Source organism: Pararhizobium sp. IMCC3301 (assembly GCF_030758315.1).
Taxonomy (GTDB): domain Bacteria; phylum Pseudomonadota; class Alphaproteobacteria; order Rhizobiales.
This window is the reverse complement of sequence record NZ_CP132336.1, coordinates 173,015-230,092: the sequence shown is the minus strand read 5'-3', so window position 1 is coordinate 230,092 and position 57,078 is coordinate 173,015. Positions and strand designations below refer to the sequence as shown.

Sequence of the window (57,078 nt, the reverse complement as noted above, 5' to 3'; positions counted from 1 at the left end):
TTCTTTAATTGTGATGGCGCACAATATTGGACTGGGTGTCATTGCAGAAGGTGTGGAAACAGCACCGCAACTCAATTTTCTTAAGGCAGAGGGCTGCGATGAGGCGCAAGGTTTCATTTTCGCCAAACCGCTGCCAGCGCCGGAGTTCGAGGCGCTGCTAAGGGTGGCGACACCCATTCGAAGAATTGCATGAACGGCCAGCCCTGACGACCACAAGTGAAGGCTGACGACGTTCAGCGGGGGTGTGTCGGTTTAAAATCGTGAAGTGGTGAATTTGAAAATATCCATGATCGGATGCGGACCAGATCTGCCCCTGATTATATCGGATGACCGGGCGTTCGACTTTTGACCTTTCATCCGGAGCGCTATTTTGGTGTAACACTGAAAACCCGTGGGAGGACTCTCGTGACGAGGTCCATTGCCAAGCCTCCCTCACTTTGAACAGGAAGGAGCCGTCTTGAGCGCCCCGAACCCCTCCAGTGCAGACATGATTGCCATTGATTGGGGCACAACCAATTGCCGGGGCTCACTGCTGGATGCAAATGGTGATGTGCTTGACACAAGATACGCTCCTGAGGGGGCCGGAGGTCTCCACGCGGACGGGTTTGAAAGCGTGTTTGAACGGCTGGTGGATGGCTGGCCGGAATTGCCGGTGTGGATTTGTGGCATGGCGGGCTCTCGCCAGGGATGGCGCGAAGCACCATATCTGCCCTGCCCGGCATTGCTATCCGAACTTGGTTCCCGGATCACTCAGCTTCGCACGGCATCGGGGCGGATTGTGTGCATCGTCCCCGGTCTGCTCTACCGGGATTCAAACCATAATGCGGATATCATGCGCGGTGAAGAAACCCAGATTGCCGGCCTTCTGGCGCGGCAGGATGATTTTGAAGGCCTTGCCATATTGCCCGGAACCCATTGCAAATGGGTCGCGGTCAAAGACGGAAAAATTTCGAGGTTTCAGACCTTTCTGACCGGGGAATTGTATTCCCTGCTGGCAACTGCTTCAATCCTGCGCCACTCGGTGCCCGCTGACGAAACTGATATTCCCGCCGAACATCCCGCCTTTTTGCGCGGCTTTGACGAGGTTATCAGTGGCCGTGTGCCGCTGGTGTCGGGGTTGTTCCAGATCCGCACCCAGGATGTGTTGAACGGCGCACAGAAGGACGACAGCGCAGCCAGGCTGTCCGGCTTGATGATCGGTGCAGAATTTGCCGCAGCAGAAACCGGTGGCTGGTTCAAGGGCGGGAAACAGGGCGCACAGGACGGTTTTATTATTGGCGGGCGCGGCCTGACGCCGCTTTACGCCAAAGCCTGCGAACTTGTTGGCATCAGAGCCAGGACACTGTCTGGTCTTGATGCCAGCTCAAGAGGCCTGTGGTATCTTGCACACAAACAACGCATGACAACGGCCTGACGGCTCTGAAGGACTGAATTTATGAACTGGCTCAATGAATTTACCAAACATCGCGGTATTGTAGCGATCCTGCGCGGTGTACGCCCGAATGAAGTGGAAGTGATCGCGGAAACGCTGATTGAGGCCGGAATTACACTGATTGAAGTGCCATTGAACTCGCCGGACCCGTTTGACAGCATTGCCCGCCTTGTCAAGCTGTCGGATGGCAGAGCGCTTGTCGGCGCAGGAACCGTGCTGACCGCAGATGATGTTGACCGGCTGTCCGGGATCGGTTCGCAGATCGTTATATCACCCAATACCAACAGCGATGTTATCCGCCGAACGCGAAAATGTGACATGTTCTCCATGCCTGGTGTCTTTACCGCAAGCGATGCTTTCAATGCGCTTGATGCGGGCGCGCATGTGCTGAAATTCTTTCCTGCCGACACGCTTGGTCCCGGCGGCATTTCCGGGATCAAGGCAGTGCTTCCCGTGGGAACACCGATCGCTGCCGTTGGCGGGATTGATGAAACTTCCTTTGCAGCTTACAGGGCCAAAGACATTCACGGCTTTGGCATTGGCAGCACACTGTACAAGCCAGGCCGGACAGCCGATGAAATCGGCACGATCGCCCGGAAACTTGTAGCGGCTTTCGACGCAGCCGGCTGAGTTTGATCCAAACTTTTATATCTGCCAACATCAATAATATGAGTTCTCATACGAATGAGCGTGATCCGTTGTCGCAGGAATGGCGTAAAGCTGTTTAGAAAACGGGATCACATACTCCGATGAAAAATGGGTCAAACACCGTCTCAGAACCGGTGAAAACAAAACCTTCAAACGCCTGCAGCACCAGCATTGTCTGGTTTCGCAGAGATTTGCGCATAACCGACAATTCAGCCCTCAGGGAAGCTTTGAAATGCGGCGGACCGGTGCTGTGTGTTTTCATTCTGGAAACCGGTCAGCGCGACATTGGCGGTGCCTCGAAGTGGTGGCTGCATCACAGCCTTGCCGCCTTGTCAGCTTCCATCAAACAAATCGGTGGCCAACTCGTTTTGCGCCGTGGCGACCCTGTTGAGATTCTCGAAGATCTGGTTGAGGTCAGCGGCGCACGAAACGTGTTCTGGAACCGGCGTTATGACGCCGTGGGTATGGAGACCGACCAGCAGGTAAAAGCGCGGCTCGAAGACCGGGACCTCGTGGCGCAGAGCTTTAAATCAAATTTGCTGTTTGAACCGTGGGAAATCGAAAAAAACTCGGGCGGCTATTACAAGGTCTACAGTCCGTTCCAGCGGGCCTGCCTGTCTGCCGGTGTTGATCGCTCGTTCCATGCTGCACCCGGCAGGCTTCTGTCTGCTGAGTTGCAACCGGATTCAGACACTCTGGAAGATTGGGGGCTGCTCCCTGCCAGTCCGGACTGGTCGGAAACCATTGCCGCAACCTGGACGCCCGGAGAGGCCGGTGCAAAGGCACGCCTCAGCGCCTTTCTGCATGACGATGGCATCACCGGGTACCGGGAACGACGTAATCTGCCAGCTATAGAGGGCACATCGCGATTATCGCCCCACATCGCTTTTGGCGAAATCAGCCCCTATCAGATATGGACGGCTGCTACTGCGCCTGATCTGGAGATTCCGTCCCTGGATCTGGAGACTTTCCTGTCGGAAGTCCTGTGGCGCGAATTTTCCTATAGTTTGCTGTATTACAATCCAGATCTTGCGAGCCAGAACTTTCAGCCCCGCTTCGATGCTTTTCCCTGGCAAGGCAATACTGATTTTCTGCCGCTCTGGCAGACCGGACAAACCGGATATCCGATGGTCGATGCGGGCTTGCGGCAACTCTGGCAAACCGGCTGGATGCACAATCGGGTACGGATGATCACAGCCTCCTTTCTGGTCAAGCATATGTTGCTCGACTGGCGGCACGGCGAAGCCTGGTTCTGGGATACACTGGTCGATGCCGATCCTGCCAACAACGCTGCAAGCTGGCAGTGGGTTGCCGGTTCCGGCGCTGATGCGGCTCCGTATTTCCGCATCTTCAACCCGATGAGTCAGGGTGAAAAATTCGACCGCGACGGCGCTTATATCCGCCATTTCGTGCCGGAGTTGAAAGATCTGCCGACCAAATATCTGAACGCTCCCTGGAAAGCCCCCGGTGATGTGCTGAAAAAAGCCGGTGTTGAGTTGGGAAAGACCTACCCTAAACCGATTGTCGAGCATTCGCTTGCCAGAGAGAAAGCGCTCTCGGCATTCGCAAAGACAAAAGAAGCCGCATAGCAACCGGCCGCAAGATTGGACTCCTATATATGAAAATCGCTGTCATCGGCTCCGGCATATCGGGAAATTCTGCCGCCTGGGCACTTCATTCAAAACATCAGGTGACGCTGTATGAACGGCGCAACCGCCCCGGTGGCCACAGCGCAACGGTGGACGTCGATTACGACGGAGAAACCATCAGTGTTGATACCGGCTTTATTGTTTACAATGCGCTGAACTATCCCAATCTCACGGCAATGTTTGATCATCTGGGTGTTGCGACCGAGCCCAGTGATATGAGCTTTTCCTTCAGCCAACGCGGTGGTTCGGAATGGAGCGACAGCATTCCGCGAGGCATTTTTGCCCAGAAGCGAAATATGTTTTCCCCCAGTTTTTTGTGGATGTTGCGGGAGATTTTCCGTTTTAACCGGCAGTGTCTTGGCGATCTTGCTGCCAATAACTTGTCCGGGCTGTCGCTTGGAAACTATCTCGACAAACGCAAATTTTCCAAACGGTTCCGCAATGAATATCTGGTGCCGATGGGGTCTGCGATCTGGTCCACTCCGGCGACCGAAATGCTGGCATTTCCCGTCGAGAGTTTTGCCAATTTCTTCAACAATCATCGCCTGCTGCATTTTGAACGTCCCAGATGGCGCACCGTGACCGGCGGCAGCAGGAGCTATGTAGAAAAATTACTGGCGCCGCTTGCATCCAATATGCGTCTGGGCTGCGAAGCGGTCTCCGTTGTCCGAAACCGGGACGGCGTTACGATTATGGACAATCATGGACAGAGCGATACCTATGATCAGGTGATTATGGCAGGCCACAGCGATCAGACACTGAAAGCTTTGAGTGATGCGTCGGCGGATGAAACCGACATTCTCTCCAGGGTGCGCTTCAAGCCGAACCGGGTTTTCCTGCACCGTGACCCCTCGCTGATGCCGCGCCGCAAGGGCGCATGGGCAGCATGGAACTATCTGAGCGAAACCCAGCCGGAGGGGCCAGACGTATCGGTGACCTACTGGATGAACAAATTGCAGGGTATTGATGAGAAAAAACCGCTGTTTATCAGCCTCAACCCTGTCCGCCTGCCCGAAGATCATCTGATTTTCGATGAGTTCGAGTATGATCATCCGCAATATGACAGCTCCGCACTGGCGGCGCAGAAAATGCTGGACCGGATTCAGGGCATTAACCGCACCTGGTTCTGTGGCGCATGGACGGGATACGGATTCCACGAGGATGGCCTGGCATCAGGCCTTCGGGTTGCCGAAAAGCTTGGTGGCGTCATTCCATGGCGTCCGGTGGCAGCCAATGATGAGCAACCATTCGTGGCAGCAGCGGAATAGGTGATGAACACGCAATCGGCCTCACGCAATGCGCTGTACGACGGCAAGGTGATGCATGCACGGCTGAAACCTATGGGGCACAGGTTCCAGTACCGTGTCTATGCTTTGTTGCTTGATCTGGACCAGTTACCACGGGCTGCAGACAGCGCGATTTTTTCTCATAACCGGTTCAACCTGCTGAGCTTTTTTGACAAGGATCATGGCGCGCGCGACGGCACGTCGCTGCGTGACTATGTGGATGCGATGTTGCAGGCGGCGGGGGAAAAGCCGCCGTACCGGATTGAACTGCTGTGCTATCCCCGGGTTTTCGGCTGGGTCTTCAATCCGCTGTCGGTGTACTACTGCTACGATGCCAGCGATCATCTGAGCGCCCTGATTTATGAAGTGCGAAACACTTTTGGCGAGCACCATACCTATGTGGCACCGGTGCGCATGGGAGAGAGCCAGGACGGACACATCCGCCAGGAAAGAAACAAGCGGTTTTACGTCTCGCCTTTCATCGATATGGATATGACATACCGGTTTCGTCTCAACCGGCCTGATACGGCTTTAACCCTGCGCATACTGGAATGTGACGCTGAAGGCCCCCTTCTGGCTGCGACATTCAGCGGCAAGCGCCGGGCACTGACGACCGCAAATCTGTTGCGGGCGTTTGTTCAGGTGCCGTTTCAGACCCTCAAAATTGTTGGCGGCATTCATTGGGAAGCGTTTAAACTGTGGGTCAAAGGTGCGCGGTTCCATCGCCGTCCGCGCCGTCCGAAGGCCGTTTCCTATAATGATACCCATGAGCCGAGTGATGCGCCGCGGCCTTTTGTTCCCTGATCTTGAGATTTTTGTGAGCTTGATGCTACACTTTGCTGCCTATTTGCAACTGGATGGTTCGGCACTATGAATATGTCCTCATCGGGTCAGCTGGTCACCTCGGTCACGCGTGCCGATGTGCGGGAAAAAACCAGATCACTGCCACGTCTGACCCGGGGCGCGATTCGTTTTGCAACCGGTCTGGAAGCCGGCTCCCTGACAATTCATCTGCCAGAAGGTCAAGCGTTTCAAATATGTGGCAGCAAGCCGGGACCGGCGGCCGATCTCATCATTCACGATCACAATTTCGCTTCGCGGCTGTTGAAACGCGGCGAACTTGGCGTCGCCGAGGGGTTTGTGGCGGAAGAATGGAGCAGTCCCGACGTCACCCGATTTCTGGAATTGTTCTGCGTCAACCAAGGTCTCATTCAGACGGCTATCGACGACCGGCACGTGGTCAAACTGATCCTGAAACTACGCGGCTGGCTCAATCGCAATACAAGGCGGGGATCAAAAAAGAACATTTCGGCGCATTACGACCTTGGCAATGCGTTTTACCGGCAATGGCTTGACCCGACGATGACCTATTCGTCCGCCGTCTTCGAAAGCGGGCTGGAGGATTTGTCGCAGGCGCAGATTCTGAAATACCGCAGCCTTGCCGATCAGGCCGGTATCGGCGCTTCTGATACTGTTCTGGAAATCGGCTGCGGATGGGGTGGTTTTGCCGAATTTGCCGCGCGCGAAATCGGCTGTAACGTCACGGCGCTGACAATATCTCAGGAACAGTTTGATTTTGCCAGAGAACGCGTCTTCAAGGCGGGTCTGTCGGAGAAGGTCAATATCAAGTTTCAGGACTATCGTGACGAAACCGGTCAATATGACAGAATTGCCTCGATCGAGATGTTTGAAGCAGTGGGAGAAGCCTACTGGCCGGTGTTTTTTGACCGGATGAAGAATTGTCTGAAACCAGGCGGAACCGCGGGCCTGCAGATCATTACGATTCAGGACCGGTTTTTCCAAACTTACCGCAATGAGATGGATTTCATCCGGCGCTATATATTTCCCGGTGGAATGCTGCCTACACCACAGATTCTGCAGCATCTGGGTGAGCAGGTCGATCTGCATATGGTGTCAGAACGGGTGTTCGGCCATGATTATGCCAAAACTCTGCAAATCTGGCGCGAGCGGTTTGACGAGGCCTGGCCGAGCATTATGCCGCTGGGATTTGATCAGCAGTTCAACAATTTATGGCGTTACTATCTGCATTACTGCGAAGCCGGTTTTCGCTCCGAGAATATCGATGTTCGTCAGCTTGTGTTTGCCCGCAAGTAGAGCGTGACCCATTCAAGCGGCTTGCGCTGGAGCCAAATCCTGATTTACGGGCTTCCGGCCATACCGATCTCGGTCCTGACTCTGCCTTTCTTCATTTTCGTTCCAACGTTCTATACCAAATCCCTCGGTCTTGATCTTGCTCTTGTCGGGATTGTGCTGTTTGCGATCCGTCTGTTCAATGCGGTCAATGATCCGCTCATTGGCCTTCTCAGCGACCGTATCCGGCCAAGTTTCGGTCGGCGGAGGAGTTGGTTCCTGGCCGGAGTGCCGCTGACAATTGCCGGCACCTGGATGATTTTTGTGCCCGGACCAGCTCCCTCCATCACCTATCTGGCGCTCTGGGGACTGGCGCTGTCGGTCGGCTGGAGCATGGTGCAACTGCCCTATGCCGCCTGGGGCGCTGAACTGAGCGGCAATTATCAAATGCGATCTCGTCTCAGTGGTGTCCGCGAAGGGCTGGTCGTTATCGGCACGCTGATTGCGATTATTCTGCCGATTCTCGTCTCCAGCTCACGCGAGGTTGACGCGGCCGGACTATACGCCCTTGCCCTGTTTGTCTGTGTGGGTCTGCCTTTGACGGCAGCACTTACCGTGTGGAACGTCCCGGAGCCCAAGGAACACAGCCATCAGAGCGTCAATTTCCACGACGGAATGAGATTCCTGCGCAACAATACGGTGTTTATCCGACTGCTGATTGCGTTTTTTATCAATGGCCTTGCCAATGGGTTGCCGGCCACGCTGTTTTTGCTGTTTGTCGGGAATGTGCTCAACGCGGAAGCCGCTCAGGGCCCTCTTCTGATTGTCTATTTCCTCTGCGGAGTTCTGGGTGTGCCTGTCTGGCTCAAAGTGTCGGACCGGCTGGGCAAACACCGCACCTGGTGTGTTGCCATGAGCCTCGCGCTACCGGTTTTTCTCATGGTCATGCTGTTGGGCGACGGTGATGTGTGGTGGTTTGCCGCTATCAGTGTTCTGACCGGACTGACCCTTGGTGCCGATCTGACATTGCCGGCCTCAATACAGGCCGATGTGATTGATCTGGACACGGCTGAATCCGGCGAGCAACGCAGTGGATTGTATTTCGCCTTCTGGGGCCTTGCCACCAAAGCTTCCCTCGCTCTCGGCGTTGGCCTGGCCTTTCCACTGCTGGCACTGGCGGGGTTCGATGCCCGATTGGATAATGCGCCCGGCGCGTTGTTTACGCTGAGCTTTCTATATGGCGGGTTGCCGGTTTTTCTGAAATCGATTGCCATCGCGCTGATGTGGAATTTTCCGCTTGATGAAGCGCGCCAGATCGAGCTCAGGCAGAAAATCGAAACCGGTTCAGCCTGATTGACTCATGATTGTCTGCGCCGCAACACAGGGATAATCAGGAAACAATTCAAAACGTCGGGAACCGACTGCGGATACAAACAGTTGTGATGGTGAGTGATTTGAACCTAACTGCAAAAAGGACACTACAGTGAAAACTTTGAATGATGCATTTCACCACACTTTGAAAGATATCTACTACGCCGAGCAAGCGCTGACCAAAGCATTGCCTAAGGTTGCGAAAGCCACAAGCAGCGCCAAACTGAAGAAGGCTGTCGACGAGCATCTTAGTGAAACCCGCGAGCAGATTGAACTTCTGAAGAAAGTATTCTCGTCCATCGACAAGAAGCCCGAAGGAGAAAAATGCGACGCCATTGAAGGCCTTATCAAGGAAACCGAAGGCATCATTGAAGAAGCCAGTGGCGTAGCGCTTGATGCCGCATTGCTGGCCGCTGCCCAGGCTGTGGAACACTATGAAATTGCCCGCTATGGAACGCTTCGTGAATGGGCCAAAGTGCTCGGCTTTGAAGAAGCTCATGATCTGTTGACGCAGATTCTCGACATGGAAAAGGCCGCGAATGCCAAGCTGACCAGCATGGCTGTGGAAACCATCAACAAAACCAAGTAAACTGCATTGCAGAACGGGTCGAAAAAAGTGACTCGGAGCGCCGGTGATACAGAAGGTTGAGACCAAGTCTGCCTTCCTGGCGTTCCGGGCCTACTGTACCAAGTAGCGCAGAAAAGGAATTATCACGTGGGAATTATCTGGACGATCATCATCGGCTTCGTTGCCGGGGTTATAGCGAAATTCATCATGCCGGGAAAAAATGAGCCTTCCGGATTTATACTAACCACCATTCTGGGTATCGTGGGCGCTTTCTTAGCCTCTTATCTGGGTCAGTGGCTAGGATGGTACGGCCCGGAAGAGAGCGCTGGCCTGATTGGTGCCGTGGTGGGTGCAATCATCGTGCTGGCCATCTGGGGTATGATAGCCAAGAGAAGCTGATTGACTGATATTTTCGCTGTCTAGAGCTTTGAGTTGCGCAGAGCCGCACGGGTTAACCGCTTGACATTGCTGGCGGTTTTCTTTCTGACCGGAGCCAAAGCGGCTGCGGCAATCTGATCTGGTCGTGCACCGGACGATGCAGCGATCAGTGCTTTTGCCGCGGATTGAGTGAAGGCTGCATTCTTTTCGCTGACCATGCGTGCAGTTTCGTTCGGCTGCATGTGCCACAATCCAGACATTCCAGCGAGGCGCAGAGCAACAACATACTGCGCTTCGCTGATCATGCGCCAACTGTCAAAGCCAAGTTTCCATGCGTCTGCAGGATTGGTATGTCGTGCCATAATAGATCTCCAGGGCTGCTGACATTGCGGGACGCTACGGTGCCGATCAATTTTTTCAGCGTGAAATTATGTCGATCTGGACTTCCAACCTGTCGCGCGATTCAGAAGCCAGAAATAAAGCGGGTATGGCAGCAAATTCAAGAATTTCAGGCCATAGGTAAATCGTTTTGGAAAGCTGATCTCGAAGCGTCCGGATTTCAGGCCCCTCACAAACCGATCGGCGGCATCTTCGACCTCCATGAGAAACGGCATTGGAAATGGATTGGACTGGGTGGCCGGTGTGTCAACAAATCCGGGATGCACGATCTGGATATGAATGTTGAGCAAATCAAGATCGAATTTCAGGCTCTCGGCCATATTTGTAAGGCCGGCTTTGGTGGCTCCATAGGCAGCAGATGTCGGCAATCCGCCAAATCCGGCGACCGAGGACGTAATGGCAATCTGGCCCCGTTTCCTGGCCCGCATGTGGTCAAGGCAGGGCACAAGACAATTGGTCACTCCATTGAGATTGACCGCAAAACTCTTGTCAAAATCTTCAACTTTCAATTCGTTCGCCCTTAGTGGCAGATAAATGCCGGCATTCAGGATCAGCAGAGCTATGCCACCATGGTTCGCAATCAGGCTGTCAGCAAGCTTTGCCATTGCCGCCTGGTCCGTGACGTCACCGCTTGCGGGTACAACCCGTCCGGGCATGGCGGAACATTCAGCGGCGAGCGTTTCCAAATCATCAGCGCTGCGGGCTGTGGCTGCAACTGTCCAGCCGGCAGCAGCGAGCCGTTTTGCCACATGATAGCCAAGACCGCTGCTGGCCCCCGTTATCCAGGCGATTCCGTCAGATGGTATAGCCTGATAGGGTGGCATGCGGCCTCGCTGCAACGATTTAAGTCCGCAGGAACGGCGATATGAACCGGCCCAGCGGTCCGGTTAGCCTGATTGGAGCGTCGGTGACTGAAAAGCAGATACATTCCTCGTCGTCATCGGCGACCGGACGATGAGAGACGGTTCCATCTGCCACCGAAATTTGTCCTTTAACGTAATGACCCGTCTCGTCACTGAAGCCACCCTGCAGCACGAGCGTCATCTCGATACCTTCATGGGTATGAAGCGGAACGCCCTTCCCGGCCGGAAAGCGGTAAAGCGACGCCTTGCAGCCATCGATTTCACCGAGTTTGACCTCATCGATACCGGCAAAGCGGTTTCGTTTCCAGGAAACCTGAGAAAGCGGCATGCCAATAAAACGCTGCAGCATGTCAGGCGTCGGATATTTCTCACTCGCCTCAACGAACGGCCTCCCCTCTCTGGAAGAAGCCATGATACGTTCAAGCATGGCATTGCGGTCTGCAAGCGGCTCCGGGTCGATCCCGGACAGCTCGATTCCGGCTAAAGCTTCCAGATTTGCAACCCAACCGCGGTTTGATGCGTTCATTTCAAGATGGGACGCCAACAACACCTGTAGCGGCGTCGGCAACGTTCCTGAAACAAACTCCGCCACCAGAGCGTCAATGGCATCGGCCTGTTCAAGCATGTTCAACCAATCCTAAGGCTGTATCAGGCAAACCTGAATTGTCTGCCGGCATAGCAACCATATACTTGTATTTTTCTAATGTTACGTTGTCTTCGGTGCGCTGGATCACCGGGAGTTGGAAAAGTGTTTTTCAGCCCTCTACCTATGGAAAACGGAAGTCAATCCTGCCAATGCAGAAATATGGTCACTGATCGGGAAAGCTGCTGTTTGCCTGTCACACTGTGCTAGGCTATTTATATTCCAAGGAATGCACAAAAAACGGAATAGCCTTCCTGAACTCAGCATTGTTCCAATCCGGCAAAAGCGCGATATACATACCTCCTGCCATAAAAGAAGAATTTATCCTGTGTATAAAACCGTCCTAGAAGCCATTGGTAATACGCCACTTATCCGACTTAACAAAGTATCAGATGCAACCGGATGCGAGATTCTGGGAAAAGCAGAATTCCTCAATCCGGGTCAATCAGTCAAGGACAGGGCTGCGCTTTATATAATTCGCGACGCGGTAGCAAGCGGTGCGCTGAAACCCGGAGGCACAGTGGTCGAGGGAACGGCCGGCAATACCGGAATCGGCGTTTCCATGGTTGCCAATGCGATGGGCTTCAGATCTGTGATCGTTATCCCTGAAACCCAGTCGGAAGAAAAAAAGGATATGCTGCGGCTGATGGGTGCCGAGCTTATTCAGGTGCCGGCTGTGCCGTACAAGAATCCGAACAATTATGTCAAAGTATCCGGCCGCCTGGCCGATCAGATTGCCGCATCGGATCCCAAGGGGGCGGTGTGGGCCAATCAGTTCGACAATGTTGCCAACAGGCAGGCGCATATCGAAACCACCGGACCGGAAATCTGGCAACAGACCAATGGCAAGGTGGATGGCTTTATATGCTCGGTTGGCTCGGGCGGAACTCTTGCCGGAGTGGGCATGGCGCTGAAGGCAAAAAACCCTGCAGTGAGGATCGGCCTGGCTGATCCGTTCGGGTCGGCGCTGTTCAAATATTACACCAGCGGCGAATTCGGAGCGAGCGGTTCCTCCATCACCGAGGGGATCGGTCAGGGCCGCGAGACCGCCAATCTGGTAGGTGCTCCAATTGATGTGGCATATCAGATTTCCGACACGGATGCGCTTGATCATGTGTTCTATCTGGTCGAGCATGAAGGGCTGGTTCTGGGCGGTTCTTCCGGCATCAATATCGAAGGCGCAGTGCGCATGGCCAGGGAACTGGGTCCTGGCCATACAATCGTGACTGTGTTGTGCGATTATGGAAACCGCTATCAGTCGAAACTGTTCAATCCGGAGTTTCTGCGCTCCAAGGATCTGCCGGTTCCAGGCTGGCTGGAAAAGCGGACCACACTGGAAATCCCGTTCGAAGATGTACCTGCATGAGCCGCGTGTTCAGGAAACTTTTTCTCGAAGATGCCTATTTGACGGAAACAGCCGCGAAGGTTGTTGAAATAAATGATCGCGGCGGGATTATTCTCGACCAAACCATATTTTACGGAACCAGCGGCGGTCAGCCAGGCGACACGGGCAAGCTACAGCGGGCTAACGGCAGCGTTATCGAGATTGCCACCACCGTTTGCGGGCAAAACAAAGAAGAATTGATTCTGGTTCCCGCCTCGCCGGACAACCTGCCGGAAATCGGCGAGAGCGTGACCGCCGAACTGGATTGGGACCGCCGCCATCGGCTGATGCGGATGCACACAGCACTGCATTTGTTGTGTGCATCGGTACCGTTTCCGGTGACTGGAGGCCAGATCGGCACCACAGAAAGCCGTCTGGATTTTGACATGCCGGAAAGTATGGACCGGGAAGCTCTGACGCTGCGGCTGAACACGCTTGTGGCAGAGAACCATCCGGTGTCCCAGCGCTGGATCGACGATGCAGAGCTTGAAGCACAGCCGGAACTGATCCGCACCATGTCGGTCAAACCGCCAATGGGCAGCGGCAAAGTGCGTTTGGTTTCGATTGGCGAAAATGACGAGATTGATCTGCAGCCCTGTGGCGGAACCCATGTGCGCGCGACCGGTGAGATCGGAGCTCTTGAGGTTTACAAGATTGAGAACAAGGGCAAACAGAACCGACGCATTCGCGTGCGGTTGGCGGAAGGAGCGGTCTGATGCGCAAATCGAAAAATCTGGTTTCCGCCAAGTGGCTGCGCGATCATCTGGCTGATGCTGATTTAAAGATCATTGACGGCTCGTGGTATCTGCCGCAGCAGAACCGGGACGCGATTGCAGAATATACTGCCGGCCACATTCCAGGTGCGGTGTTCTTTGATGTGGATGCAAATTCAGATCAGACCAGTGATCTGCCGCATATGATGCCGGCTGCAGAGGTTTTTGCAGAGGCGGCGGCTTCGCTGGGTATTTCCAATCCCGACACTGTGGTGATTTATGATGGTGCCGGGCTGATGTCCGCGGCGCGCATATGGTGGATGTTCCGCGCCTTTGGTCATGAAAAAGTGTTTGTTCTGGATGGCGGCCTGCCCGCTTGGAAGAGTGTTGCTGGCCCTCTGCAAAAAGGTGCTGTCGAAGCACTAATCGCAAATTATCGAGCCACTCTGGATGACAGCATGATCGCCGACTGGCAGGAAGTTATGCGGGTGGCGGAACACCAGGATCATCAGGTGTTGGATGCCCGCAGCGCCGAGCGCTTCAAAGGACTTGCGCCGGAACCGCGAGCGGGCGTCAAAAGCGGTCGCATGCCGGGGGCAAAAAATCTGCCGTTCCAAAAGCTGCTCACGGAGGATGGCATTTTCAAGTCAGACACCGAATTGCAACGGGCGTTTGAAGAAGCTGGGATTGATCTGACACAACCGGTCATTACCACCTGCGGTTCCGGCGTCACCGCCGCCATCCTGTCCCTGGGATTGAGCGAGTTGGGCCACAGCAACAACAAACTCTATGACGGGTCCTGGGCGGAATGGGGCTGGCGCCCGGAAACCGCCGGGAAAATCATCAGTTAGTCTCCACCCTGACCAGCCGGGGCCATTCGCGACAAAATACTGTCGACATCCAAATTGGCGACGGTGCCGGGAATGCGCCCCCTGTCGGCCGAAACGCGGGTTGCGACGAAGCCGCCGGCGATGGCATCTGGCGCGTGACGGATCAGGATTGACGCAGTCAGAAGGAGCGCCGTCCGCTCCACGAACCAGCGGGCTTCAACCTCCGGCGGAATGGAAGGCCAGCGCGCACGATGTTGCTTCAGTGCTGAATCGTAGCGTCTGCTCAGCCCCGTGGCCGCATCCAGTTCTGTTGCCAGAACTTCTACAGCAAGTGGTTCTTTCTCCAGAGTTCTGAGCGCATCCAGGCAGATGACGTTGCCCGAGCCTTCCCATATGCCGTTGAGCGGGGCTTCGCGGTACAGCATCGGAAGCGGTGTGTCCTCGACATAACCCATGCCGCCCAGAACCTCCATCGCTTCGCAGATAACAATCGGGCAGAGCTTGTTGGCCATGAACTTTGACAGCGCGACCCCTATTCTGGCAAAGGCGCGGTCCTGTTCAGTGGTTCCGTCAAAGGCGCTGGCGACATGCATTGCGAGCGCCAATGTGCCTTCCCAGTCAAGTGTCAAATCTGCCAGAACCGTGCGCATAAGTGGCTGGTCAATCAGGCGTTTCTGGAATGCGGTGCGATGCTGGGTCCAATGATGCGCTTCAGACAGGGCCGCCCGCATCAGCCCTGCCGGCGCGATTGATGTATCAAGCCGGGTGTGATGAACCATTTCCAGGATTGTGCGCACGCCCTGCCCCGGGTCACCGATCTGATAGGCAAGCGCGCGATCATATTCAATCTCGGCGGAAGCGTTCGAGCGGTTGCCGAGTTTGTCCTTCAGCCTCAGGATACGGATGCGGTTGCGCTCCCCCTGCAGCCAGCGCGGCACCAGAAAACAGGTCAGTCTCCCGGAAATCTTTGCCAGCGTCAGAAACCCGTCGGACATCGGCGCGGAACAGAACCATTTGTGTCCTGTCAGCCGCCAGACTTCGCCATCGGGCTCGGCGCGGGTTGTGTTGGTCCGAACATCGGACCCGCCCTGTTTCTCGGTCATGGCCATGCCAAGGGTCACGGCCTGTTTTTCGGCGACAGGCCGGATAGAGGGATCGTACTGCCGTGCCAGAAGTTTCGAACGCCAATCGTCTGAAAGCTGATCCGCTGTGGAAATCACCGGAATGGACGCATAGCTCATCGTCAGCGGGCAACAATGTCCCGGCTCCACCTGGCTGGCAAGATACACCATTGCGGCATGGGTCGCATGGGCACCGGGGCCGCCTTCCCAGGCGACTGCGGAATAGCCTGCTGCAGCCGAGATTTCCATGAACTGATGGTAGGCAGGGTGAAATCGAACTTCATCAAGGCGCCGTCCGCCGCTGTCGAACAGGTGCAATTCAGGAGCGTACCGGTTGGCATCGCGCGCAGCGTCTCGCATTTTGGCCTGGCCAAGCGCACCGCCATAAAGGTCGAGCACCTTGTGCTGCGCATTTGCCTGCGCTGCAACTTCGCGCAGGGGTTCGTCGTCCTGCCAAAGGTTGCGATCGCCGCGACCGGGCGGCTGGTTGTAAACGTCATGGGTTCCAAGATCCGAACCCGGATTGCAATCTACCATGTGAACCTCACTGGTCGAGTGGCACCGGAGTTGCAGCGGGACTACGGTCGCCTGCCGGAATATCCATTCCGTTCAACGCAGAGGCGGAGCGTACATCAGGCCACCATCGGACCACAATGCATTGATGCCACGGGCAATACCAATCGGAGTATCCGGGCCCACATTACGCTCGAAGATTTCACCATAATTGCCAACCGCCCTGATAGCTTTGACGGCAAAATCGTTTTCAAGACCAATCATTTCGCCGAACCCACCAGCTGTCCCAAGGATTCGGGCAATTGCAGGGTTATCCGACCCCATCAAGTCATCGATGTTTTCGCTTGTAACACCCAATTCTTCTGCATTGACCAATGCAAAGATAACCCATTTGCTGAGGTTGAACCAGGCATTGTCGCCTTCCCGGACGACCGGGCCGAGGGGCTCCTTGGAAATGATTTCCGGGAGAACAATGTGGTCATCCGGATTATCAAGCTTCAGGCGCTGTGCATAGAGGCCCGAGGCATCGCTGGTATAAACCTGGCAGCGGCCGGAATCATAGGCGGCGACAACGTCATCAGCCTTGTCAAACGCAATGATCTCCAGCTCCATGTTGTTGGCACGGAAATAGTCCGAAACGTTCAATTCTGTTGTTGTGTTTGAATTGGTGCAGACGGATGCGCCGGACAATTCAAGAGCCGAAGACACTCCGATTTCCTTGGGAACCATGAAACCTTGTCCATCATAGTAGGTCACGGTGACGAAAGACAGGCCCAGGCTGGCGTCGAGTGTCATGGTCCATGTCGTATTACGGGACAGAATATCGACCTTACCGGACTGAAGCGCTGCGAAACGTTCATTTGCGGCCAGCGGAGTGAATTTCACCAAATTGCCATCGCCGAAGATCGCTGCGGCAATTGCGCGGCATATATCCACGTCCAGACCTGCCCACTTGCCCACATCATTGGGGTTTGAGAATCCTGGAAGGCCTTCGCTCACTCCACATTGCACAAAGCCTTTGGCCTTGACGTCATCAAGTGTGGAAGACCCATGAGAAGCAGCGAAAGATAAGGTTCCAGATATAGTCATTGCCACGCCCACAGCGAGCGACAGAAGTGCCTGTTTCACTTTTCAGCCTTTTTGCTACCTGCATTAGGTTTGTAAAGATGGATGCCGCCTCACTACTATGAGATCAGGCAGGGAACAAGGTGCAACCGGCCTGATAATCGCTGCAGCTCGGAACGGAGTATATACTCCTGCTGGCCCTCCCCGGTTGCTGCGACAATAAATGCCGCTTCGAACGCCAAGGTCAAGTTCATCGAACGGCAATTTAACTTTCGGGTCAAGTCCGCCGACCCGATTGTGGCAATCTGCTATCGCGAAATTTGAATGGGTCTGGATCAAGTGGCTGCGAGAAGCTGGAATTTACCTGTTTATCCAACCTGAGGTCCGCAGGGTGGTCCAAAAACTACCTTAAATTCAGATACTTTGCGTAATCAGGGCGCAAGCCAGTGAGCGTCTGCCACTGCGCCGGAATTCCAGGTGAAGAGTGTCCGGCGATGCCCTTGCGGTGCAAGATATAACCATTCAAGCCGGTCATAGCGGGTTTCCAGCACACAAAAATTTAGGGGGTGTCCGCATATCGTGTTGGCCTGCTATGCGGACAAAGCGGACCCTCTCTTTCCGTCTGTTAAATGCTGAGAATCTGCGGCAAGCTGAAACTATGATCAGATTTCTATTTCACGTCTTCATCTTCGTTTCGCTGACCATCATTTCGCAAGTCGGCGGGGTGGCTTGGCTGATGGCGTTGTGTTTCAAGCAGAGAGCCGTTGTTTTCGCAGCCACCTATGTCACACTATCAGTGACGGCCCTCTGGCTTGCGCCGGTGATAGGACGTGAACCAATCCCATGCATCTCTGGCGAGATGCTCCAGATGCAGTCTAAACTGTATTGTGCTCTAAACAGGCAATATGTTATTCCTGAGCTTCATGAAGTTTTGATCGACTTTGCCTCCCGAATGGAGAGCGAATACCCCGGAACAGTAACGCGTGTCCTCGATGCCAACTTTCCTTATTTTTCTGGCTTTCCCTTGCTTCCTCATCTTTCACATGATGATGGGAGGAAAGCCGATCTTGCTTTTTACTACGAGAGCAACAAGGGGTATTTGCCCGGTGTATCTAAGTCGCCTGTTGGCTATTTCGCATTCGAGGACGGGCCAACCGATTGCCCCAATAATACGATCACGTTGCGGTGGAATGTGGCCTGGCTACAAGGCCTTTGGCCTGATTACCGACTTGAACCCTCGCGGATGAAAAAAGCCCTGCAACTGCTTGGCGCGGACGATCGCGTGGAAAAAGTCTTCATCGAACCGCATCTGAGAGAAAGGTTCGGCGCTAAAAGCCAAAAGATCAGATTTCAAGGCTGTCGCGCTGCGCGCCACGATGATCATATCCACGTCCAATTATAGCACCACTTGTAATTAACTCTTGGCTCGGAGCGGACATCTCTGTTGTTCGCCATGCTGTGTCTATGATGACCAGACAATCTCCGCTGGCCGCAGTCCAGCAAGCCGCACCTCCAGCCAGCGGATGTAGCCGTCGAGGTTCTTTATGGCAGGGCCACAGAATGGCTTGATAAACCTGTTGTAGCGGGCGTGGAGCGAGTTTACATTCTGGATGTGATAGCAGCCCGCCGCGACCCGCGTTCCGGGCTTACTGCCGACGACGAAGTGCTCAATGCCACCTGTCGACGCGAGATTTGCGTAGCCGTTGCCGCTCCGGGTCGGACATCGGACAATTGAGAGGATGGTGACCCCGGTAGGACTCGAACCTACGACCTGCGGATTAGAAGTCCGCTGCTCTATCCAGCTGAGCTACGGGGCCTGTCAGATGCCGGAAACGCTAATGCGTCCACGCCTGTTTGCGATCGAATCTGAAATTCTCCGAATAGGAGGTCGCACGAACCTTGCGCTGTTTTTGGTTGGCAAGCTGATAGGGAATGCCATTTCGCTCGGCATAGGCGACAGCTTCTTCTGGGCTTGAGAAATTCAGCCTGATCTGCTGCTTCATGTCTGACGAAGAGGTGTAGCCCATCAGAGGTTCGATTTTACGCGGCGTTTCCCGCGCATATTCAAGAATCCAGTCGTCGCTTTTGCCACGCCCTGACTGCATCGGATTCTTGGTGGGTTGATATATGCGTGCGACCATATTGAACTCTTGGGTTTCAAACTGTTTTTTGCAGATAGTCTGGCCCTTTAATTACAGGTAGCAGGCACGATGTGGCAAGGGCGGATTCCAGCTTTGGCGGTGTTGCCGCCACACCACCGGAGTGGATCAGTCCTCTCCGTCGCAAAGTCGAACTGTGTGTCTGAAAAGTGGTCGGGGCAGAAAGATTCGAACTCTCGACCCCTGGTTCCCAAAACCAGTGCTCTACCAGGCTGAGCTATACCCCGTACCAATATCTGCAGCGGTTTTTTGCTCCAGAGACACGCCTCATACACGGACAATCTGGCTGGGACAAGACCACATTTCGGGAAAATTCAAAAAGCTTGTAACGAAGGCCGGAAAACGCGCGCAACATGCCCCTCCGGCGGAATCAATTCCGAGGCGTATTTTTCTCTATCAGCGGGTGCAGCACCTTGTCGCCGGCACGAATTCCCCTGGCATCCGCCTCCCCGGCGTTGATTTCCAGCACATAGCGGACAGGTTGCCCTGATGAAATGATATCAGTCGAAAATGGTGTCGTGTTTGGGGCAACACGCACCACCTGACCACTGCGGTCGATAAACACCATGTCGAGTGAAAGTGGTGTATTGCGCATCCACATGGTTACATTCCGGTCTTCTTCAAAGTCAAAAAGCATGCCCTGATCTTGCGGCAGCTCGACACGAAACATCAGGCCGACCTCACGCTCTGTCGGTTCATCCGCGATCTCGACAATAAAGCGCTCGGTTTCAGTTTTCGTTTCAATCGACAAATAAACCGGACTGGGCACAATCGATTGCGCCTGCTGAGCCCAGAGGGAATTTGGCAAACCCAGCAGAAAGACAGCTAAAACGAGGGGCCTTAAATGGCTGATCAAAGAGGTTCCGGCGCGACAGGAAAATATGGTCATGGCCCAACTTGCCTTTTTTCTTGATTGATCTGCCAGACTACGCTGCCCCTGCGGGTTTACCTGACAAGCTGTTTTGTTGCTGTTGCAGAGAGGGATACTGTCCAGAGATTCCGGCAAAACAGAGGCCGCTAAGCAGCAATCCAGATGGGGTGCAGGCTTGTTAGTGAGAGACCGGCTGGCCCGGACCTTCGGCCGGGCGCACTTCTGCACACATCAGCCCTTTCGGGCCTTTGCCGTAACGGACCAGCACCTTTTGGCCCGGCCGCAATTCGGTCAGTCCAAACTGCCGCAAGGTTTCCATATGGATGAATATATCCGGTGCGGTTTCGCTTTCAGTGACAAACCCGAATCCCTTGGTTCTGTTGAACCATTTTACGGTGACCAGAACCATTTCGCTTTCCGGTGCAACCTGGGTGTGGGTGCGGGTCGCCTCTCCGGGAGTGGGTTGCAGTGCTGTGCTGTCGTCCATCGACAACACTCTGAAAGCCTGAAGCCCCTTGCTCTGCCGGGTTACTTCGCAAACAACACGGGCACCTTCCAATGCGGTGAGAAAGCCGTCGCGGCGCAAAGTGGTGACATGCAGGAGAATGTCGTGGGTGCCATCATCAGGGACGACAAAGCCGTATCCCTTTGAGACGTCGAACCATTTTATGGCTCCGGCGATAACCTGCAAATCGACCGGAATGTCGGGATTTGTCCGGCCGTCGCGTTCGAGCGCACCATCGGCTTGTCTCGTCTCGCCGGCACCTGTTGGCGCAGCACCTGAATCGTCTGGCTGTTTGGAACTCATAGAACTGCCCTCTCGACCAAGCGATCGTTTGCCTATCCCCCCCAAGCAGTGCCATTCGCTGCAACGTCAAAGCGAGTCATCAAACGCCGGTGACAAAACAGAATCACCGTCAACCTCGTTACTATAGATGCCATGTGATTTTTGCTTATGCAACAAGATCGCACTTCATCCCCCCCGGAAAATCCGCGCACAACAGGTGATTACCCTCATTATGACGGCTCTGTTTCACCCAGTCATCTGGCCGAATACCAAAAATCTGTCTCGGACTTTTGCGGAAGATCGCTGGAGGCAACTTCAGAAAAACAGTGCTTCAATCTGTGGCAACATGCCCTATGTTGTGTCCATCGGCATTTTTCAAAGCCGTGTACCACAAAGCCAGCGCTTTTTTTTCCACCGCAACCTCCCAGGAGCTTTTCATGAAATATCTTCACACCATGGTCCGTGTGACAAATGTGCAAGCATCGTTGAAATTCTATTGCGAAGGACTTGGGTTACAGGAGACCCGCCGCATCGAGAATGAGAAGGGGCGTTTCACGCTGATTTTTCTGGCAGCACAAGGCGATGAAAAGGCGCAGGTGGAATTGACCTATAATTGGGACCCTGAAGATTATGATGAAGGCCGCAATTTTGGCCATCTGGCGTACCGGGTCGATGATATATACAAACTTTGCCAGAAGTTGATGGACATGGGGATTGTCATCAACCGTCCGCCGCGGGACGGCCACATGGCATTCGTGCGCTCGCCAGACAATATTTCAATCGAATTGCTGCAGGAAGGTGACCCGCTGCCAGCGCAGGAACCGTGGGCATCAATGCCCAATACCGGACACTGGTAACAGCCAGTTGCGGCCATCCAACCGCAGCCATACGAGGACAACAAGCGGTCACCGTTTCCATGGTGCCGGATTGCCTTGATAGCCGGTTTAAAAAAACCGGGTGCGGGAAATTAAGAGGGTTGCTCCCCTCAAGAATCCTCTCTATAAGCCACTCCCGAAGCGCCCTTCGTCTAGCGGTCTAGGACGCCGCCCTTTCACGGCGGAAACACGGGTTCGAGTCCCGTAGGGCGTGCCACTGCAAAGTGGCACGCAACCCGTAGTGTAAGAGCACACTTTAGCTGGCTTGTTGAAGAGCTGGCTTGTTCAAGCTGGTAGCTGGCTTATTCAAGCTGGCCTGCTCTAATCCTTGCCCTTCAATTATTCAATGTGCTGCAGAAGCTGGACAGTTGTCAGTTTCAACACGACTGCCCTGTCGGGAACCTTTCCGGTCCTTGGAATGATTTCCTTAGCCGGCTTGACCGCAACAATCGCCATGAAGCAGCGGCGCGCGGATACGGTTGATGTTGCGAATTTCGCACAGAGCTATATATATATGCACCACTGGTTGCAAAAGGATGTGAATTCGACACAGCTGCTTATGGATTTGACTTGGATCTTTGATGGGCTCGACAAACCGGGCAAAACGCGCAGCGGCCTTGCTCAGGCGCTTGGACGTGACGTGTCGGTTGTCAGCAAGATTCTTTCTGGAAAACGCCGCCTCGCAGTTGAGGATGAAGAAATCATCAGAACCTATCTCGAGGTCCCCTACGGTGGCAGCCGCCGCAATGGCATCTCCTCTCGCGTGGTCTACAATGTCGCCTTCCATATTATCAAGGACAAGCGTATTCAGGAAAACGGCCCCAAGGAATTTGCCGATCTGTTCCTGGAATTGTGTCACTATCTGCAGGAAGAGGATGACGCGCCGATTGAAAAAATTGTTTCATTCGAGGCGCAACGCCGTGCACGTCGCAGTTCCGCTCCCTGACTTTCAAACGATGACGTGTTGGCTGCAGTGGCAGACTGATTTTCAATCCAGGCAACCTGGTTTCCCTGAAAGCGCGGCACATCCGGGTCCGACCGTTGCATGCTGAGCCTACCAACTGTTTCCGCCTTGCCGCAGCGGATGGTACAACTGCGAGACCCCTTCACCGATTGACGCCATCCAGTCCTTCCATTGCGTCACGCAATATGGTTCATTGCGCGGGGCAGTTCACAAGATTGACAAAAGCCATAGTGTTCGCGGCATTAACCTGCATGGCTGCAGGCGATGTCCGTCACCTGATCGCAGGCTTCTGGCATGACTTGAATGCATTTCGACGGTGCCTCTTTTGTATATGGAATAGGGCTGACGCGGCACAGAAAGTCGTTTCAGCCGGATAATTGGAAAGTTTCGATTTTGACGGGAGATATGCTCGATTTCGAGCTACAGCAGCGGTTAAAGCAGCATAAGGCAGATATTGATCAGGAACGCCGCGGACGCGCCACGCTGATCGTAGTGTCACTGCTGGCGGGGATTTTGATCGGGGTGACAGGAGGATATGTCTATCGCTCGGTTAAAATCCCGTCTTACGAGACCGAGTTGAACCTGATGATCGTTCTGGCGGCCGAGAGCCAGAATCTGGATCCGGCCGCGACACTGAGGGCTGTCGAGCAGGAAATCGGAAAACCGGTTTCGGATTTTTCACAGTCCGATATTGTGGAAGCCTTCAAATATCTGGTTCGCAACACCAAACGCGACGAGTGAGGCGTTTCCTCGTCAACTATTGCCTGTCAGATTTCATCGCACGGTCAGTCTATTGACCGGGAAGCAGTTCCGCACTCAGCGTGACAACTCCGGCATGAATATTTTTGGTCCAGGTCACAAGTGATTTGCTGCCGTTGACATCGATCAGCTCCAGTCCGGTAGCAGAATGCGAGTTCCGAATTCGGCTGATCAGATCGGCAGGAAACGTCAATCCGGACGGCCTGCTGACCAGAATGTCCATGTCCCGGGTCATAACTGCTGAAACGCAAAGGGCGCAGTCGCTGTCCTCCGGGAGCAATGTCTCCGGACCGAGTATACCGACAATGACGCCGGTGGCATTTCCCTCCACGTCGAACTGACCGCGCGTAAGCGGGATAAAAGGAATACCACTTTGCCGGCCGGCCACCGGCGCATTGATCCGCAGATCGCCTGTGCCCTGGCGCACCGCCTCCCGGACATAAATCCGGTCTCCAAGATTGAAGTCGGGTGCTGGAAGGTTGTAGCTGTCATGCAGGAGAGAGCCGTCCGGTCCGATGGCCAGGATGGAACGCAGTCCGGCAGCCACTCGCTGATATCTTTTCATGCGCGAATGGGCAATTTCCGGGGAGACATCAGGATTGGCGCTGAGGAAATCGCCTACCGCCATCAGAACCAGATCATTTTGCTTCAAATGACTGTCGACCTGTTTGGTCAGGAAGGCGCCTTTCAATTGTACTCGTGTTCGGACCAGTTCGTTGACACCGGTATCTATGCGGGGTTCAGGGTCCATGGCGGACACGGCACCAGGTTCAGCGAGGAACAAACCGCCAGCCATCAAACTCAGTACAATCAACTTCAGGTGTTTCATTGCAAGCGTGCCTTCCAGCCTGTTACACGTCCAGCCAATCTGGCGTTTCATCTACGCTGTCCCGGCCGGGCCAGATCGAGAATGCGAAACTGCACACTTGGCCGGCCGCCCCAATGATCCAATGAAAACGTGCCCGCCAGGTGAAATGTGCCGTCACGTTGCTTTAGCATAGCCTGGCCGATGGGACCATCGGCCGCCCTGAAAGCTATGGCGTTGATGCGTGTTCCCTGTCCTGACGAAATACTGGCGCGAACATGGCCGGAACCGACGATTTTAGCTGGTCCGATGTAATGCGCAGGCATTGCAAAGACCGGTTGTGAATGCGCAGAACCATAGGGTCCCGCTCGTTCTACCAGTTCCATAAAATCGAGGGTTGCGCCATTGGCGGTAATTGCTCCGTCGATCCGCAACTGATTTTGTCCCCTTGCCGCTTCGGCAGCGCCAGCCAGATGTTCTTCCAGATATTCACGAAAATGACCGAGCCTGGCGCGTTCAATGGTTAAACCGGCAGCCATCGAATGCCCACCACCCTTGACCAGAATCCCTGCATCAACTGCACCTCTGACGGCAGCTCCGACATCGACCCCCGGAACCGAGCGGGCCGAACCCGTGCCAATGCCATTGGGATTGTAGGAAATTGCGAATGCCGGACGCTGGAAGCGTTCTTTGAGCCGTGCTGCCAATAAACCGACAATGCCCGGATGCCAGTCCTCCTGACCGGTGATCAGCACCGCAGGCCCCGGCCCTTCCCCGATGTCCCGTTCAGCTTCGGCAATTGCTTCTGCCAGCATGTCGGTCTCAATCGCCTGTCTCTGCTTGTTCAACTCATCCAGTTGCTCAGCGATGGTTTCTGCGGCAACGGGATCATCCAGAGACAACAATCTAGCGCCCAGAGATGCATCTCCAATTCGTCCGCCGGCATTGATCCTCGGGCCGATAAGAAAACCCAGATGATAGGAATTTGCCGGTCCGGTGAGCCGGGCCGTCTTCATCAACGCATGAAGCCCTGCATTGCGACCGTGACGAATGGCAACCAGACCCTTTGTGATATAGGCCCGATTAAGACCTTTCAGCGGTACCACATCGCACACCGTGCCAAGCGCCACCAGATCAAGCCACGCCAGGAGATCGCAGTTCCCTGCGGCGGGGTGGTTGGCGGAGCGCAACTTTGCAAGAGTGGCGACAAGTGTCAGAAACACGACTCCGACGGCTGCCAAATGGCCCTGACCCGACAGATCGTCCTGCCGGTTCGGATTGACCAGTGCGACGGCCTGCGGCAATTCCTCGCCAAGCTGGTGATGATCCAGAATGACGACATCGCAATCGCGTCTTGCGGCATGTTCCAGAGCCTCGAAACTGGAAGAGCCGCAGTCAACTGTGACAATCAGTTGCGCGCCGGCATCAATCAGACTGTCGATGGCCGGGCCATTGGGGCCATATCCTTCAAAAATGCGGTCCGGGATGTAAATCTCCGCCAAGACGCCAAAATGACGCATAAAACGGAACAACAGCGCCGAACTGGTCGCACCATCCACATCATAGTCGCCAAAAATAGCAATTTTCTGCTGCTTTGCCACAGCCTCTGCAAGGCGTTCTGCCGCTGTGTCCATGTCGGTCAGTGTATTGGGATCCGGCATCAGATCACGCAGCGAGGGCGTCAGAAACTGTGCAGCCTCGTCTATGTCGACGCCGCGGGCGGCCAGTACGCGGCCCAACAGTTCCGGCAGTTGATGGCGTTGGGCAATGGCCGTCGCAATCGCCTGTGTCTTGGCGTCAAGACTTTCGACCCAGGCGCGGCCGGTCAGGGATTTTTCAACTCCAAGAAAATGGCGCTGCTGCAAATGCAACTCTCCCCGTCTCTGGCGCTAGGAGAATTTGCTGGTCAGGCTGTGTCTGGCTTTGATCCAGCGCACCGTGTGGCTGGATGAACGCATAACGACTGTGTGGGTGGTGATGCTGTCTTTGTCAAACCGTACACCGGCCAGCATGTTACCATCGGTTACGCCGGTTGCTGCGAACAGAACGTCGCCTTTGGCCATTTCCGACATGTCAAATTTTTTGCTCACATCTTCAATCCCCATCTTGATAGCGCGGTCGCGTTGCTGCTGTGTGTTGATCACAAGCCTGCCCTGCATCTGGCCACCGATGCAGCGTAGTGCAGCTGCGGCCAAGACGCCTTCAGGCGCGCCGCCTATGCCCATGTAAATGTCGATACCGGTTTCATCCGGATCTGTGGTGTGGATGACACCCGCCACATCGCCATCTCCGATCAACCGGATCGCCGCGCCGGTCTGGCGCACTTCCTCGATCATCCGGGCATGCCGCGGCCGATCCAGAATGCAGGCCGTCACCTGATGTATGGCAACGCCTTTTGCCTTAGCCAAGCGGGCCATATTTTCCGCTGGAGCATGATCAAGATCGACTGTCCCTTGCGGGTAACCGGGTCCAATGGCGATCTTGTCCATGTAAACATCCGGCGCATTGAGCAGATTGCCCTCATTTGCGATAGCTACCACCGCCAGGGAATTGGGCAGGTTTTTGGCACAAATCGTGGTGCCTTCCAGCGGGTCCAGTGCGATATCGACTTTCGGGCCGCCGCCTTTGCGGCCGACTTTCTCTCCGATGTAAAGCATCGGTGCTTCGTCGCGCTCGCCCTCGCCGATCACCACGGTTCCGTCAATCTGCAATGCATTCAGTTCATTGCGCATGGCATCGACTGCGGCCTGATCGGCGGCTTTTTCGTCGCCACGTCCGCGCAACCTTGCAGCGGCCACTGCCGCGCGTTCTGTGACGCGGGCCAGTTCCAGAGTGAGAATGCGATCAAGAACCATTTCTTCGGACTGTCTGGTGCTCATGTCATTTTTAAAGGCTGCGCGGCAGCCCCTGCCCCTTTATTCAGATTCAGGCTATTTCCAGCCGGATCAGTTGCGGATCCCCGACAATATGACCGTCGGACCTAATATGCACCAATGCTTCGCGAATGGCACTTTCTGTTGTTTGATGCGTGATCAGAAGCACGGATTTGGTTTCCGGCCCGTTTGAGACACCGGGCTGACCGTCCCGGTTTTTCTGAACGATACTTGCCAGCGAAATACCGGCCTCGGCCATACGCCCGGCAATGGAGGCGAACGCGCCAAGCCGGTCGCTGACTGTAAGCCGGATGTAATAACCGCCTTCATGCGCGCCCATTCTGGCCCGGACATAGGGTTTCAGCTCAGTGACGCTGACGCCCAGCGGCAGTGTACGAAGGCCGCGTGCAATGTCGGCTATGTCGCCCAGCACTGCAGAGGCAGTGGCATCGCCGCCGGCGCCCGGTCCGGACAGTGTGATGTTACCGACCGCATCAGCATCAACAGAAACCGCATTGGTCACGTCGGATATCTGCGCGAGGTGACCTTCCAGGGGCACCATGGTCGGGTGTACCCTTTGCTCAATGCCAGTTGTGCGTCGCTGGGCAACACCAAGCAGCTTGATGCGATAACCAAGCTCAGCCGCGGCCTGGATGTCCTGGGGGGTGATGGAAGAGATGCCTTCCACATAAATATCTTCGCTGTTGATCTGCGTACCGAACGCCAGGCTTGTCAGCAATGCCAGCTTATGGGCCGTATCAAACCCTTCAACGTCGAATGTCGGATCAGCTTCCGCATAGCCGAGTTGCTGCGCTTCCTCCAGACATGCGGCAAAGGATAGATTATCCCGCTCCATTCGGGTCAGGATATAATTGCAGGTTCCGTTCAAGATGCCGGAGACTCGGGATACCTGATTGCCAGCAAGACTTTCCCGCATTGCCTTGATGATGGGAATTCCGCCTGCAACCGCCGCCTCGAAATTCAGGGTAACGCCATGCTTTTCGGCCAGTGTCGCCAATTCGCCGCCATGTTTTGCCAACAGCGCCTTGTTGGCGGTGACAACGTGTTTTCCAGCTTTCAGAGCGGCCCGCACCGAAATGTCGGCAGCGCCTGCATCTCCGCCAATCAGCTCGACAAAGACATCCACATCGGGTGCTGTCGCCAGCGTCACGGGATCATCGTGCCAGGCCAATCCGTCAATTGATATGTCACGCTTGAGATTGCGTGAACGCGCGCTGACCCCCATTACCGATAATGTGCGACCACAACGACTTTCCAGAACGTCTTTTTGTCTGGCCAGAAGCTGAATCAGCGAACAGCCAACAGTTCCAAGCCCGGCAACGCCGAGTCGCAACGCATCTGTCATTGAAGGTCTTTCCGAATTTGCAGTAGAAACAGCGTCTAGGCGCTGATTGGCACGACGTTTGGCATGGATTGCTGGGCAGATGCAAGGAAGCGTCGCAAGTTTCGGGCAGCCTGGCGGATCCGTTGTTCATTTTCCACCAGAGCAATGCGAACATGGTTGTCACCATGTTCGCCGAAGCCGACCCCCGGCGCCACCGCGACGTCAGCCTGTTCGATCAGCAATCTGGAAAACTCGAACGAGCCCATATGTTTGAATCCTTCCGGCAAAGGGGCCCAGGCAAACATCGTTGCACCGGGCGATGGAACATGCCAGCCAGCGCGGGCAAATGAATCGACCATGACATCGCGGCGGCCCTTATAAATTTTACGGGCTTCATGGATGCAATCCTCACTGCCGTTCAACGCAGCGGCCGCTGCAACCTGAATGGGCGTGAATGCACCATAATCCAGATAGGATTTGACCCGTGCAAGCGCTGCGATCAGGCGCTCGTTGCCGACGGCAAATCCCATGCGCCAGCCCGGCATGGAAAATGTTTTAGACATGCTGGTAAACTCTACGGCGATATCGATGGCGCCATCGACTTGAAGGATCGACGGTGGCGGGGGACCGTCAAAATAGATTTCAGAATAGGCCAGATCCGACAAGATCAGCAGGTCATGTTTACGGGCAAAGGCGACAACGTCCTGGTAAAAATCCAGATCCGCAAGAAACGCAGTCGGGTTCGATGGATAATTGAGAATGAGGGCCAGCGGTTTGGGAATACAATGCCGGATCGCACGCTCCGCAGCATGAAAAAATTCGGGGCCGGGCTCAGCGGGAATTGAACGGATTACACCGCCCGACATGATGAAGCCGAATGCATGGATCGGGTAAGTCGGATTCGGCACCAGAATTACATCTCCGGGTGCGGTGATGGCCTGTGCCATATTGGCAAACCCCTCTTTTGACCCGAGCGTCGCCACTACCTGGCTCTCTGGATCGAGTTTCACACCAAAGCGGCGGCCATAATAGGCTGCCTGTGCCTTGCGCAGACCGGGTATGCCGCGCGATGCGGAATAGCGGTGGGTGCGTGGATTTGATACCGTCTCAACCAATTTGTCGACGATGTGTTTGGGGGTCGGCAAATCAGGATTTCCCATTCCCAAATCCACAATGTCCGCCCCGCCTGCCCGCGCCGCCGCTTTGATTTTGTTGACGTGTTCGAAAACATAGACTGGCAGTCGCTTGACTTTGTGGAACTCTTCCATCGGATTTCTCGCTTCATGATGGGTACGGAATCGGGAATTTGGTTTGTTTCACGATACTGTGGCCGTGAAAAGACCAAAAACCTGCGAAACCGCGCAATTATCGGGCCGAATATACACCTCTCGCGCTTTCGCTTGAGTCGGGTCAATGATACACAAGTACTGGAAAACAATAAGATACCTTACAGGGACCATGACGGAAAAACCCAAAGACCCGCTCCGGGACAATCGGCTTTTGGAATATATCGTTCAGAACCCCGAAGTCTTTGCCAATAATCTGGCGCGCGCTGCTGAGGAAGCTGGCCGCGCCTTCGCCGCCTATATCAAGCCGCGAGAAGAAGGCCGGCGCGGCGGGGATGATGCGAATGATGAGATTGCGGAAATCGTAAGGACACTGTCGAAAGTCGGTGAATACTGGTTGTCGGACCCCGAGCGAGCGCTTCAGGCGCAGACCAAATTGTGGACGAACTACATGAATCTGTGGAGTTCCTCGCTGCAGCGCATGCAGGGACATGACGCCACGCCGGCCGTCGAGACACCAAGTGGTGACAAACGGTTTGCTGGCGAAGACTGGGAACAGAACCAGTTTTTTGACTTCCTCAAACAGTTCTACCTGATTACGTCGAATTGGGCGCAACAGATGGTGACCGATGCGGCAGAACTTGATCCGCACACCAAACGCAAAGCTGATTTTTATGTGCAGCAATTATCCAATGCTGTGTCGCCGTCCAATTTTCTGCTCACCAATCCGGAGCTGCTGAAAGAAACCGTCCAGAGTGACGGTGAAAACCTGGTGCGCGGCATGCGCATGCTGGCAGAAGACATGATTGCCGGTGATGGCGAGTTGAAAATGCGCCAGTCCGATGCGAAAAAGTTCAAGGTCGGCGAAAATTTGGCGGTTACGCCCGGCAAGGTCATTTTTCAAAATGAGGTTTGCCAGCTTATTCAATACGCGCCAATTACAGAGAAGGTGCTGAAGCGCCCGCTGCTGATCGTTCCACCCTGGATCAACAAGTTCTACGTGCTCGATCTCAACCCCGAAAAATCCTTTATCCGCTGGGCGGTCGAACGGGGCCAGACAGTTTTTGTGATCTCATGGGTGAATCCCGACGAACGTCAGGCCGGCAAGAGCTTCGAGCATTATATGAAGGAAGGCATATTGGAGGCTCTGAACAAGATCGAGGCCGCGACCGGTGAAAAAAAGGTCAATGCCATAGGCTATTGCGTTGGCGGCACGCTGCTGTCGGTAACGCTTGCCTATTTGGCGGCAAAGAAAGATACACGGATTGCTTCTGCGACCCTGTTTACCACACAGGTGGATTTTACCCACGCAGGCGAGCTGAAAATCTTTGTCGACGAAGAACAGATCAAAGCCCTTGAGAAACGCATGGAAAAACGCGGTTATCTGGAAGGCTCGAAGATGACAAATGCGTTCAACATGCTGCGGTCCAATGATCTGATCTGGCCGTATTTTGTCAATAATTACATGCGCGGCAAAGAGCCCTTCCCGTTTGATCTGCTGTACTGGAATTCGGACAGCACGAGGATGCCGGCGGCCAATCATTCGTTTTATATGCGGAACTGCTATCTGGAAAACAATCTGTGCTGCGGCAAAATGGTGGTGGATGATGTCTGTCTTGACCTGTCGAAGGTCAAAATCCCAATCTATAATCTGGCGACACGGGAAGATCACATTGCGCCGGCCCTGTCAGTGTTTACCGGATCGGCGCATTTCGGAGGCCCGGTGCAATTTGTGATGTCCGGATCGGGCCATATTGCCGGCGTCATCAATCCGCCGCACAAAAACAAATATCAGTACTGGACCGGCGGCGCACCGCAGGGCGACTTTGAGGAGTGGCTCACAAAGGCAGACCAACATCCAGGATCATGGTGGCCACACTGGCAGTCCTGGATCGAGAGTCTCAACAACACACAGGTGCCAGCCCGCCAACCCGGCGACAACGGCATTGAGATTATCGAAGATGCACCGGGTTCCTACGTTAAAACCAAGGCTTGAATTTTGTCCGAAATAACGACTTTGACCGATACAAAGGCGCTCGCCGAGATGTGCGCACGCCTGGCTACACATCCCTATGTCACCGTTGACACCGAGTTTCTTCGAGAAAGCACCTACTGGCCCATATTGTGCCTCATACAGGTGGCCAGCGAAGACGAAGCGGCGCTGATTGATCCGCTGGCCGAAGGGCTGGATCTTGCCCCCTTCTTCAAGCTGATGGCCGACAGGAATGTGGTGAAAGTGTTCCATTCTGCGCGTCAGGATCTGGAAATCATCCTTAAGCTGGGTGATCTGATCCCGGCTCCGTTGTTTGATACCCAGATTGCAGCGATGGTCTGCGGCTATGGCGACAGCATCAGCTATGATCATCTTGTGCTGAAAATCTGTGATGTCCAGATCGACAAATCATCGCGCTTCACCGACTGGAGCCATCGTCCGCTCAGTGAAAAGCAACAGGCCTATGCTCTGGCTGATGTGACCCATCTGCGAGACATCTACAAATCTCTCAAAGACAGTCTGGAGCAGCAGAAACGGTCCGGCTGGCTGGATGAGGAAATGGCCATTCTGGAAAGCCGCGGCACGTATATTGTCGAGCCGGAAGATGCCTGGAAACGCCTGAAAATGCGGGCCCGCAAGCCGATTGAGCTGGCTGTCACACAGGAATTGGCCGCTTGGCGTGAAGCAGAGGCGAAAACCCGAAACCAGCCGCGCGGCCGTATCATCAAGGATGATGCAATTTATGAGCTGGCCTCGCAACAGCCCGAAAACACCCAGGCTCTGGGCCGGATGCGCGCCTTGCCGAGAGGCTTTGACCGGTCGAAATTCGCAGATGCGGTGATTGCTGCGGTAAAGCGTGCCAAATCCATTCCCAAGGATCAACTCCCTGTTGTGCCGCGCCCGGCCCGGCGCCCCCAAGGATCAAGTGCGGTGGTTGAATTGCTCAAGGTCCTGCTCAAGCTGGTGTGCGAGGAACATGGCGTTGCCTCCAAGATCATCGCAAATATGGATGATCTGGAAAAAATCGCCGATAGCGATACAGCGAATGTCGCTGCTCTTTCCGGATGGCGCCGCGAGTTGTTTGGTGAACCGGCCCTGCAGGTCAAGGCAGGTAAACTGGGTTTCGCGCTTTCAAAACGGAAAAAAGTGGTTCTGGTGCCGATTGGCGAATGATCGGGTATTTGCTGGCCAAAGGTCTGATATCCACTACCGCAGCTGGATTGTTTATAAGGAAGCTGTCAGGGAAGTGCGGCTTTCAGGGCAACATGAATGGTCTGCACTTATCGGACCTACGTGCCCCTGATCGTACACTAAGGCAGGTCTGCAGCAAAATGTGCTGTTGACCGTTTCAAAAGCCAAGCCCGCCCTTTGCGCAGTGCTGACGGTCCGCTATAGATGAACCAGAGCCACCCGTTACAGACAGGCGATCCGACCCCACCATGAGTGATCTCATTATCTCTCCAAAGCCGGACGATCCGAAACTGTCGGCCTCGGTGAGCGGTTTTGATCAGACCGGGGTCCCTGTGGAAACCCGGGTCGTCACCGAACGGGCATTGACGCTTTACCTGAACCGCCAGGAAATCGTCACGATGATGACGATCGGTGATCATCCCGACCTGCTGGCGGTGGGTTATCTGGCGAACCAGAACATGCTGGAACCGGACAACCCGATTACCGGGGTGGACTATGATGATGATCTGGGTGTCGTGGTTGTGCGGACCCGGCACGAAACCAACTTTGAGGAAAAGCTGAAAAAGAAAATCCGCACATCAGGCTGCGCCCAGGGCACGATTTTTGGCGATGTGATGGAAAGTTTTGAAGATGTGAAGCTGCCCGGCAACACCATCCTTTCTGGGCGCGTTTTGCAGAACCTGCTGAAAAAGATCAATACAATGCCATCACTGTACCTGACCGCTGGCGCAATTCACGGCTGCGTTCTGGCGCGGGACGACGCGCCCATCGCCTATATGGAAGATGTCGGACGCCACAATGCTGTCGACAAGATAGCCGGCTGGATGTGGCTGAATGATTGTGATCCGGCAGATAAACTGTTTTACACTACCGGCCGCCTCACCTCCGAAATGGTCATCAAATGTGTGATGATGGGAATTCCAATCCTGATTTCACGCTCCGGCTTCACGGCCTGGGGCGTGGATCTGGCGCGCAGCGCCGGCCTGACCCTGATTGGCCGGGCACGCGGCGCCCGCTTCACGGTGCTGTCCGGTGAAGAGCGTGTCATTTTTGACAGCCAACCAGTAACAGAAACCTCAAAATGACCGACACTCAGGGAATCCTTGGCGTTATCCTTGCCGGTGGCCAGTCCCGGCGGATGGGTGCGGTTGACAAGACGCTGATGCCGCTGGCCGGTGTGCCAATGGTGGAGCGTGTGCTGCGCCGCATCCGCCCGCAATTGCCCTTGGTCATTGTCAACACCAATGCGGACATGAGCAAATTTGACAGTCTTGCCATTCCTGTCGTTGCCGATACTGTTGCTGGCTATGCCGGACCGCTGGCCGGAATTCTGGCTGGCATGGACTATGCCCGGCAGAACGGATTTCAACATGTCTGCAGTGTGGCAGCCGATACGCCGTTCTTTCCGCGTGATTTTGTGTCGAGACTGGCTGAGTCCCGGGATCACGACATTGTCCTGGCGTCGTCACAGGGGTTCCGGCAACCGACTTTCGGCCTTTGGTCGCTCGAATTGTTGCCTGATCTGACAAGTTTCCTGAAGGACGGCGACGAGCGCAAAATCATGCGCTTCGTGCAGCAGCATCGCTGGACCACGGTGGCGTTTGACACAAAGCAGGCCAATGGTGCAGACCCGTTCTTCAATATCAATACGCCGGATGATGTGACGCTTGCGGAACAATATCTGGCCGATGACGAGACCGAGCATGTTTGAGCAAACTCCGGTATTTGGCGTCACGGGCTGGAAAAACTCCGGGAAAACAACCCTGGTCAGCCGGCTGGTGGCGGAGATTACGTCACGCGGATTTTCAGTTTCGACCGTCAAGCACGCCCATCATAATTTCGATATCGATCAGAAAGGACGCGATTCCTACGCCCATCGTGAAGCGGGTGCCCATGAAGTGGCGCTGGTTTCGGGACGCCGCTGGGCACTGATGCATGAATTGCGCGGTGAAGATGAACCTCTGCTTGAAGATGTACTGGGAAAACTGGCGCCCTGTGATCTGGTGATAGTGGAAGGTTATAAGCGCGAGTCGCACCCAAAAATTGAAGCACGTCGTGTCGGTTCCAAGTCCGACCGGCCTCTTGCACCGGACGATCCGCATATTGTCGCGCTGGCCAGTGACACCAGCCTGATTGGCGAAGCCCTGCCAGTCTTTGATATCGACAATGTCGCAGAAATTGCTGATTTCGCTCTCAGGCACAGCGGCTTGCCAAATCGAAAAACCAGCGATCGCGCCGTATCATGACGGAACCGCGCAAGCTTCTGAATGATTGTTTTCTGCACGATAAGGACCGCTTGCGCCATGATGATGTGCTGACCCTGCTGCGCGAGCGCATCAGCACAGTGGCCGGGACCGAAACCATCGTGCTGGAAGCTGCCTGCGGGCGCATTCTGGCGCAGCCCATCATTGCGCCGCGCAATGTGCCTTTATCCGACAATGCTGCGGTTGACGGCTATGCGTTTTGCCATGCGGATTTCAAGGCGGTTGGAGGCTGGTTCGAAGTTGCCGACCGGGTTGCGGCAGGCCATGCCCGTAAACAGGCCATGCCAAGGCAGACCGCCGCCCGCATATTTACCGGCGCGGCGATGCCGGACGGGCTCGACACAGTGGCGATGCAGGAAGATTGCGAGCCGCATATCCAGAATGATCGGCCGTTTGTCGCCATTCCGCCTGGTTTGAAACAAGGCGCGAACTGCCGCAAATCAGGTGAAGATGTGCTTGAGGGCACCACAGTTCTGGTGGCGGGAGACAGCCTGCGTGCTCAGGATCTGGCTGCCATTGCCTCGCTGGGTATCAGCGAGGTTGTGGTTTATCGGAAATTGAAGGTGGCGCTGTTGTCCACCGGTGATGAATTGCTGCGCCCTGCCCCCGGTGTGGCACCGCAGCCCGGCCAGGTGTTCGATGCCAATTTCTTCATGTTGAAAGGGCTTTTGGAAACTTTGCCGGTTGTGGTGACGGATTTTGGCATATTGCCGGATGATGCCAGACTTATCCGGGAGACAATCTCAACTGCCGCTGCGGGCCATGACATGATTCTGACATCCGGCGGCGCCAGCCGTGGCGACGAAGATCATATCATCACGGCACTGGATGCACTGGGACAGCGCCATCTCTGGCAACTGGCGATCAAGCCCGGACGGCCGATGACCATGGGGCAGATCGGCGATTGCGTTTTTGTCGGCCTTCCCGGCAATCCGGTTGCGGCCTTTGTCTGCTTCCTGCTTTATGTGCGCCAGATCATCCTGTCGCTGCAAGGCAGCGCGTGGCACGATCCGGTACGGTTTCCAGTCAAGGCGGCGTTTGCCATCGCGCGCAAGAAACCAGACCGGCGCGAGTTTTTGCGCGGAATCTTAGGGCGGGCCGAGCCGGACACACTCAGCGTGACAAAGTTCGACCGCGATGGCTCCGGGCTGATTACCAGCCTGCGGGAGGCGGACGGGCTGATCGAAATTCCCGAGGCCGTGACGCAGATCGAGCCCGGTGATACGGTGAGTTTCATTCCGTTTACCGAACTTGGACTTCCATCCCGTTGAGTTGCCGGGGAAAGTGTACCCCTGGCACGCTTGACAAGGCACCCAATGCACGAGACTAAACCTTCAAACATATCCGAACCTGGAGATCAAAATGGCAAAAGTTGCGTTTATCGGCCTGGGCGTCATGGGATACCCCATGGCAGGTCATCTGAAAACCAAGGGCGGTCATGACGTCACGGTCTATAATCGTTCTGCGGAAAAGGCTGACAAATGGGTTTCCGAATTTGACGGTACGACTGCGGCAACACCTGCGGAAGCTGCCAAAGACTGTGACTTCGTGTTTTGCTGTGTTGGCAATGATGATGATCTGCGATCGGTGACAATCGGCGCGGATGGCGCATTCAGCGCCATGAAATCCGGCGCGGTGTTTGTCGACAACACCACCGCATCTGCGGAAGTTGCGCGCGAATTGCGGGCGGCAGCTGACAACAAGGGTTTCAGTTTCCTCGACGCGCCCGTCTCCGGCGGTCAGGCGGGAGCGGAGAACGGTATTCTGACGGTGATGGTCGGCGGTGACGAGACCGTTTTCAAACAGGCTGAACCGGTGATCTCGTGTTACGCCCGCATGGTCGGCCTGATGGGCCCTAGCGGTGCCGGACAATTGACCAAAATGGTCAACCAGATCTGCATTGGCGGGCTGGTTCAGGGCCTTGCGGAAGCTATTCAGTTTGGTCAACAGGCCGGTCTTGATATGGAAAAGGTGATTGGTGTGATTTCCAAAGGAGCCGCAGGCTCCTGGCAGATGGAAAACCGCTATAAAACTATGCTGGCCGGTGAATATGAACACGGATTTGCGGTCGACTGGATGCGCAAGGATCTCGATATCGTTCTCGCCGAAGCGCGCCGCAATGGCTCAACTCTGCCTGTGACGGCGCTTGTCGACCAGTTTTACGCAGAGGTCCAGGCCATGGGCGGCAAGCGCTGGGATACTTCAGCCCTGCTCGCCCGCCTGAAACGGAAGAGCTGATTGTTGTTGGCAGTGAAACTTTCCGGGATTCAGATATGTCACCAGTAGTGCCGTGGATTACTTCATCCCGGCTCTTCTGTTTCCGACACATCGACCGATACCTGCAACCCGAGATACATCTCACTGGTGCCCCTGAAGCTGCCGGACACCGGGGAGGCTTGTGATGGCGTGCGTGTTGTTGCGACACGAATCAAGGCCCTGCCGCCGACTATTCTGTTGGTCGGGTCAAACTCGATCCAACCCTCGCCGGGAATAAAAACATCTGCCCAGGCATGGGTCGCGCCGCCCCCGACCGGGGTATTGGAAGTGCCTGGTGAAGTGCCATGTGAAGTGCCTGGTGAAATATCCGGATTCGTTGGCATGTCATCGAGATAGCCCGTGACGAAGCGTGCGGCAAATCCGAAAATGCGTGCCGCTTCCATGAACAGAAAGGCGAAATCCCGACAGGTTCCGACACCTCTCAAGATTGTCTCTGCGGGCGATTGCGTGCCCATTTCTTCGCGCGAGGAATATCCAAGATTGTTATGGATCGCATCACTGAGGCTGCGCAGAAAACTGAAGGCTTTCTCTGGCCGGTCGATAAATACGGAATTCAGCCATTGGTTCAACACCTCCGTATCCTGCGGGTGATGCAGGGCAAGATAAGGCGACAGATCCAGTGTGTCTTCCTCGGAATAGGCAAACGGAAACAGGCAGATGTGTGCCCCTGGTGGCCTGAAGGCGCGCTCCGATGGGTAGCGCCGGATGACCAGTTCGCTCTGGATCAGGAGATGGTCTGCCGGTTCAGTGAAGACCGCTTCAGCAACAGAATTGCCGAATGTGTCAAAATACCAGCGCAGCGAGGCTTTCGGTTTGATCGTCAACAGTGCATCATCCACCCACAGATCGTGGCCGTCCCGCGGACGCAGCATGAGGCGGTGCGGATTCAGACCGACTGGACTGGCGTAGCTGTATTCCGTACGATGGGTAATACGCAGAATGCGAGACATAGGAACCTTCCCAGATCCAGGACGTTATTTCAACAACATCAAAGCGTACGAACCAAGTCGCTTTGACGGTGTCTTCCGACACACAAGAAACCAAACCTTGGCGGGATAAAGGCTGCAGATATGCTTATCCGAATCGGCTATGAAATTGAGATAGAAAGTGTGGGGCCTGTGCCGCTGCTTATGGCACTTTCCGTGCATAGCAGTTTTCAGGGCCGCATCATAGGTGAGGACCGCGTCAGAGCCCAACCGGCAGGTGAAAAGCCTGTCCATGTTTATATTGATCAGTTTGGAAACCGCATCGCGCGCGTCACCGCACCGGGTGGCCCGCTCAAGCTGTGGTCCGATTGTGTTGTTGAAATCGACGGCAAGGAGGACCCGCAAAGCCCTTTGGCGGAGCAACATGAAGTTCAAAATCTTCCCGACGAGGTTCTGCGATATTTGCTGCCAAGCCGCTATTGTGACAGCGACAACCTGGTTGATGCGGCATGGCCCCTGTTTGCCAACTATCCCACCGGCTGGTCGCGGGTTCAGGCGATTTCGCAATTCGTGCATGATCATGTCACATTCGGCTATCAGTTCGGCCGTGCCAACAAAACTGCGTCCGAAGTCTATCGCGAAAAGACCGGTGTTTGCAGGGACTTCGCTCATCTGACCATATCATTTTGCCGGGCGATGAATATTCCGGCGCGCTATGCCAGCGGATATCTTGGCGACATAGGCGTGCCCTATTCGGGACCCGGTGATTTTTGTGCCTGGCTGGAGGTCTATCTGGGCGGGAAATGGCACACATTTGATGCACGGTATAACGTGCCAAGAGCCGGCCGTATCCTGATGGTTCGCGGGACGGATGCGGCGGATGTCGCGATGATTACATCTTTCGGTGATTATAAGCTGAGCTATTTCCGGGTGTGGACCGATCAGATTGACGCCTCACTCTCCGAGAAAGCGATTCTGGAAATGCTCAAAACCCGGCCTGTCAGCGAACCGCTGGTGTTTCCTGTGGCAACCAAGGTGGCCTGACAGCATAGGCTTCACCCACGCGAAAATCCTGGTGCCAACTGCGAGCTTCGCGAGCGTACCGGATGTGCGTTATACGTTGTAAACCCACCCGGTGACGCGTCTTGCGGCTACCGACTTGCTCCATTATCCTTTCTGAGTGTTGCGAATCAGGTATTTTCAACACTTTGGGTTGGAAGCTGGTGGGGCAAGGCAGCATGTCTGAAACAGTATCAAACGCGACAGAGCGCCAGAAAAAGGCGTTTGGCCTGCTGTTGCGCCGCCTTAGCGAGAATGCTGGCCTGACCAACAGCCAGAATGCGCTGCGCGATCAGATCTATCACATGGCTTCAACCGGCCAGTTTGGAGACGCGTTTGAAATAAATCACCGGTTACTTCTGGAAGTCGGCAATGCGGATGCCGAAGGTGCTGCATCTGACGAGGCGCCGGCCCATTTCCTCAGCCGGTTTTTCAAGCGGCCGGACGTTGCCGATCCGAACCTTCCCGCCGTTTTTCAAAGCCGCGAGCGGCAGTTGTCGACCCTGGCGCTGGACCGCGCCGTGTTGCTGGGCATGAGCGGTCAGCCCGGCGAAGCAAATGATCTGCTGGATAAACTCATGGAGGCTCGGGGCGAGGATCCCGGCAACCATATGGCAGAGGAAATTTTTGAAGCCGCGCTCGGTCTGGCCGATCTGTCCGCAAGCACTTCGCGCAGACATCAGATACTGCATGCACGAATGTCCTTCTTCTTTGATATGGCCCTTCAAGACGGCGATGACGAGAAGCTGCGGACCGCGCTTCAGGCGGGTGAACTACTGCACTGTGATCTTGCAGCTCTGGACGATGTGGCCGATCATCCGGAGGCAGTGCGTACCTGTGCGGACATGATGCTTCAATTCGGCCGCAGCCATGAACGCACCGGGATGCTGAAATCCGCCTCCATTATGCTCTCCGCCGCAGCTCAATCGTTACGCAAAAGCGGCCAGATCAAGCAAAGTTATGAGTTGGTGGTGGAAAGTCTTCACGCCGAGATTGCCCTTGCCGGGCTGATGGGTGACGCCTCTGAACTGGCCGTCCTTTCCAAGCGCCTGCGCGACATCGTCGATCTGCCTGATACCATGCTGACAACAGAAACGCGCGGACAGACGCGGTATTTTCTGGGCACCTGCCTTGCCAGACAGGCGGATATTGACGGCCGGATTGTTACCTTGCGCAAAGCGTTCGGCTATTTTGAAGCGGCAGCGAAACAATTTGCCGAGATAGGATTGGAAGCCAAGGAACTGAAATCGTTGCGCGATCTGGCACTGGCCAAAGTGACTGCTGCGGAGTTGCTGGCACTCAATAGAGATAATTCCGACACTGATCTTGTGTTGGCCCAGCGCTACAACGCGGAAGCTCTGCAACTGCAACAGGAATTGTCGGCCCGCCTCGGCTGAATTGCTCCTTGCTCAATATTCGGGACCGATCCGCAGGCTCTGTTCGGCGGCATCGCACAAAATCTGTAAATTATTCTAAACCGACAGAAGGTGGCTCTGCATGACTGCGTGTGCAGCCGCATGATCGCGGTCCTCAATCGCATCGACCAGCGTATCGTGTTCGGCAAAACCGTGATGGCCGGCGGGCAGAGTTGAAGTGTTCTGCCTCACCTCTCATCCGGTGCAATGCACCCCCCCTGGCGGCACTGATCCCTTTGCTAATTCTGTTTGGCATCGGTGTTCAGACGGTGATCATCACCACAACCCTGTTCGCGGTATGGATCATTGTTCTGGACAGCCGTGCCGGAGTGAAACAGATATCGCCCTCACTGGTGGAAATGGCCCAATCGTTCGGCGCCTCGCCACTGGCGGCCTTCACCAAGATTTATATCTGGGCAGCACTGCCGGAAATTTTGGCAGGCGTACGGATCGGGCTTATCAGGGCCGTCAAAGGCGTCATTATCGGCCAGTTGCTGGTGTCGATTGTCGGGTTTGGCCGTCTGTTCGAACTCTACTCGTCCAATTTCCTGATGGAGCATTTCTGGGCAGTTCTGCTGGTCCTGTTCTTCTTTGCATTCGCCATTGCCGAAGCTCTGGCCTATCTGGAACGCCGTGTTGACTATTATGCCGCCAGCCGATCATAGGCACCGTTTTTGCCACAACCAATTCGCGACATATCTGAAGGAAGCCACATATGAATTACGTAATTGACGCACCGCAGCAGGCGACAGTGTCTGTCGCGGGAACTGACGATCTGTTTCCCATCCGCCGGATTTACTGCATTGGCCGCAACTACGCCGACCACGCTATTGAAATGGGTCATGATCCGGACCGGGAGCCGCCGTTTTTCTTTCAGAAGAACCCCAACAATGTCGATGAAAGCGGGACCTTCCCATATCCGCCGCACACTGAAGATGTGCATTTTGAAATTGAAATGGTCGTTGCCCTGAAAAGCGGCGGTCGCAATATTGCTCTGGACGGCGCTCTCGACCATGTGTTCGGCTATGGTGTCGGCTTTGACATGACGCGCCGTGACCTGCAGAGCGTGATGAAGAAAATGGGCCGCCCCTGGGAAATCGGCAAGGCATTTGAGCAGTCCGCACCTATGGGGCCGCTTTATCCGGTGTCCCAGGTCGGCCATCCTGAAGCCGGCCGCATCGAGATGAAGGTGAATGGCGAGCAGAAACAGATCGGCGATCTCAATCAGATGATCTGGAAAGTGCCGGAAATGATCAATTATCTGTCCGACTATTACGAACTTGCGCCGGGCGATCTGATCATGTCGGGAACGCCCGCCGGTGTCGGGCCGATTGTGCGTGGCGACGTCATGGTCGGCACAGTTAAAGGTGTCGGTGAGTTTCGCTGCGAAGTTATCTGATCTGAGGCCGCTTGCTTCAAACAAGTAGAATCTAAATTATCCGGGGAGCGCTAACGCTTCCCGGTTACCGCTTTCAAGGCGCGGCAATACGGTAGAGCCTCGCTACACCTTCGCGCCCTTATCGGGAACCAGATAGCAACCGCTGATCTTCCAGCTGCCATCGGCCTGTTGTTCCAATGTGTAGACCGCCAGCCAGTCCTTGCCTGCCGGACCGGTGATATAGACTTCCTGCACCGGTCCTGTCGGGCCGTCCACCAGCCGACCGAATTCGAATGTACGCGGCCGGAAAACCTGCGGATATTGCTGGCGCACCATGTTCATGAAGTTCTCTTCAGTCACGAACATGTTCTTGATTGAAGGTGCGGCAAATGAAAAAGCCGTCGACGAATTATCTGTGACAAAAGCATCAACCTGGCTGCGGATGATGGACTGGATTTCGGTCTGATCTGCTGCCGCAACATTCTGCGCTGCAGCCATTCCGGATGTCAGGCCGATCATGGCAATTGCGCCTGCTGTGGCAGCGATTGCCCGTGTGATGATTTTATGCATGGTTTCCTCCGTCAGTCGTGGTGCCCTTATGCCACTTACGTCGAAATCCCGCTTTTGGATTGCCCGACTGTTCAGCCGGCCAGCGCGGCAATACGTTTGACCAGCAGACTGTTCTGGTCAATCAGCGGTTCAACGGCGGTAAAATGATTGGCACCGGCGATTTCAATATAAGTCGTGTGGGCCGAATTCTCGCGCCACTTTGACGCAAAGTCCTCACTTTGCCGCAGGAACTCATCCGATTCGTCCGAACCGACCCATGCATCGAAAGAAATGCCGGGTTCCGGCGCGGCAAAATAGGGGCTGGCAGCCAGTGCGGTTTTCAGATCGAGCTTCAAATCATGATTCATCGAGACATGCAGCATCGGTGTCAGATCATAAACACCTGAAATGCCCAGCCCGGCCACAACCGGGACCGGTAATCTGTCCACACTGTTTTTCTGACACAGAAAAGCTGCCAGATGGCCGCCGGCAGAGTGACCGGTCATCATCAAGGGCCGCTTTTGCGTTTCGCCGAGAAACCGGCAGCAGGCCTGCAGCTCTTCGCCAATACCGGGAATATCAATGCCGGGACACAGAGTATAATTGGGCATCGCGACATCCAGGCCATGGGCCATCAGGCCACCAGCCATGTGGCTGAACATGTCCTTGCTGAGGCCGCGCCAATAGCCGCCATGAATGAACAGCACCACAGGTGAGCGGCGTGCCGCCGAATCATCGCTGCGAAACACATCGATCAGATTTCGCTCTGCCGTACCGTAGCGAAGCGTTTCCGGAGGATGGATGGCGCGGAATTCGGCTGCCTGTTTCTCCCAGCGCGGAAGAATTTCGACATGTTCCGGCACCAGAGCGCGGTTGTCGTATTCAGCTTCCAGATCCAACTTGCTTTCCATATGGTGGCTTTTCCCCTAAATGGTTTCTACCGTTGCTCTTTGAGAGGGATCATGCAGACCGTTTTTGTGCAAATCAAATGCCATTTGGGAAAAGCCTATGAAGTCGCCAACCAGATTGCCGACGCGGAAATAGCATCCGAGATTTATTCAACCGCTGGTGATTACGATCTGCTGGTGAAATTCTACGTCGCCGAGAGTGATGATATCGGGCATTTTATCACTGAAAAAATTCAGCATTTCACAGGAATCAAGGACACACGGACGATTCCCACCTTCAAGGCATTTTAAGGTTTTGGCCATATCCGGGACGTCCGCGAACCATGCCGATCCCGGCGCTCTGACAAATCGCGATTTTAGGCAAAGCGCTATTGACCCGACCAGCGGCACTGCCTATGTTCCGCCCGAATTTGGGAGCCCTTAGCTCAGTCGGTAGAGCAACTGACTTTTAATCAGTAGGTCCACGGTTCGAACCCGTGAGGGCTCACCATTTTCTTACCGAACACACTGCGCACGCCCGGCTTGATTCATTTGAAGTTGGGCAGCGCAGTTGTTAGGATACCGGAAAGCGCCCTTAGCTCAGTTGGTAGAGCAGCTGACTCTTAATCAGCGGGTCGAAGGTTCGAGCCCTTCAGGGCGCACCATTTTTTTCAAACAATTCTGTGCTTCACTGTTGCCGATGGTCGGACCAGCTTTCCCCATAAGTACACTGGATGGCGCTATGGCAAGGACCGCACCAGGCCCGGTCCGAAGGCGCCTTCGGCAATCAGATACAACACAAAGGTAACACTCAGCACGGACAGGCCGGTTCCTACCAGCACCGCCGTGGAAGCGCGCTCGATATAGACATTATATTGCTGGGCAATCACATAGATCGTTGCGGCAGGCGGTAGCGACGCCATCAGTACCCCGGTGGCCACCCAGACCGGGTCAAAATCGCCGATAATCCCGAGCATCAGATAGGCGATCAGCGGGTGCGCCACCAGCTTGACAGTGAGCAGACCCGGCAATTCCACCGGGAAGCGCTTCAGCGGACGCAGCGCCACGGTTACGCCCATGGCAAACAGCGCCGAGGGCGCGGCGGCGGATCGCAGAAAGGTCAGAATTGTCTCAATGGCCTGCGGCGGGCGGACCTGAAATGCCGCGCCCAGCACGCCTGCAATGGTGGCGATGATAAACGGGTGCAGGAAAATCTTTTTCAGAATTTGAACGACAAGCAGCGGCACCGGCTTCTTTTCCGTCCCGGCCAACGCCATCAGCAACGGTGCCAGAGTAAAGACCAGAGCCACATCGAAGGAGAAGATCAACGCCGCGGGCACTGCGGCTTTCGGCCCCAGCACAGCAAGCGTCAGGCCCGGCCCCATATAACCGACATTGGCATAGCCACCGACCAGGCCCTGAATCGTCGCCAGCGCTACATCACCTCTGGTGAGATAAATTCCGATGCAAAACGCCAGAGCAAACGCGACATAGGTCGAAAAACTGGTGGAGAATACGAAAGCCCAATTCGCCAGTTCTTCAATCGGAGTTCTGGAAATGAGCTGATAAAACAGTGCAGGTAGCGCGAAATAAATGATGAAGATATTGAGCCACGCCAGCCCTTCCGGCGGAACTTTAAATATTTTTCCGGCAAAAAACCCGAGGAAAATCAATCCGAAGAATGGAAAGGCGAGTGTGGCGACCTGCAGCATAAGGCGGGGATGTCCCAAGGGATTTTCTCAATGATGCCGGTTTTCGCAAAGGATCAATTGCGTTGCAAACCAAAACTCCGCTATTGCGTAGCAGCAATTTAGATTGAGCACCTGTTTCTTGGCCAAAACGACCACTCCTACTTTTCAGCACCGGCTTGAATATGCCGGGTTTCGCCTTGTGGCCGGACTTCTGAATGCGCTGCCGATTGGCGCTGCATCTGCGCTGATGGGGGCTTGCTGGCAGGTTCTGGCACGGTTCAACCACCGCCACGCGACCGTGATGAAGCATTTGCGCGAGGCTTTTCCGGAAAAAAATGCTGCCTGGATTGAAAAAACCACAGCGTTGCACTGGAACAATCTGGGGCGCACATTTGCCGAGGGGCTGTGCATCGCCAAGCTGCTGAAGGAAAGCGAGCGAATCGAATTGCAGTCTCAGGCGCTGATTGACCAGCTGGCACAAGGCCACAAGGGTGCGGTGTTTGTTTCGCTGCATATGGGCAATTGGGAATTGCTGGCAATTCCGGCCCTGCAGAACGGTCTGTCAATGGCGGCGATCTATCAGCGCGCCTCCAATCCGCTGGTTGACAGCTATATCAGACAGGTGCGTCAGCCATTGTATCCAGGTGGGCTGCACTCCAAACGCACCACCTCGGTGAATGGGCTGATTAACTGGGTTCGCGACGGTGACACGGTCTGCATGATGGGCGATTTGCGCCAGAGCAATGGTGTAGAGGTCCCGTTTTTCAGCTATATGGCACCATCAACCCCCTTCCCCGCGCTGATCGCTGAGAAGCTTGATGTGCCGCTGATTGCGGCGTGTTGCCGCCGCACCGAAGGCTGCCGTTTCAGCATTCAGGCTGTCGAAATCCCGACAGGCGAAGGCGGCACACTGGACGAGCGTGTGGCCACAGCGACAGCGCGAATTCATCAGCAATTCGAGGCCTGGATCAAAGAGACGCCGGAGCAGTGGATGTGGGGCCACCGCCGCCGTTGAGGGCGTTGCGCCACCGGGGCTTCTGCTTGCCTCTGGCGGAGGCGGCATATCGCTGCTTGGTCGCCTGCTCGTTAGATGATAGATGAGTTGATCTTTTCACCCATCTGACCACGGCCCGGCATGCATCCAAAATTCGCACCTTTTCTGTTCAGCTTTCTTCTGTCGGGATTCATGACATTCATCGTTTCGGGAATTGCTACGTTTCGCGCCAATGGCATGTCCCCGGATCTCAGTTCTCTGTGGATGTCGTCATGGGCATTATCATGGATGGTCGCCTATCCGGTGATGATGATTGTCAGCCCGTTTGTCAGACGTTGCGTGAATGGCTGCGTCCGGACTGACTTGTAATGCCACAGCCAGTGTTATTGTAGGATACCACTATGCGCTTTGCAGCTATTTCCGACATCCACGGCAACCATCTGGCGCTGGAGGCGGTGCTGGACGACATTGCCGGCCAGGGCATTGATCAGATTGTCAATCTCGGCGATCATTTCGGTGGGCCGCTGGAAGCTGGAAAAACTGCAGATTTACTGGTCAGCCAGCGCAAAATGATGTCGATCCGGGGCAATCATGACCGTTTTCTGCTGGAGCTTGCGGTGCAGGATCTGGGCACCTGGGACGCACCGGCATTCAGGCAGTTGAATGAAACACATCTGGAATGGGTTGCGGCCCTGCCCCAGAGCGCAGTTTTCGAAAGTGAGATATTCCTCTGTCATGGAATTCCGTCCAGTGATTCCGAGCATTGGCTGGATACGCCGAACCCGGCGCTTGGCATGAGCCTGCGGCCGCTGGCAGATATTGAACGCGAGGCCGGATCACTGGAATTTCCGATCATGCTGTGCGGACATTCCCACGTTTCCCGAGTCGTGCGCCTGTCAGATGGCCGGCGCGTGATAAATCCGGGAAGTGTCGGCTGTCCGGGTTTCAAGGATACACGGGCGGCACCCTATGTCATGCATACGGGAAATCCCTTTGCAGCCTATGCCATCATTGAAAAGCAGCAGTCCGGTGACTGGAATGTGACATTCCGGCACGTGCCTTACGATCATCAGGCGATGGCAGAGCTTGCCCGTTCCAAGGGGTTTGCCGATTGGGCAAGCGCGCTTTCGACCGGGTGGGTGAATTAGAGACCGCCTTCTGGATAACTTGCGCAGGCGTTGATCGATAAGCTAGGCTTTCGACACCGTCACACAGAAGTGACATTCTCAGACAATGGAGTTCACATGTCAGTTGCACGCGTAACGGAAATCATCGCCTCTTCGCCCACAAGTTTTGAAGATGCATTGCAAAGGGGCGTGAAGCGCGCCTCGGAGACTTTGAAAAATGTCGAAGGCGTGTGGGTCAAAGATCAGAAAGTCGTCGTCACCAACGGTAAAATTACTGAATACCGCGTGGTAATGAAGGTCACTTTTGTTCTCACAGATTGAGCCGGAAAGCCTTTCCGGAACAATGTGTTATGCTGTATTTCGCATAATATGAATCCGCAATCGGTTGTGGATGAGATGCAAGGGTACTGGATCCCCGGAACAAGTCCGGGGATGACGGTAGGTGGGTGGCATGAGTGTACCGCCTGACCATACGCGTACTGGATCCTCGGAACAAGTCCGAGGATGACGAACAGAGTGGCACGAAGGTTTGGCATGAACGTGTGGCATGGGTGCGGCTTTAGCACCGTCATTCCGCGCTAACCGTCAACCCACTACCATCGTCGCCCCACTGCCCGTCATCCCCCGGACTTGTTCCGGAGATCCAGACTGTGGCCTGCAATCACGCTTTCGCGGCTAAAACTGATCGGCTGTGCGCATTTTGATGATGGTGTCGGGATCACTGACAGCGCCGTTTTGTGAACTTGAGCCCATCTTGATCTGATCGACAAATTCCATTCCATCCGTGACTCGGCCGAACACCGTATACTGACCGTTGAGGTGCGATGCGTCACCGAAGGTGATGAAGAACTGGGAATTGGCGCTGTTGGGATTTTGCGACCGGGCCATGCCGAGCGTACCGCGTTCAAACGGTTGTTTTGAAAATTCAGCGCGCAAATCCGGGAGCTCGGAACCGCCGGTGCCATCGCCGCTCGGATCGCCGGTCTGGGCCATGAAGCCCTCGATCACCCGATGAAATTTGAGGCCATCGTAAAACCCGTCATTGGCCAGTTGCTTGACCCGCTCCACATGTTTGGGGGCGACTTCAGGCAACAATTCAATGGTCACTTTGCCATTTTTGGTTTCCAGGATAAGTGTATCGGCATCCGTGGCGGCAAAACTGACAGTTGCCAGTGTGAGCGCAACGGCAGCAGCCGCAAGTGTTTTGATCAGATTCATTCCTAAACTCCGGTTGGGGGCGTCAGACCGTTTCGTGTAACGCTTTCACGGCGGAAAACAAACCGACAATCGGGCTTTTTTAGGGTCTGCGTTGACCAGACCGACCAAAGCTGTTTCAGCCCCGCAACACCAGGTTTTCCGGATCAAACGGACTTTCCTCAATCACCACCGCCTGAAACTGCTCTCCGAGAATTTGAATTTGCAAAATCGTGCCAATGGCAGCGTAGGCAGGTGGCACCATGGCCAGGGCCAGGGATTTGCCAACGCGCCAGCCATAGCCGCCGGAGGTGGCGCGGCCGATCAGCTGATCACCGTCAAAAATTGCTTCCGATCCACGGGCATCAGCATCTTTGACGCCCTCGACATGCAGAGTGACATAGGCCCATCGGTCTCCGTCCTGGTGGCGCTGGATAAGAGCCTGTTTGCCGATAAAATCCTTGGCTGGTTTGATGAAGCGGTCCAGCCCGGATTCGTAGGCTGAATATTCAATCGACAATTCGCGGGGAATAAGACGGTAGGATTTTTCCAGCCGCATCGCGTCCATGGCACGAATGCCGAAGGGTTGAATGCCGAACTCTGCACCAGCTTCCATCAGGGCATCGAAGATTTCCAGTTGCATTTCAATCGGATGATGGAATTCCCAGCCCAATTCGCCAACGAAGTTCACCCGCAGCGCATGGGCGGTGGCCTTGCCGAGGCTGATTTTCTTGCCGGACAGCCAGGGGAAGGCTGCATTTGTCAGATCCGTATCGGTGAGTTTCGCCAGCACGTCACGGGATTTTGGACCGGCCAAAACCAGCACGCCATATTGCCCGGTGATCGGCGACAGATGCACCGAGCCGTCCTTTGGCAGGGCTTTGGTCAGCACGTCATGGTCATGGCGTTCGTAAGCGCCTGCAGACACCAGATAGAACCGTCCCGGCTGCCACTCATATACGGTAAATTCGGACAATACGCCGCCGGATCGGGTCAGCAGATGGCACAATGCAATCCGGCCCTGCTTGCCGGGAATGCTGTTGGCGAACAAGCCGTTCAACCACTCCCGCGCGCCCGCACCGGTGACTTCGATCTTGGCAAAGGCGGACATGTCGAGAACTCCGGCATTCTCGGTGACATTTTTCACTTCCAGGCCGACAAAATCAAAATAATTGGAGCGGCGGAACGACCATTTTTCAACAATGCGGCCATCATCTGTGGCGGGCGCGTGATTGTGGTGGAGCAGCAGATCAGGATAGCTCAACGGGTCAGCCGGGACGGAATAATCCAGCGGCGCAAACCAGTTGGCACGCTCCCAGCCATAGACTGAGCCGAACACCGCGCCATGTTGTTTGAGACGATCATAGACCGGTGTTTTCTTCAGCGGACGGGCCGCAACGCGCTCTTCATCGGGGTAGTGCATGGAGAAGACATTGGCATAGGCCTCCTCGTTTTTCTGCTGCAGATAGGCTTTTGTCGCGTAAGGGCCGAAACGCCGCGGATCAACGCCCATCATGTCGATCGAAGGCTCTCCCTCGACAATCCATTCAGCCAGTTGCCAACCTGCCCCGCCAGCCGCAGTGATGCCGAAGGAATGTCCTTCGTTAAGCCAGACATTGGGCACATCCCAGGCGGGCCCGATAATCGGTGAACCATCCGGCGTATAGGCAATCGCGCCATTATAGACTTTCTTGATACCGACTTCGCCAAAGGCCGGGACACGTTCAATTGCCGTTTCAATATACGGCATCAGACGATCCAGATCCTCCTGGAACAATTCATATTCGCTATCGGCATCCGGTCCATCGACATAGCAGCACGGCGCGTCTTTCTCATACGGTCCAAGCAACAGGCCACCGGCTTCCTCGCGCATATACCAGGAGGAATCGCTCTCTCGCAAAACCCCCATCTCCGGCAGTCCTTTGGCGCGACGCTCCAGTATGGCGGGATGAGCCTCGGTAACGATATACTGGTGTTCGACCGGGATCACCGGGATATCAAGACCGAACATTTCGCCGGTCTGGCGGGCGAAATTGCCGGAGCAGCAGACAATATGATCACATTCAATCTCGCCTTTGTCTGTTTGTACGAGCCAAGTATCATTGGCGCTGCGCGTTGCTCCGGTGACATTGGTGTTGCGATGGATTTTTGCGCCATTGTCGCGCGCGCCCTTGGCCAGGGCCTGGGTCAGATCGGCAGGCTGGATATAGCCGTCATCGGGATGCTGAATGGCGCCGAGAATGCCATCGATCTCACACAGCGGCCAAATCTCCTTCAGCTCTTCCGGGCTCAGCAGATTGACGGTAACGCCAATGGTTCTGGCAACACCGGCATAATACAGATATTCGTCCCAGCGATCCTTGCTGCGGGCAAGCCGGATGTTGGACACCCGCGAGAGCCCGGCATTCATGCCGGTTTCCGCTTCCAGATCGCCATAGAGTCTGACTGAATATTTATGGATCTGACCGACCGAATAGCTCAGATTGAACAAGGGCAGCAGGCCTGCGGCGTGCCAGGTGGAGCCGGAGGTCAGCTCCTTGCGCTCCAGCAGGACAACATCGGACCAGCCCTTCTTGGCCAGATGATACAGCGTCGACACGCCAACCGCACCACCGCCGATAACGACCACTCTTGCCCGCGTTTGCATGATCTGTTCCCTCACCTTTATCGATTGCCCTTTCCAAACTATGCGGCGCGGCATTGCCCTTCCAGCTTCAATGCGACAGCCAACCTTTTGTCCTGCGACATGGGCGCTACATGGCAGGCGTTGCTGGAGCGGCGTTATCCAAAACCTCGAAGTTACCAGACCTTACGGCGCTCTTCTGAAGGGCTGCGTTCGAAATAATTCCGGTAGCTCTGGGCGAAATAGGAATGCGAGGAAAACCCGGTTGCCAGCGCCACTTCAATAATCGGCGAGTTGGTCTGGCGCAACAATTCGCGCGCGCGTTCCAGACGCAGTCCCATATAATATTTGCTCGGTGTGCAGCTCAGATATTTGAGAAACAGCCGTTCCACCTGACGCACCGACAGCGAGACCTTTCTGGCCAGTTCGGAGGTGGCCTGCGGTTCTTCAAGATTGGTTTGCATTATCGTGATGACCCGCGCCAGCTTATCCGGCCTCGTGGAAAAATCCCTGTTTTTGCCAGCTCTTTGGGTCTCATCGCCTTTGCGGATTCTGTCGTGCTGGAACTGATTGGCAACCTGATAGGCACATTCTTGGGACAAATCCCGTGCGATAATGTTGAGCGCCAGATCGAAGGATGCCGTACCACCGGACGACGTCATGCGGTTGCGGTCAATTTCAAATACACGGCCGGTACAGTTGACCGCAGGAAAGCGTTCCCGGAAAGCAGCCTCATACTCCCAGTGAATGGTGCAGGCATAGCCATCAAGCAAACCGCCGCTGGCCAACACAATGCTGCCGGTGGAAATTGCACCAAGAATTGTCCCGCGCCGTTCACGCTGGCGCAGTTGGGTATGGATCTGCGTTACATTTTCCGGGTCGGTTTCATATCCGGCGCAAACAATCAACACATCGCAACGAGGCAGATCGGCAAGGGCGTGACCGACATTGAAGCTGGTATTGCTGCTGCAATGCACAGGCTCTCCGCTGACACTGGTTGTCAGCCATTCAAAGTGCTCTTCTCCCGACATCTGGTTTGCAACCCGAAGCGGATCCAGCATCGCAGCCAGATTAAAAAGCGAGAACCGGTCGATCAATAAAAAACCGAAGCGCGTCATGAATATGTCGTCCTCCCAGAGCGGCATCTTATGGACGTGTTTCAGTCGAGCAAGCAAAAACCACCGGAAAACCCGGTGACGGGACGTTTTGTCCCTTGCGCAGTTCAAGCATAGACCTGCACACTGATCCTCGATCAGAGGAGAATTACGTGGCACGATTTTCTGCGTGGGCGCTGGCAAAAAACGCTCTTACCGGGAACAAGCACTGGAGCAGCCAGTGGCGCAAACCCGATCCCAAACCGTCTTATGATGTCATCATTATCGGCGGTGGCGGGCACGGGCTGGCGACGGCCTTCTATCTTGCCAAAGAGCACGGCATTCACAATGTTGCTGTTGTCGAAAAGGGTTGGATTGGCAGCGGTAACATTGGCCGCAACACAACCATCGTGCGCTCGAATTATGAATTGCGCAAGAACGCGCTGTTCTATGAGCACAGTATGAAACTGTGGGAAGGTCTGTCCCGGGAATTGAATTACAATGTGATGTTTTCCCAGCGCGGTGTTCTCAACCTTGCCCATAATCCGGCTGAAATGGACGCCCATGCCATACGCGGTAATGCCATGCGCCTCAACGGGATCGATGCGGAATTACTGGATCGCGATGAGGTCGCGAGATTTGTTCCGCAACTCGATATGTCGACTGACACCAGGTTTCCCATCCAAGGCGGGTTGCTGCAGCCGCGGGCGGGTACCGCACGCCACGACGCGATCGCCTGGGGCTATGCCCGCGGCGCTGATGGGTTGGGTGTCGATATTCTGGAAAATTGTGAAGTCACCGGGTTCTTGAAAAAGGGTGACACGATCACTGGTGTGCAGACCACACGCGGCGATATCAAAGCGCCCAAGATTGGCGTGGCTGTCGCCGGGAGCACGTCGGAAGTGATGCGCAAGGCAGGTGTTGAAACCCTGCCGATTGAAAGCCATGTGCTGCAGGCCTTTGTCTCCGAAGGGTTGAAGCCGGCTGTCGATACTGTCGTGACCGGCGGCGGCGGACATTTCTATATGTCGCAGTCCGACAAGGGCGGGCTGGTGTTTGGCGGCGATATCGACAAATACAATTCCTACGCCCAACGCGGCAATCTTCCCGTGATTGAAGACGTGATGACCATTATGCTGGCGCTGTATCCGCAATTTGCCAAGGTCCGCCTGTTGCGGCACTGGGGCGGCATTATGGACATGTCGATGGATGGCAGTCCGATTATCACCAAAGGGCCTTTGCCGGGCCTCTATCTCAATGCCGGCTGGTGTTATGGCGGGTTCAAGGCCACGCCGGCATCGGGTTGGTGTTTTGCCCACACCATCGCCAAAGATGAACCGCATGCGCTCAATGCACCCTTCACGCTGGAGCGCTTCGCGTCTGGTTATTCAATCGATGAACGCGGCGCGGGCCCCCAAGCCAAGCTGCACTAAATACCCAAGGGGAGAAATCCATGCTGATACCTTGCCCGCATTGCGGTGCCCGTGATCTTGCAGAATACACCTATCTGGGCGATGCCACGGTCAAGCGTCCCGCTCCGGAGAAAGCCCGCACCAGGGACTGGGAGAATTTTATCTACAACCGCAGCAATCCGCGCGGACCGCACAAGGAATTATGGCAGCACAATGGAGGCTGCCGCCTCGTCCTGGAGATGACCAGAGATACCGCAACCCATGAAATACTGGCTGTCAAAAGCCGTGATCCGCATCAGACAGGGGGTGGCAGATGAGCGGCTTTCGACTGGATGCGGGCGGACAGATAGACCGCAGCCGAAAATTGTCTTTCACATTTGATGGCAGGCCGGTGGACGGTTTTTCCGGCGATACGTTGGCCTCGGCGCTTCTGGCGGACGGTCAGAAATTATTCGGACGCAGCTTCAAATACCACCGCCCCCGCGGCCTGATGAGTGCTGGTAGCGAAGAACCAAACGCCCTGATGACCCTCAACAGACCGGATGTTCAGGAACCCAATAGCAGAGCCACCATGGCGGAGATTTATGAGGGCCTTGCCGCCAGCAGTCAAAACCGCTGGCCAAGCCTCAATTTTGATGTTCTGTCTGCCAACCAGCTGACCGGATCATTGCTTCAGGCCGGTTTCTACTACAAGACCTTCATGGCACCGACGCGGAAGGCCTGGAAGGTTTATGAACCGATTATCCGTCGCGCCGCCGGTCTGGGCAAAGCCGGCAGCCGCCCTGATCCTGACAGATATGAGAAAATCAATAGATTTGCCGACCTGCTTGTCGTCGGCGGCGGACTTGCCGGACTGACAGCGGCTCTGCGGGCAGCGCAAAAAGGCGCCCGCGTGGTTCTGGTTGACGAGCATGCCGGCTTTGGCGGCTATCATCGCGGAGACCCCAGAGGAGACGAGCAGATATCCACACTGCTCGACAGTCTGAAGGCGCTAGCCAATGCAACAATTTTGCCGCGCACTACCTGTTTTGGCATGTATGATGGCGGTACATTCGGATTGGTGGAGCGGGTGTCCGCCCATCAGCCGCAGGACAGCGATTACGCACCTTATGAACGCTATCATGTACTGCGCGCGCGCCACGCGGTTTTTGCTGCTGGTGCGCTGGAACGTCCGCTGGTGTTTACAGGAAATGACCGGCCCGGCGTGATGTTGGCTGACAGTATTCGTGCCTATGCGCTGCGCTATGGTGTCGCCGCCGGCAGGGATATCGTGCTGTTCACCAGCCATGACGGTGCCTATGCGCAACTCAGCACCCTGAAAGATATGGGTGTGCCAATCCGCGCGATGGTCGATACCAGAACAAATATCTCGGATCTGGCCATGGCACAGGTAGCGGCCACCGGACTTCAACTTATTACCGGCCACGCTGTGACGCAGGTTCATGGCAATCACGGCATCAAGCGCGTCAGCCTCGCCGCATTTGATCCACATAGCAAAACCACCAGTGGCGAGGAACGCGTAATTGACTGCGATTGCCTCGGCATCTCCGGTGGCTGGACGCCGACGATACACCTCACCAGCCAGATGGGCGGCGCGCCCGAATGGGATGAAACTTTGCAAACAATGCTGCCGGGCCGACCGGATGGCCTGTGGACCGCCTGCGGCTCAATGGCTGGCCATTTCGACCGTGATGACGTCATTGCCAGTGCTGAAATTGCAGCGGAATCCGCGCTGCGAAAATTATCATTCAGCAAGGCGCGCAAGAAACTGCAGGAGCCCGAACGGCAAAATGTGCTGAATGTTGCGCCGGTCTGGAGCATCAAGGGCGGCCGGGACAAAGCCTTTGTCGATTTTCAGCACGATGTGACCGCAAGTGACATCCAGCTGGCCTATCAGGAAGGCTTTCTCAGTGTTGAACATCTGAAACGATACACCACTTTGGGTATGGGAACGGATCAGGGGAAACTCTCCAATATCAATGGCTTGGCATTAATGGCTGAAGCGCGCGGATTAAGTGTGCCGGAAGTCGGCACTACGCGCTTCCGGCCGCCCTATACTCCGATCTCATTTGGCGCATTGGTGGGCGCGGAGCGCGGTACGCATTGGCAGCCAATCCGCCGCACCGCAATTCATGACTGGCATGTGGATGCAGGCGCGGAAATGATGGATGCCGGACTGTGGAAAAGACCAAGGGTCTACCGCCGGGGTGCAGAGAACCTTGAAGAAGCCTATATTCGTGAAGCGCGGCAGACCCGTAACTCTGTCGGCATTGTCGATGTCTCGACCCTCGGTAAGATCGCCGTGCAGGGACCGGATGCATCAGAGTTTCTCAACCGCGTTTACAGCAATGGTTTTGCCAAACTGCCTGTCGGCAAGGCGCGCTACGGCCTGATGCTGCGAGAGGACGGTATCGTCTATGATGACGGAACCGCATGGCGTCTCGGCGAGACAAATTTTCTGATGACAACAACCACCGCCCATGCAGCCGGTGTGATGGAGCATCTTGAAACCTGTCTAGCCATTCACTGGCCGGACCTGAAGGTTCATGTGACCTCGGTCACTGATCAATGGGCCGGGACGGCGGTGGCCGGTCCGAAAGTCCGTGATCTTCTCGACAGATACATCCCGGACTTGGATTTCAGCAATGATGCCTTTCCGTTCATGGCCATCCGCCACGGCCATACTAGCCAGGGTATTCCGGTGATGCTGTGCCGCCTGTCCTTTTCCGGTGAGCTGGCCTTCGAGGTTTACACGCCAACACGTTTCGGCCTGGCGGTCTGGAATGGTCTTCAGTCTGCCGGAAAAGAATTTGCAATGGTGAATTATGGGATGGAAGCGCTGGGAACCATGCGTCTGGAAAAGGGCCATGTGGTCGGTGCGGAATTGAATGGCCGCACAACAGCAGAGATGGTCGGCCTTGGCGGCATGGTCTCACAGCAAAAATACGCCATCGGCTCGGCCATGACCGCGCGTGCTGCCTTTACTGATCCCAATCGCCAGCAACTGGTCGGCCTGATTTCCAACTCTGGGGAACCGGTGCGCGTTGGCAGCCATCTGGTGCGCAGCGCGAACGCAGGCAAACCCGGCATCAGCCTGGGCCATGTCACGTCCTGCGCCTATAGTCCCGCACTTGAAAAATACATCGCACTGGCTTTGCTGGAAAAAGGCCGGGATCTCATCGGACGGGAGATGTATGCAACCTTTCCGCTGAAAGGACACCATGTTCCGGTCGAAATTGTCGACCCCTGCTTCTTCGACAAGGATGGGGAGCGGATGCATGGCTAAGGATATGGAAACACTGTCGGCCTGCCCGCTGGACCGGGTC

The 57,078-nt window shown here is 55.2% G+C and carries 57 protein-coding genes, 5 tRNA genes and 1 pseudogene (2 of these 63 only partly in view); 40 read left to right on the top strand and 23 right to left on the bottom strand.

All coding sequences use genetic code 11. The features are described 5' to 3' along the window. The 10 genes from RAL88_RS01110 to RAL88_RS01065 form a co-directional block, all read left to right on the top strand. Positions 1–193, top strand: partial view of a bifunctional diguanylate cyclase/phosphodiesterase gene (locus tag RAL88_RS01110; RefSeq protein WP_306266657.1) — the 3' end only. It extends 1,493 nt beyond the left edge of the window; 193 of the gene's 1,686 nt are visible here — the last part of the coding sequence; its start codon lies off the left edge, out of view; the stop codon is at positions 191–193. Between the two features lie 264 nt (positions 194–457). Next, positions 458–1,414 (top strand): 2-dehydro-3-deoxygalactonokinase, encoded by a 957-nt coding sequence (locus RAL88_RS01105; protein WP_306266656.1) that lies wholly within the window; start codon positions 458–460, stop codon positions 1,412–1,414. A 21-nt stretch (positions 1,415–1,435) separates the two neighbouring features. Further along, entirely contained in the window at positions 1,436–2,062 is a 627-nt protein-coding gene (locus RAL88_RS01100; RefSeq protein WP_306266655.1) for a 2-dehydro-3-deoxy-6-phosphogalactonate aldolase, read from the top strand. A gap of 119 nt (positions 2,063–2,181) precedes the next feature. Continuing rightward, positions 2,182–3,669 carry a deoxyribodipyrimidine photo-lyase gene (locus tag RAL88_RS01095; protein WP_371932133.1) on the top strand — a complete coding sequence of 496 codons (1,488 nt, stop codon included), beginning with the start codon at positions 2,182–2,184 and terminating at the stop codon, positions 3,667–3,669. A 29-nt stretch (positions 3,670–3,698) separates the two neighbouring features. Further along, positions 3,699–4,997, top strand: a complete 1,299-nt coding sequence (locus RAL88_RS01090; RefSeq protein ID WP_306266651.1) for an NAD(P)/FAD-dependent oxidoreductase — start codon at positions 3,699–3,701, stop codon at positions 4,995–4,997. A 3-nt stretch (positions 4,998–5,000) separates the two neighbouring features. Next, positions 5,001–5,819 (top strand): DUF1365 domain-containing protein, encoded by an 819-nt coding sequence (locus RAL88_RS01085; protein ID WP_306266649.1) that lies wholly within the window; start codon positions 5,001–5,003, stop codon positions 5,817–5,819. Between the two features lie 66 nt (positions 5,820–5,885). Next, positions 5,886–7,130 carry a cyclopropane-fatty-acyl-phospholipid synthase family protein gene (locus RAL88_RS01080; RefSeq protein ID WP_306266647.1) on the top strand — a complete coding sequence of 415 codons (1,245 nt, stop codon included), beginning with the start codon at positions 5,886–5,888 and terminating at the stop codon, positions 7,128–7,130. A 3-nt stretch (positions 7,131–7,133) separates the two neighbouring features. Then, a complete protein-coding gene (locus RAL88_RS01075) occupies positions 7,134–8,459 on the top strand; it encodes an MFS transporter (protein WP_306266645.1) in 1,326 nt (441 codons plus the stop codon). Between the two features lie 130 nt (positions 8,460–8,589). Then, positions 8,590–9,066: a ferritin-like domain-containing protein gene (locus RAL88_RS01070; RefSeq protein ID WP_306266644.1), complete on the top strand. Its 477-nt coding sequence runs from the start codon at positions 8,590–8,592 to the stop codon at positions 9,064–9,066. Between the two features lie 126 nt (positions 9,067–9,192). After that, positions 9,193–9,444 carry a GlsB/YeaQ/YmgE family stress response membrane protein gene (locus tag RAL88_RS01065; protein WP_306266643.1) on the top strand — a complete coding sequence of 84 codons (252 nt, stop codon included), beginning with the start codon at positions 9,193–9,195 and terminating at the stop codon, positions 9,442–9,444. A 20-nt stretch (positions 9,445–9,464) separates the two neighbouring features. On the opposite strand, the gene RAL88_RS01060 is transcribed toward RAL88_RS01065, so the two are convergent. The 3 genes from RAL88_RS01060 to RAL88_RS01050 form a co-directional block, all read right to left on the bottom strand. Continuing rightward, positions 9,465–9,785, bottom strand: coding sequence for a hypothetical protein (locus RAL88_RS01060; RefSeq protein WP_306266642.1), 321 nt, complete (start codon positions 9,783–9,785; stop codon positions 9,465–9,467). Between the two features lie 66 nt (positions 9,786–9,851). After that, positions 9,852–10,646 carry an SDR family oxidoreductase gene (locus RAL88_RS01055; protein WP_306269800.1) on the bottom strand — a complete coding sequence of 265 codons (795 nt, stop codon included), beginning with the start codon at positions 10,644–10,646 and terminating at the stop codon, positions 9,852–9,854. A gap of 19 nt (positions 10,647–10,665) precedes the next feature. Further along, positions 10,666–11,310, bottom strand: coding sequence for a ChrR family anti-sigma-E factor (locus RAL88_RS01050; protein WP_306266640.1), 645 nt, complete (start codon positions 11,308–11,310; stop codon positions 10,666–10,668). 346 nt (positions 11,311–11,656) lie between these two features. Between RAL88_RS01050 and RAL88_RS01045 the strand changes: the two genes are divergently transcribed. From RAL88_RS01045 to sseA, 3 genes are read left to right on the top strand one after another with little or no spacing between them, the layout of a single operon-like run. Continuing rightward, positions 11,657–12,694 (top strand): cysteine synthase A, encoded by a 1,038-nt coding sequence (locus tag RAL88_RS01045; protein ID WP_306266638.1) that lies wholly within the window; start codon positions 11,657–11,659, stop codon positions 12,692–12,694. Next, positions 12,691–13,428, top strand: a complete 738-nt coding sequence (locus RAL88_RS01040; RefSeq protein WP_306266637.1) for an alanyl-tRNA editing protein — start codon at positions 12,691–12,693, stop codon at positions 13,426–13,428. Before RAL88_RS01045 ends, RAL88_RS01040 begins: the two co-directional genes overlap by 4 nt. Beyond that, entirely contained in the window at positions 13,428–14,276 is an 849-nt protein-coding gene (gene sseA, locus RAL88_RS01035; protein ID WP_306266636.1) for a 3-mercaptopyruvate sulfurtransferase, read from the top strand. The genes RAL88_RS01040 and sseA overlap by 1 nt, the downstream gene beginning before the upstream one ends. On the opposite strand, the gene RAL88_RS01030 is transcribed toward sseA, so the two are convergent. Next, the gene (locus tag RAL88_RS01030; protein ID WP_306266635.1) at positions 14,273–15,913 is read right to left on the bottom strand and encodes an acyl-CoA dehydrogenase family protein; all 1,641 of its coding nucleotides are present in this window, start codon (positions 15,911–15,913) and stop codon (positions 14,273–14,275) included. The two genes, sseA and RAL88_RS01030, sit on opposite strands and share 4 nt — an antisense overlap. A gap of 72 nt (positions 15,914–15,985) precedes the next feature. Further along, positions 15,986–17,017 carry an amino acid ABC transporter substrate-binding protein gene (locus tag RAL88_RS01025; protein WP_371932132.1) on the bottom strand — a complete coding sequence of 344 codons (1,032 nt, stop codon included), beginning with the start codon at positions 17,015–17,017 and terminating at the stop codon, positions 15,986–15,988. A gap of 595 nt (positions 17,018–17,612) precedes the next feature. On the opposite strand from RAL88_RS01025, the gene RAL88_RS01020 reads away from it, so the two are divergent. Continuing rightward, entirely contained in the window at positions 17,613–18,356 is a 744-nt protein-coding gene (locus RAL88_RS01020) for a hypothetical protein (RefSeq protein ID WP_306266633.1), read from the top strand. 338 nt (positions 18,357–18,694) lie between these two features. Here RAL88_RS01020 and RAL88_RS01015 read toward each other — a convergent pair. From RAL88_RS01015 to RAL88_RS00995, 5 genes are all read right to left on the bottom strand, one after another. Then, positions 18,695–18,771: transfer RNA gene (locus RAL88_RS01015), tRNA-Arg, on the bottom strand. 18 nt (positions 18,772–18,789) lie between these two features. Further along, positions 18,790–19,095, bottom strand: coding sequence for an ETC complex I subunit (locus RAL88_RS01010; protein WP_306266631.1), 306 nt, complete (start codon positions 19,093–19,095; stop codon positions 18,790–18,792). 168 nt (positions 19,096–19,263) lie between these two features. After that, positions 19,264–19,340: transfer RNA gene (locus tag RAL88_RS01005), tRNA-Pro, on the bottom strand. Between the two features lie 143 nt (positions 19,341–19,483). Further along, a complete protein-coding gene (locus RAL88_RS01000) occupies positions 19,484–20,002 on the bottom strand; it encodes a DUF192 domain-containing protein (protein WP_306266629.1) in 519 nt (172 codons plus the stop codon). 160 nt (positions 20,003–20,162) lie between these two features. After that, positions 20,163–20,792: a cold-shock protein gene (locus tag RAL88_RS00995; protein ID WP_306266627.1), complete on the bottom strand. Its 630-nt coding sequence runs from the start codon at positions 20,790–20,792 to the stop codon at positions 20,163–20,165. Between the two features lie 416 nt (positions 20,793–21,208). On the opposite strand from RAL88_RS00995, the gene RAL88_RS00990 reads away from it, so the two are divergent. The 4 genes from RAL88_RS00990 to RAL88_RS00975 all read left to right on the top strand — a co-directional run bounded on the left by RAL88_RS00990 (position 21,209) and on the right by RAL88_RS00975 (position 23,351). Continuing rightward, positions 21,209–21,628 (top strand): VOC family protein, encoded by a 420-nt coding sequence (locus RAL88_RS00990; RefSeq protein ID WP_306266625.1) that lies wholly within the window; start codon positions 21,209–21,211, stop codon positions 21,626–21,628. Positions 21,629–21,787: 159 nt separating this feature from the next. Next, positions 21,788–21,863, top strand: a tRNA-Glu gene (locus RAL88_RS00985). A gap of 201 nt (positions 21,864–22,064) precedes the next feature. Further along, positions 22,065–22,592, top strand: a complete 528-nt coding sequence (locus tag RAL88_RS00980) for a hypothetical protein (RefSeq protein WP_306266623.1) — start codon at positions 22,065–22,067, stop codon at positions 22,590–22,592. A gap of 423 nt (positions 22,593–23,015) precedes the next feature. Continuing rightward, positions 23,016–23,351, top strand: a complete 336-nt coding sequence (locus RAL88_RS00975; protein WP_306266621.1) for a hypothetical protein — start codon at positions 23,016–23,018, stop codon at positions 23,349–23,351. Positions 23,352–23,400: 49 nt separating this feature from the next. Here RAL88_RS00975 and RAL88_RS00970 read toward each other — a convergent pair whose 3' ends face one another. The 5 genes from RAL88_RS00970 to RAL88_RS00950 are packed head-to-tail and all read right to left on the bottom strand — an operon-like array spanning position 23,401 to position 29,660. Further along, positions 23,401–24,249 (bottom strand): hypothetical protein, encoded by an 849-nt coding sequence (locus RAL88_RS00970; RefSeq protein ID WP_306266620.1) that lies wholly within the window; start codon positions 24,247–24,249, stop codon positions 23,401–23,403. Further along, positions 24,246–26,039, bottom strand: coding sequence for a single-stranded-DNA-specific exonuclease RecJ (gene recJ, locus RAL88_RS00965; RefSeq protein WP_306266619.1), 1,794 nt, complete (start codon positions 26,037–26,039; stop codon positions 24,246–24,248). The genes RAL88_RS00970 and recJ overlap by 4 nt, the downstream gene beginning before the upstream one ends. 24 nt (positions 26,040–26,063) lie before the next feature. Beyond that, the gene (gene glpX, locus RAL88_RS00960) at positions 26,064–27,053 is read right to left on the bottom strand and encodes a class II fructose-bisphosphatase (RefSeq protein ID WP_306266618.1); all 990 of its coding nucleotides are present in this window, start codon (positions 27,051–27,053) and stop codon (positions 26,064–26,066) included. A 46-nt stretch (positions 27,054–27,099) separates the two neighbouring features. Beyond that, complete coding sequence (locus RAL88_RS00955) at positions 27,100–28,413, bottom strand: homoserine dehydrogenase (protein WP_306266617.1); 1,314 nt, start codon at positions 28,411–28,413, stop codon at positions 27,100–27,102. A 35-nt stretch (positions 28,414–28,448) separates the two neighbouring features. Next, on the bottom strand, positions 28,449–29,660 hold the full coding sequence (locus RAL88_RS00950; protein ID WP_306266615.1) for an LL-diaminopimelate aminotransferase: 1,212 nt from the start codon (positions 29,658–29,660) through the stop codon (positions 28,449–28,451). 190 nt (positions 29,661–29,850) lie between these two features. Here RAL88_RS00950 and phaC point away from each other — a divergent pair, with 190 nt between their 5' ends. The 7 genes and pseudogenes from phaC to RAL88_RS00915 form a co-directional block, all read left to right on the top strand. Beyond that, entirely contained in the window at positions 29,851–31,674 is a 1,824-nt protein-coding gene (gene phaC / locus RAL88_RS00945; RefSeq protein ID WP_306266613.1) for a class I poly(R)-hydroxyalkanoic acid synthase, read from the top strand. A 12-nt stretch (positions 31,675–31,686) separates the two neighbouring features. Further along, positions 31,687–32,844 (top strand): ribonuclease D, encoded by a 1,158-nt coding sequence (rnd, locus tag RAL88_RS00940; RefSeq protein ID WP_371932198.1) that lies wholly within the window; start codon positions 31,687–31,689, stop codon positions 32,842–32,844. 266 nt (positions 32,845–33,110) lie between these two features. Further along, positions 33,111–33,947 carry a formate dehydrogenase accessory sulfurtransferase FdhD gene (fdhD, locus tag RAL88_RS00935; protein ID WP_306266611.1) on the top strand — a complete coding sequence of 279 codons (837 nt, stop codon included), beginning with the start codon at positions 33,111–33,113 and terminating at the stop codon, positions 33,945–33,947. After that, on the top strand, positions 33,944–34,573 hold the full coding sequence (mobA, locus tag RAL88_RS00930; protein ID WP_306266610.1) for a molybdenum cofactor guanylyltransferase MobA: 630 nt from the start codon (positions 33,944–33,946) through the stop codon (positions 34,571–34,573). The genes fdhD and mobA overlap by 4 nt, the downstream gene beginning before the upstream one ends. Then, on the top strand, positions 34,566–35,108 hold the full coding sequence (mobB, locus tag RAL88_RS00925) for a molybdopterin-guanine dinucleotide biosynthesis protein B (protein ID WP_306266609.1): 543 nt from the start codon (positions 34,566–34,568) through the stop codon (positions 35,106–35,108). The genes mobA and mobB overlap by 8 nt, the downstream gene beginning before the upstream one ends. Then, on the top strand, positions 35,105–36,397 hold the full coding sequence (gene glp, locus RAL88_RS00920) for a gephyrin-like molybdotransferase Glp (protein ID WP_306266608.1): 1,293 nt from the start codon (positions 35,105–35,107) through the stop codon (positions 36,395–36,397). The genes mobB and glp overlap by 4 nt, the downstream gene beginning before the upstream one ends. 76 nt (positions 36,398–36,473) lie before the next feature. Beyond that, positions 36,474–37,364 (top strand): annotated as a pseudogene (locus RAL88_RS00915) (NAD(P)-dependent oxidoreductase); the annotation flags it as partial. A gap of 62 nt (positions 37,365–37,426) precedes the next feature. Here the strand turns inward: RAL88_RS00915 and RAL88_RS00910 are convergent. Beyond that, a complete protein-coding gene (locus RAL88_RS00910; RefSeq protein WP_306266607.1) occupies positions 37,427–38,353 on the bottom strand; it encodes a transglutaminase family protein in 927 nt (308 codons plus the stop codon). 120 nt (positions 38,354–38,473) lie between these two features. On the opposite strand from RAL88_RS00910, the gene RAL88_RS00905 reads away from it, so the two are divergent. Together RAL88_RS00905 and RAL88_RS00900 are read left to right on the top strand one after the other, a co-directional pair. Further along, complete coding sequence (locus RAL88_RS00905) at positions 38,474–39,373, top strand: transglutaminase family protein (RefSeq protein ID WP_306266606.1); 900 nt, start codon at positions 38,474–38,476, stop codon at positions 39,371–39,373. 194 nt (positions 39,374–39,567) lie between these two features. Next, positions 39,568–40,785 (top strand): hypothetical protein, encoded by a 1,218-nt coding sequence (locus RAL88_RS00900; RefSeq protein WP_306266605.1) that lies wholly within the window; start codon positions 39,568–39,570, stop codon positions 40,783–40,785. Positions 40,786–40,860: 75 nt separating this feature from the next. Here the strand turns inward: RAL88_RS00900 and RAL88_RS00895 are convergent, their stop codons facing one another. After that, on the bottom strand, positions 40,861–40,995 hold the full coding sequence (locus RAL88_RS00895) for an FCD domain-containing protein (RefSeq protein WP_306266603.1): 135 nt from the start codon (positions 40,993–40,995) through the stop codon (positions 40,861–40,863). Between RAL88_RS00895 and RAL88_RS00890 the strand changes: the two genes are divergently transcribed. Together RAL88_RS00890 and RAL88_RS00885 are read left to right on the top strand one after the other, a co-directional pair. Beyond that, positions 40,977–41,468, top strand: a complete 492-nt coding sequence (locus RAL88_RS00890; protein WP_306266602.1) for an ABC transporter permease — start codon at positions 40,977–40,979, stop codon at positions 41,466–41,468. The genes RAL88_RS00895 and RAL88_RS00890 overlap by 19 nt on opposite strands. 50 nt (positions 41,469–41,518) lie before the next feature. Further along, on the top strand, positions 41,519–42,202 hold the full coding sequence (locus tag RAL88_RS00885; RefSeq protein WP_306266601.1) for a fumarylacetoacetate hydrolase family protein: 684 nt from the start codon (positions 41,519–41,521) through the stop codon (positions 42,200–42,202). Positions 42,203–42,304: 102 nt separating this feature from the next. On the opposite strand, the gene RAL88_RS00880 is transcribed toward RAL88_RS00885, so the two are convergent. Then, positions 42,305–42,751: a DUF4864 domain-containing protein gene (locus RAL88_RS00880; RefSeq protein ID WP_306266599.1), complete on the bottom strand. Its 447-nt coding sequence runs from the start codon at positions 42,749–42,751 to the stop codon at positions 42,305–42,307. Between the two features lie 71 nt (positions 42,752–42,822). Further along, positions 42,823–43,641: an alpha/beta hydrolase gene (locus RAL88_RS00875; RefSeq protein WP_306266597.1), complete on the bottom strand. Its 819-nt coding sequence runs from the start codon at positions 43,639–43,641 to the stop codon at positions 42,823–42,825. A 51-nt stretch (positions 43,642–43,692) separates the two neighbouring features. On the opposite strand from RAL88_RS00875, the gene RAL88_RS00870 reads away from it, so the two are divergent. From RAL88_RS00870 to RAL88_RS00860, 3 genes are all read left to right on the top strand, one after another. Next, positions 43,693–43,929 carry an Lrp/AsnC family transcriptional regulator gene (locus RAL88_RS00870; RefSeq protein WP_306266595.1) on the top strand — a complete coding sequence of 79 codons (237 nt, stop codon included), beginning with the start codon at positions 43,693–43,695 and terminating at the stop codon, positions 43,927–43,929. Between the two features lie 123 nt (positions 43,930–44,052). Continuing rightward, positions 44,053–44,128 (top strand) — tRNA-Lys (locus RAL88_RS00865). 78 nt (positions 44,129–44,206) lie between these two features. After that, positions 44,207–44,282, top strand: a tRNA-Lys gene (locus RAL88_RS00860). 75 nt (positions 44,283–44,357) lie between these two features. Here RAL88_RS00860 and RAL88_RS00855 read toward each other — a convergent pair. After that, positions 44,358–45,347: an AEC family transporter gene (locus tag RAL88_RS00855; RefSeq protein ID WP_306266594.1), complete on the bottom strand. Its 990-nt coding sequence runs from the start codon at positions 45,345–45,347 to the stop codon at positions 44,358–44,360. Between the two features lie 100 nt (positions 45,348–45,447). Here RAL88_RS00855 and RAL88_RS00850 point away from each other — a divergent pair, with 100 nt between their 5' ends. The 4 genes from RAL88_RS00850 (at position 45,448) to RAL88_RS00835 (ending at position 47,750) form a co-directional block, all read left to right on the top strand. Beyond that, positions 45,448–46,323 carry a lysophospholipid acyltransferase family protein gene (locus RAL88_RS00850; RefSeq protein WP_306266592.1) on the top strand — a complete coding sequence of 292 codons (876 nt, stop codon included), beginning with the start codon at positions 45,448–45,450 and terminating at the stop codon, positions 46,321–46,323. 120 nt (positions 46,324–46,443) lie between these two features. After that, positions 46,444–46,671 carry a DUF2798 domain-containing protein gene (locus tag RAL88_RS00845; protein ID WP_306266590.1) on the top strand — a complete coding sequence of 76 codons (228 nt, stop codon included), beginning with the start codon at positions 46,444–46,446 and terminating at the stop codon, positions 46,669–46,671. 32 nt (positions 46,672–46,703) lie between these two features. Then, positions 46,704–47,450, top strand: a complete 747-nt coding sequence (locus tag RAL88_RS00840) for a metallophosphoesterase (protein WP_306266588.1) — start codon at positions 46,704–46,706, stop codon at positions 47,448–47,450. Between the two features lie 96 nt (positions 47,451–47,546). Beyond that, the gene (locus RAL88_RS00835; RefSeq protein WP_306266586.1) at positions 47,547–47,750 is read left to right on the top strand and encodes a dodecin family protein; all 204 of its coding nucleotides are present in this window, start codon (positions 47,547–47,549) and stop codon (positions 47,748–47,750) included. A gap of 354 nt (positions 47,751–48,104) precedes the next feature. On the opposite strand, the gene RAL88_RS00830 is transcribed toward RAL88_RS00835, so the two are convergent. From RAL88_RS00830 to RAL88_RS00820, 3 genes are all read right to left on the bottom strand, one after another. After that, positions 48,105–48,647, bottom strand: coding sequence for a peptidylprolyl isomerase (locus RAL88_RS00830; protein ID WP_306266585.1), 543 nt, complete (start codon positions 48,645–48,647; stop codon positions 48,105–48,107). Between the two features lie 115 nt (positions 48,648–48,762). Beyond that, on the bottom strand, positions 48,763–51,270 hold the full coding sequence (locus RAL88_RS00825) for an FAD-dependent oxidoreductase (protein WP_306266582.1): 2,508 nt from the start codon (positions 51,268–51,270) through the stop codon (positions 48,763–48,765). Positions 51,271–51,422: 152 nt separating this feature from the next. Beyond that, positions 51,423–52,364: a GlxA family transcriptional regulator gene (locus tag RAL88_RS00820; RefSeq protein ID WP_306266581.1), complete on the bottom strand. Its 942-nt coding sequence runs from the start codon at positions 52,362–52,364 to the stop codon at positions 51,423–51,425. A gap of 149 nt (positions 52,365–52,513) precedes the next feature. On the opposite strand from RAL88_RS00820, the gene RAL88_RS00815 reads away from it, so the two are divergent. The 4 genes in view from RAL88_RS00815 to RAL88_RS00800 are tightly spaced (at most 20 nt apart) and all read left to right on the top strand, a layout consistent with a single transcriptional unit that may run on beyond the window. Then, positions 52,514–53,773, top strand: coding sequence for a sarcosine oxidase subunit beta family protein (locus RAL88_RS00815; RefSeq protein ID WP_306266580.1), 1,260 nt, complete (start codon positions 52,514–52,516; stop codon positions 53,771–53,773). Between the two features lie 20 nt (positions 53,774–53,793). Next, positions 53,794–54,069, top strand: coding sequence for a sarcosine oxidase subunit delta (locus tag RAL88_RS00810; RefSeq protein WP_306266579.1), 276 nt, complete (start codon positions 53,794–53,796; stop codon positions 54,067–54,069). After that, positions 54,066–57,038 (top strand): sarcosine oxidase subunit alpha family protein, encoded by a 2,973-nt coding sequence (locus tag RAL88_RS00805; protein ID WP_306266578.1) that lies wholly within the window; start codon positions 54,066–54,068, stop codon positions 57,036–57,038. Before RAL88_RS00810 ends, RAL88_RS00805 begins: the two co-directional genes overlap by 4 nt. Next, positions 57,031–57,078, top strand: partial view of a sarcosine oxidase subunit gamma gene (locus RAL88_RS00800; protein WP_306266576.1) — the beginning only. Its footprint extends 549 nt past the window's final position; only the first 48 of its 597 coding nucleotides appear in the window; the start codon lies at positions 57,031–57,033; the stop codon falls past the right edge of the window. Before RAL88_RS00805 ends, RAL88_RS00800 begins: the two co-directional genes overlap by 8 nt.

Coding starts and splice junctions, on each gene's coding strand:
- RAL88_RS01090 (WP_306266651.1), top strand. CDS start 3,699: ATGAAAATCGCTGTCATCGGCTCCGGCATATCGGGAAATTCTGCCGCC.
- RAL88_RS00820 (WP_306266581.1), bottom strand. CDS start 52,364: ATGACGCGCTTCGGTTTTTTATTGATCGACCGGTTCTCGCTTTTTAAT.
- RAL88_RS01100 (WP_306266655.1), top strand. CDS start 1,436: ATGAACTGGCTCAATGAATTTACCAAACATCGCGGTATTGTAGCGATC.
- RAL88_RS01085 (WP_306266649.1), top strand. CDS start 5,001: ATGAACACGCAATCGGCCTCACGCAATGCGCTGTACGACGGCAAGGTG.
- RAL88_RS01010 (WP_306266631.1), bottom strand. CDS start 19,095: ATGGTCGCACGCATATATCAACCCACCAAGAATCCGATGCAGTCAGGG.
- RAL88_RS01055 (WP_306269800.1), bottom strand. CDS start 10,646: ATGCCACCCTATCAGGCTATACCATCTGACGGAATCGCCTGGATAACG.
- RAL88_RS00955 (WP_306266617.1), bottom strand. CDS start 28,413: ATGACAGATGCGTTGCGACTCGGCGTTGCCGGGCTTGGAACTGTTGGC.
- mobA (WP_306266610.1), top strand. CDS start 33,944: ATGACCGACACTCAGGGAATCCTTGGCGTTATCCTTGCCGGTGGCCAG.
- RAL88_RS01030 (WP_306266635.1), bottom strand. CDS start 15,913: ATGGTAGATTGCAATCCGGGTTCGGATCTTGGAACCCATGACGTTTAC.
- RAL88_RS00910 (WP_306266607.1), bottom strand. CDS start 38,353: ATGTCTCGCATTCTGCGTATTACCCATCGTACGGAATACAGCTACGCC.
- RAL88_RS00845 (WP_306266590.1), top strand. CDS start 46,444: ATGCATCCAAAATTCGCACCTTTTCTGTTCAGCTTTCTTCTGTCGGGA.
- RAL88_RS01060 (WP_306266642.1), bottom strand. CDS start 9,785: ATGGCACGACATACCAATCCTGCAGACGCATGGAAACTTGGCTTTGAC.
- RAL88_RS00840 (WP_306266588.1), top strand. CDS start 46,704: ATGCGCTTTGCAGCTATTTCCGACATCCACGGCAACCATCTGGCGCTG.
- RAL88_RS00950 (WP_306266615.1), bottom strand. CDS start 29,660: ATGGAAGAGTTCCACAAAGTCAAGCGACTGCCAGTCTATGTTTTCGAA.
- RAL88_RS00900 (WP_306266605.1), top strand. CDS start 39,568: ATGTCTGAAACAGTATCAAACGCGACAGAGCGCCAGAAAAAGGCGTTT.
- RAL88_RS00835 (WP_306266586.1), top strand. CDS start 47,547: ATGTCAGTTGCACGCGTAACGGAAATCATCGCCTCTTCGCCCACAAGT.
- RAL88_RS00880 (WP_306266599.1), bottom strand. CDS start 42,751: ATGCATAAAATCATCACACGGGCAATCGCTGCCACAGCAGGCGCAATT.
- RAL88_RS01040 (WP_306266637.1), top strand. CDS start 12,691: ATGAGCCGCGTGTTCAGGAAACTTTTTCTCGAAGATGCCTATTTGACG.
- RAL88_RS00810 (WP_306266579.1), top strand. CDS start 53,794: ATGCTGATACCTTGCCCGCATTGCGGTGCCCGTGATCTTGCAGAATAC.
- RAL88_RS00970 (WP_306266620.1), bottom strand. CDS start 24,249: ATGAAACGCCAGATTGGCTGGACGTGTAACAGGCTGGAAGGCACGCTT.
- RAL88_RS00870 (WP_306266595.1), top strand. CDS start 43,693: ATGCAGACCGTTTTTGTGCAAATCAAATGCCATTTGGGAAAAGCCTAT.
- RAL88_RS00905 (WP_306266606.1), top strand. CDS start 38,474: ATGCTTATCCGAATCGGCTATGAAATTGAGATAGAAAGTGTGGGGCCT.
- glp (WP_306266608.1), top strand. CDS start 35,105: ATGACGGAACCGCGCAAGCTTCTGAATGATTGTTTTCTGCACGATAAG.
- RAL88_RS00885 (WP_306266601.1), top strand. CDS start 41,519: ATGAATTACGTAATTGACGCACCGCAGCAGGCGACAGTGTCTGTCGCG.
- sseA (WP_306266636.1), top strand. CDS start 13,428: ATGCGCAAATCGAAAAATCTGGTTTCCGCCAAGTGGCTGCGCGATCAT.
- RAL88_RS00875 (WP_306266597.1), bottom strand. CDS start 43,641: ATGGAAAGCAAGTTGGATCTGGAAGCTGAATACGACAACCGCGCTCTG.
- RAL88_RS00995 (WP_306266627.1), bottom strand. CDS start 20,792: ATGAGTTCCAAACAGCCAGACGATTCAGGTGCTGCGCCAACAGGTGCC.
- RAL88_RS01000 (WP_306266629.1), bottom strand. CDS start 20,002: ATGACCATATTTTCCTGTCGCGCCGGAACCTCTTTGATCAGCCATTTA.
- RAL88_RS00830 (WP_306266585.1), bottom strand. CDS start 48,647: ATGAATCTGATCAAAACACTTGCGGCTGCTGCCGTTGCGCTCACACTG.
- RAL88_RS01050 (WP_306266640.1), bottom strand. CDS start 11,310: ATGCTTGAACAGGCCGATGCCATTGACGCTCTGGTGGCGGAGTTTGTT.
- RAL88_RS00975 (WP_306266621.1), top strand. CDS start 23,016: ATGCTCGATTTCGAGCTACAGCAGCGGTTAAAGCAGCATAAGGCAGAT.
- mobB (WP_306266609.1), top strand. CDS start 34,566: ATGTTTGAGCAAACTCCGGTATTTGGCGTCACGGGCTGGAAAAACTCC.
- phaC (WP_306266613.1), top strand. CDS start 29,851: ATGACGGAAAAACCCAAAGACCCGCTCCGGGACAATCGGCTTTTGGAA.
- RAL88_RS01020 (WP_306266633.1), top strand. CDS start 17,613: ATGATCAGATTTCTATTTCACGTCTTCATCTTCGTTTCGCTGACCATC.
- RAL88_RS01080 (WP_306266647.1), top strand. CDS start 5,886: ATGAATATGTCCTCATCGGGTCAGCTGGTCACCTCGGTCACGCGTGCC.
- RAL88_RS00990 (WP_306266625.1), top strand. CDS start 21,209: ATGAAATATCTTCACACCATGGTCCGTGTGACAAATGTGCAAGCATCG.
- fdhD (WP_306266611.1), top strand. CDS start 33,111: ATGAGTGATCTCATTATCTCTCCAAAGCCGGACGATCCGAAACTGTCG.
- RAL88_RS00980 (WP_306266623.1), top strand. CDS start 22,065: ATGATTTCCTTAGCCGGCTTGACCGCAACAATCGCCATGAAGCAGCGG.
- RAL88_RS01095 (WP_371932133.1), top strand. CDS start 2,182: ATGAAAAATGGGTCAAACACCGTCTCAGAACCGGTGAAAACAAAACCT.
- RAL88_RS00825 (WP_306266582.1), bottom strand. CDS start 51,270: ATGCAAACGCGGGCAAGAGTGGTCGTTATCGGCGGTGGTGCGGTTGGC.
- glpX (WP_306266618.1), bottom strand. CDS start 27,053: ATGAGCACCAGACAGTCCGAAGAAATGGTTCTTGATCGCATTCTCACT.
- RAL88_RS00805 (WP_306266578.1), top strand. CDS start 54,066: ATGAGCGGCTTTCGACTGGATGCGGGCGGACAGATAGACCGCAGCCGA.